The organism is Clostridium sp. UBA1652 (genome assembly GCF_002320975.1).
Lineage (GTDB): Bacteria > Bacillota > Clostridia > Clostridiales > Clostridiaceae > Clostridium_T > Clostridium_T intestinale.
In genome coordinates this window covers 37,472-84,517 of record NZ_DCLI01000051.1, presented here as the reverse complement: position 1 = coordinate 84,517, position 47,046 = coordinate 37,472, and the positions used below count along the sequence as shown (strand labels likewise).

The 47,046-nt window shown below is 30.0% G+C and carries 42 protein-coding genes, 2 riboswitches and 1 other annotated feature; of the genes, 37 read left to right on the top strand and 5 right to left on the bottom strand.

Going from position 1 to position 47,046, the window contains the following annotated elements:
* Positions 1 to 59: 59 nt before the first annotated feature.
* From fba to B3N22_RS10015, 3 genes are all read right to left on the bottom strand, one after another.
* Positions 60 to 992 (bottom strand): class II fructose-1,6-bisphosphate aldolase, encoded by a 933-nt coding sequence (gene fba / locus B3N22_RS10025; RefSeq protein WP_286906754.1) that lies wholly within the window; start codon positions 990 to 992, stop codon positions 60 to 62.
* A gap of 164 nt (positions 993 to 1,156) precedes the next feature.
* Complete coding sequence (locus B3N22_RS10020) at positions 1,157 to 1,537, bottom strand: DUF4363 family protein (protein WP_286906752.1); 381 nt, start codon at positions 1,535 to 1,537, stop codon at positions 1,157 to 1,159.
* Complete coding sequence (locus tag B3N22_RS10015; protein WP_286906750.1) at positions 1,534 to 2,196, bottom strand: DUF421 domain-containing protein; 663 nt, start codon at positions 2,194 to 2,196, stop codon at positions 1,534 to 1,536. Before B3N22_RS10015 ends, B3N22_RS10020 begins: the two co-directional genes overlap by 4 nt.
* Before the next feature lie 116 nt (positions 2,197 to 2,312).
* Between B3N22_RS10015 and B3N22_RS10010 the strand changes: the two genes are divergently transcribed.
* The 14 genes from B3N22_RS10010 (at position 2,313) to B3N22_RS09945 (ending at position 17,502) form a co-directional block, all read left to right on the top strand.
* The gene (locus tag B3N22_RS10010; protein ID WP_286906748.1) at positions 2,313 to 3,971 is read left to right on the top strand and encodes a nucleoside kinase; all 1,659 of its coding nucleotides are present in this window, start codon (positions 2,313 to 2,315) and stop codon (positions 3,969 to 3,971) included.
* A 29-nt stretch (positions 3,972 to 4,000) separates the two neighbouring features.
* Positions 4,001 to 4,681, top strand: coding sequence for an L-serine ammonia-lyase, iron-sulfur-dependent subunit beta (gene sdaAB / locus B3N22_RS10005; protein WP_286906746.1), 681 nt, complete (start codon positions 4,001 to 4,003; stop codon positions 4,679 to 4,681).
* Positions 4,682 to 4,684: 3 nt separating this feature from the next.
* A complete protein-coding gene (gene sdaAA, locus B3N22_RS10000) occupies positions 4,685 to 5,560 on the top strand; it encodes an L-serine ammonia-lyase, iron-sulfur-dependent, subunit alpha (protein ID WP_286906744.1) in 876 nt (291 codons plus the stop codon).
* Between the two features lie 27 nt (positions 5,561 to 5,587).
* Positions 5,588 to 6,280: a hypothetical protein gene (locus B3N22_RS09995; protein ID WP_286906742.1), complete on the top strand. Its 693-nt coding sequence runs from the start codon at positions 5,588 to 5,590 to the stop codon at positions 6,278 to 6,280.
* A 64-nt stretch (positions 6,281 to 6,344) separates the two neighbouring features.
* A riboswitch (TPP riboswitch) is annotated at positions 6,345 to 6,454 on the top strand.
* Between the two features lie 104 nt (positions 6,455 to 6,558).
* A complete protein-coding gene (gene thiW, locus B3N22_RS09990; protein ID WP_021803073.1) occupies positions 6,559 to 7,071 on the top strand; it encodes an energy coupling factor transporter S component ThiW in 513 nt (170 codons plus the stop codon).
* 5 nt (positions 7,072 to 7,076) lie between these two features.
* Positions 7,077 to 7,886 carry a bifunctional hydroxymethylpyrimidine kinase/phosphomethylpyrimidine kinase gene (thiD, locus tag B3N22_RS09985; protein WP_286906739.1) on the top strand — a complete coding sequence of 270 codons (810 nt, stop codon included), beginning with the start codon at positions 7,077 to 7,079 and terminating at the stop codon, positions 7,884 to 7,886.
* Between the two features lie 90 nt (positions 7,887 to 7,976).
* On the top strand, positions 7,977 to 8,222 hold the full coding sequence (locus B3N22_RS09980) for a DUF3243 domain-containing protein (RefSeq protein ID WP_286906737.1): 246 nt from the start codon (positions 7,977 to 7,979) through the stop codon (positions 8,220 to 8,222).
* 240 nt (positions 8,223 to 8,462) lie between these two features.
* Positions 8,463 to 10,235 (top strand): DNA helicase RecQ, encoded by a 1,773-nt coding sequence (recQ, locus tag B3N22_RS09975; protein ID WP_286906760.1) that lies wholly within the window; start codon positions 8,463 to 8,465, stop codon positions 10,233 to 10,235.
* A 67-nt stretch (positions 10,236 to 10,302) separates the two neighbouring features.
* Positions 10,303 to 11,175, top strand: coding sequence for an NAD(P)-dependent oxidoreductase (locus B3N22_RS09970; protein ID WP_286906735.1), 873 nt, complete (start codon positions 10,303 to 10,305; stop codon positions 11,173 to 11,175).
* A 123-nt stretch (positions 11,176 to 11,298) separates the two neighbouring features.
* Positions 11,299 to 13,221: a PrkA family serine protein kinase gene (locus tag B3N22_RS09965; protein ID WP_286906733.1), complete on the top strand. Its 1,923-nt coding sequence runs from the start codon at positions 11,299 to 11,301 to the stop codon at positions 13,219 to 13,221.
* A gap of 4 nt (positions 13,222 to 13,225) precedes the next feature.
* Positions 13,226 to 14,419 (top strand): sporulation protein YhbH, encoded by a 1,194-nt coding sequence (yhbH, locus tag B3N22_RS09960; RefSeq protein WP_286906731.1) that lies wholly within the window; start codon positions 13,226 to 13,228, stop codon positions 14,417 to 14,419.
* Entirely contained in the window at positions 14,409 to 15,779 is a 1,371-nt protein-coding gene (locus tag B3N22_RS09955; RefSeq protein ID WP_073020800.1) for a SpoVR family protein, read from the top strand. The genes yhbH and B3N22_RS09955 overlap by 11 nt, the downstream gene beginning before the upstream one ends.
* Before the next feature lie 138 nt (positions 15,780 to 15,917).
* Complete coding sequence (gene cax / locus B3N22_RS09950) at positions 15,918 to 16,991, top strand: calcium/proton exchanger (RefSeq protein WP_073020801.1); 1,074 nt, start codon at positions 15,918 to 15,920, stop codon at positions 16,989 to 16,991.
* A 52-nt stretch (positions 16,992 to 17,043) separates the two neighbouring features.
* Complete coding sequence (locus B3N22_RS09945) at positions 17,044 to 17,502, top strand: hypothetical protein (protein ID WP_073020802.1); 459 nt, start codon at positions 17,044 to 17,046, stop codon at positions 17,500 to 17,502.
* 51 nt (positions 17,503 to 17,553) lie between these two features.
* Here the strand turns inward: B3N22_RS09945 and pssA are convergent, their stop codons facing one another.
* Positions 17,554 to 18,075 carry a CDP-diacylglycerol--serine O-phosphatidyltransferase gene (pssA, locus tag B3N22_RS09940; protein ID WP_073020803.1) on the bottom strand — a complete coding sequence of 174 codons (522 nt, stop codon included), beginning with the start codon at positions 18,073 to 18,075 and terminating at the stop codon, positions 17,554 to 17,556.
* Between the two features lie 310 nt (positions 18,076 to 18,385).
* Between pssA and B3N22_RS09935 the strand changes: the two genes are divergently transcribed.
* The gene (locus B3N22_RS09935) at positions 18,386 to 19,264 is read left to right on the top strand and encodes a YegS/Rv2252/BmrU family lipid kinase (RefSeq protein WP_286906727.1); all 879 of its coding nucleotides are present in this window, start codon (positions 18,386 to 18,388) and stop codon (positions 19,262 to 19,264) included.
* A gap of 49 nt (positions 19,265 to 19,313) precedes the next feature.
* The gene (locus B3N22_RS09930; protein ID WP_286906725.1) at positions 19,314 to 19,967 is read left to right on the top strand and encodes a hypothetical protein; all 654 of its coding nucleotides are present in this window, start codon (positions 19,314 to 19,316) and stop codon (positions 19,965 to 19,967) included.
* Positions 19,968 to 20,018: 51 nt separating this feature from the next.
* On the opposite strand, the gene B3N22_RS09925 is transcribed toward B3N22_RS09930, so the two are convergent.
* Complete coding sequence (locus B3N22_RS09925) at positions 20,019 to 21,857, bottom strand: YgiQ family radical SAM protein (RefSeq protein ID WP_286906723.1); 1,839 nt, start codon at positions 21,855 to 21,857, stop codon at positions 20,019 to 20,021.
* Between the two features lie 141 nt (positions 21,858 to 21,998).
* Positions 21,999 to 22,164: riboswitch (M-box (ykoK) riboswitch) on the top strand.
* 205 nt (positions 22,165 to 22,369) lie between these two features.
* Between B3N22_RS09925 and B3N22_RS09920 the strand changes: the two genes are divergently transcribed.
* From B3N22_RS09920 to gpmI, 21 genes are all read left to right on the top strand, one after another.
* Positions 22,370 to 23,635 carry a magnesium transporter gene (locus B3N22_RS09920; protein ID WP_073020807.1) on the top strand — a complete coding sequence of 422 codons (1,266 nt, stop codon included), beginning with the start codon at positions 22,370 to 22,372 and terminating at the stop codon, positions 23,633 to 23,635.
* Positions 23,636 to 23,775: 140 nt separating this feature from the next.
* Positions 23,776 to 24,004: a binding site (T-box leader), on the top strand.
* Between the two features lie 80 nt (positions 24,005 to 24,084).
* Positions 24,085 to 24,993 (top strand): cysteine synthase A, encoded by a 909-nt coding sequence (gene cysK, locus B3N22_RS09915; RefSeq protein ID WP_073020808.1) that lies wholly within the window; start codon positions 24,085 to 24,087, stop codon positions 24,991 to 24,993.
* Between the two features lie 149 nt (positions 24,994 to 25,142).
* Positions 25,143 to 25,847, top strand: coding sequence for a lysophospholipid acyltransferase family protein (locus B3N22_RS09910; RefSeq protein ID WP_073020810.1), 705 nt, complete (start codon positions 25,143 to 25,145; stop codon positions 25,845 to 25,847).
* A gap of 15 nt (positions 25,848 to 25,862) precedes the next feature.
* On the top strand, positions 25,863 to 26,504 hold the full coding sequence (gene nth / locus B3N22_RS09905) for an endonuclease III (protein ID WP_238905585.1): 642 nt from the start codon (positions 25,863 to 25,865) through the stop codon (positions 26,502 to 26,504).
* 241 nt (positions 26,505 to 26,745) lie between these two features.
* Positions 26,746 to 28,392 (top strand): sensor histidine kinase, encoded by a 1,647-nt coding sequence (locus tag B3N22_RS09900; protein ID WP_286906718.1) that lies wholly within the window; start codon positions 26,746 to 26,748, stop codon positions 28,390 to 28,392.
* Positions 28,393 to 28,470: 78 nt separating this feature from the next.
* Complete coding sequence (locus B3N22_RS09895; RefSeq protein WP_073020816.1) at positions 28,471 to 29,373, top strand: D-alanine--D-alanine ligase; 903 nt, start codon at positions 28,471 to 28,473, stop codon at positions 29,371 to 29,373.
* A 140-nt stretch (positions 29,374 to 29,513) separates the two neighbouring features.
* On the top strand, positions 29,514 to 30,233 hold the full coding sequence (locus B3N22_RS09890) for a response regulator transcription factor (RefSeq protein WP_073020818.1): 720 nt from the start codon (positions 29,514 to 29,516) through the stop codon (positions 30,231 to 30,233).
* Positions 30,223 to 31,707: a HAMP domain-containing sensor histidine kinase gene (locus tag B3N22_RS09885; protein ID WP_286906715.1), complete on the top strand. Its 1,485-nt coding sequence runs from the start codon at positions 30,223 to 30,225 to the stop codon at positions 31,705 to 31,707. Before B3N22_RS09890 ends, B3N22_RS09885 begins: the two co-directional genes overlap by 11 nt.
* A 63-nt stretch (positions 31,708 to 31,770) precedes the next feature.
* Complete coding sequence (locus B3N22_RS09880; protein ID WP_286906713.1) at positions 31,771 to 32,778, top strand: glycoside hydrolase family 25 protein; 1,008 nt, start codon at positions 31,771 to 31,773, stop codon at positions 32,776 to 32,778.
* 137 nt (positions 32,779 to 32,915) lie between these two features.
* The gene (locus B3N22_RS09875; protein ID WP_286906711.1) at positions 32,916 to 34,364 is read left to right on the top strand and encodes a VanW family protein; all 1,449 of its coding nucleotides are present in this window, start codon (positions 32,916 to 32,918) and stop codon (positions 34,362 to 34,364) included.
* A 193-nt stretch (positions 34,365 to 34,557) separates the two neighbouring features.
* Positions 34,558 to 35,394 (top strand): Cof-type HAD-IIB family hydrolase, encoded by an 837-nt coding sequence (locus B3N22_RS09870; RefSeq protein WP_286906709.1) that lies wholly within the window; start codon positions 34,558 to 34,560, stop codon positions 35,392 to 35,394.
* A gap of 37 nt (positions 35,395 to 35,431) precedes the next feature.
* The gene (gene splB / locus B3N22_RS09865) at positions 35,432 to 36,436 is read left to right on the top strand and encodes a spore photoproduct lyase (protein ID WP_286906707.1); all 1,005 of its coding nucleotides are present in this window, start codon (positions 35,432 to 35,434) and stop codon (positions 36,434 to 36,436) included.
* A gap of 112 nt (positions 36,437 to 36,548) precedes the next feature.
* Entirely contained in the window at positions 36,549 to 37,010 is a 462-nt protein-coding gene (locus tag B3N22_RS09860; RefSeq protein ID WP_286906705.1) for a tRNA (cytidine(34)-2'-O)-methyltransferase, read from the top strand.
* 70 nt (positions 37,011 to 37,080) lie between these two features.
* Positions 37,081 to 37,929: a DegV family protein gene (locus B3N22_RS09855; RefSeq protein WP_286906703.1), complete on the top strand. Its 849-nt coding sequence runs from the start codon at positions 37,081 to 37,083 to the stop codon at positions 37,927 to 37,929.
* Positions 37,930 to 38,038: 109 nt separating this feature from the next.
* Positions 38,039 to 39,085 (top strand): BMP family lipoprotein, encoded by a 1,047-nt coding sequence (locus B3N22_RS09850; protein ID WP_286906702.1) that lies wholly within the window; start codon positions 38,039 to 38,041, stop codon positions 39,083 to 39,085.
* Positions 39,086 to 39,222: 137 nt separating this feature from the next.
* The gene (gene rpoN / locus B3N22_RS09845) at positions 39,223 to 40,590 is read left to right on the top strand and encodes an RNA polymerase factor sigma-54 (RefSeq protein WP_286906758.1); all 1,368 of its coding nucleotides are present in this window, start codon (positions 39,223 to 39,225) and stop codon (positions 40,588 to 40,590) included.
* Between the two features lie 181 nt (positions 40,591 to 40,771).
* The gene (locus B3N22_RS09840) at positions 40,772 to 41,806 is read left to right on the top strand and encodes a sugar-binding transcriptional regulator (RefSeq protein WP_286906700.1); all 1,035 of its coding nucleotides are present in this window, start codon (positions 40,772 to 40,774) and stop codon (positions 41,804 to 41,806) included.
* 89 nt (positions 41,807 to 41,895) lie between these two features.
* Positions 41,896 to 42,912 carry a type I glyceraldehyde-3-phosphate dehydrogenase gene (gap, locus tag B3N22_RS09835; RefSeq protein ID WP_286906698.1) on the top strand — a complete coding sequence of 339 codons (1,017 nt, stop codon included), beginning with the start codon at positions 41,896 to 41,898 and terminating at the stop codon, positions 42,910 to 42,912.
* A 110-nt stretch (positions 42,913 to 43,022) separates the two neighbouring features.
* A complete protein-coding gene (locus tag B3N22_RS09830; protein WP_286906696.1) occupies positions 43,023 to 44,204 on the top strand; it encodes a phosphoglycerate kinase in 1,182 nt (393 codons plus the stop codon).
* A 23-nt stretch (positions 44,205 to 44,227) separates the two neighbouring features.
* Positions 44,228 to 44,974 (top strand): triose-phosphate isomerase, encoded by a 747-nt coding sequence (gene tpiA, locus B3N22_RS09825; protein ID WP_286906694.1) that lies wholly within the window; start codon positions 44,228 to 44,230, stop codon positions 44,972 to 44,974.
* A 154-nt stretch (positions 44,975 to 45,128) separates the two neighbouring features.
* Positions 45,129 to 46,664 carry a 2,3-bisphosphoglycerate-independent phosphoglycerate mutase gene (gene gpmI / locus B3N22_RS09820; RefSeq protein ID WP_286906692.1) on the top strand — a complete coding sequence of 512 codons (1,536 nt, stop codon included), beginning with the start codon at positions 45,129 to 45,131 and terminating at the stop codon, positions 46,662 to 46,664.
* Positions 46,665 to 47,046: the final 382 nt, after the last annotated feature.

Genomic DNA, 47,046 nt, shown 5'->3' with positions numbered 1-47,046 from the left:
AGAAAGCAAGAAAGCAAGAAAAGTAAAAAAAAGATGGCATAAGCCATCTTTTTTAGCAACTATTTCATAGAATCAATTGATCCTAAAACTTCATCTATTTTAGATTCTACTGTGCTTTGTACAGCATTTCTTCCAGCTCCAAGATATGCTCTTGGATCGAATTCTTTTGGTTTATCTCCAAAAGTTTTTCTTACAGCAGCTGTGAAAGCTAATCTTAAGTCTGTATCCATGTTTATTTTACATACAGCCATTCCAGAAGCTTTTCTTAACATATCAACTGGAATTCCTTTAGCTCCAGCAATGTCTCCACCATATTGGTTACAAGTTTCAACTGCTTTTGGATCAACAGCTGAAGCTCCGTGAAGAACTATTGGGAAACCTGGTAATTTAGCTTGGATTTCTTCTAATATATCAAATCTTAATTGTGGTTTGAAATCTAATGGGAATTTGAATGCTCCGTGAGATGTTCCTATAGCGATTGCTAATGAATCAACTCCAGTTCTGTTAACAAAGTCAACTGCTTGTTCTGGATCAGTGTAGATATGTTCTGCAGCAACTACATCATCTTCTACTCCTGCTAAAACTCCTAGTTCAGCTTCAACAACAACTCCTTTAGAGTGAGCGTATTCAACAACTTCTTTAGTTAATCTAACATTTTCTTCATAGTCATAGTGAGAACCATCAAACATTACTGATGTAAATCCAGCATCTATAACTTCTTTAACAGCATCTAAACTTGGACCGTGGTCTAAGTGTAATGCAACATCTATACCAGTTTCTTCTATAGCAGCATCAACCATTGCTTTAAGGTATGCAGCTCCAGCATATTTTATTGCTCCTGTAGAACATTGAAGTATAACAGCAGAATTTTTAGCTTTAGCTCCTCTTAAAACTCCTTGAATGATTTCTAGGTTATTGATATTGAAAGCACCTATTGCGTATCCGCCTTCGTAAGCTTTTTTGAACATTTCTTTTGTAGTAACTAATGCCATGATTTTACCACCTTTCATTTATTTACTGGAGAAATATTAATATCTCTCCAAGATATCATTTTTGTTAGTGGACTTGTTACGTCCCACCGGGACTAATCCCTTTATGTTAATTATACTAAATGTACAAGCTATTTTCTATATGTAAATCAAAAAAAATGATATTTTTAGAAAATATTTTTAAGTCGTATCTCTTGAAGCTTTAACATTGTCTCAGCAGAAAACTTTATAAGGTGTATGGATGCAAGGGAATCTTCCTCATCTATAGTCTCTATATATTGAGTTAATTTAATTGCTTCAGAGCTTATATTATCAAATTCGGTGTGGTTTATGTACAATGATAAGGGGGTGGAACTTTGAGTTACAGAGTCTATAAGCTCGATGGCTTTAGTGTATCCACCTTCCCAATCTTCATTATTAATTAATTCCTCTAAATTTTCACTAATATCAATAATTTCTATGCAAGCCTTATTTAATTTAATGTGAGAGTAAAACATAAAACTTATTAATGCTAAAAATAGTCCTAGGGATGTTAGTATATTTTTCATGTATTCTCACCATCCAATTTTTCAAATTCTCCTTTAGCTTGGTATTGAAGTTTACCGGAGCTATCCATTATTATTATAAATACTTCATCCATACTTAGATTTTTTGATGAGACTTTGTCTTGAAGCCATTTGACGTCTTTATGTAATTTTTTTAGAGAGTCTTTATTTACTTTTCCATTGTATAATAAAACTAAAGGTAAATGACTATTTTCATTATTTTCTTTAGACATTATAGATAACTGACCATTACTTTCTAATATGGCATATTTAATTGAAGATACATCAAAGTTTCCTGTTAATCTTAATTCTTCAAGAAGGTCTTCAACGTGAATTCTCTGACTTTTTAATGCTTTTTCATTTATTTTACCATCTCTTATAAGAACAGAAGGGTCACCATCTATTAGTTTTCTCATGAACTTACTTCTTATTTGAAGCTCAGTAAAAAATACTTCTAATATTAGTAGAGTTAATATAGGTATGATACCTAGAATTAAGGGCAATCTTACATCTTGCATTGGAACAGTAGCCAAATCAGAAATTACTATAGTTATTACAAGTTCGTAAGGCTGTAATTCTCCTATCTGTCGTTTTCCCATTAATCGAATAACTAAAACTACCAAAATATACAATATACAAGTTCTAATTAAAACTATAAACATAAAAAACACCTCCAAAATAATTTATCCAAATAAAGATAATTATATGTAGTAGTTATCAAGTTTAAGGTTTGTTATATAATAGTAATGAATAGTTAATTGTTTGGAGGTTATGTGACATGAGTAAAATTCAATTAAATTTATGTAATGGTCTTAAAGTAGAAGTGGATAGAGGAATAGAATTCACTGAAATTATAAATAAATATTATAAAGAGAGTAATTTACCTATAATGCTAGGAAGATTAAATAAAAAGTATATAGAGTTAAGTAGGAAAGTTGAGGAGTCCGGAGATTTTGAGGTTATTTATAACAATAACCCTATTGGAACAATGGCTTATGGAAGAACTGTAACTTTTTTATTTATAAAAGCAGCTTTAGATATTTTCCCAGAATCAAAAATAACTATGGAACATTCAATTAGTAAGGGGATATTTGGGGAAATCCACAAAGAGGAAGTTTTAACGGAAGAGGATGTTAATAAGATTAAAATTAGAATGCAGGAACTAATTGTTAGAAAAATTCCTATAAGTAAAAATAAATTTTTAAAGGAAGATGCTATAGAAATTTTTAAGGATTATGGAATGATTGACAAGGTAAAATTACTTAATCATATGAATCTAGAGACAGTTAAGTTATATGAGCTAGATGGAAGATATGATTATTTCTATGGTCATATGGCAGTTAACACTAAAGAAATAAAGGTTTTTGATGTTATTTATTATGATAAAGGTTTTATTCTAAGGTATCCAGATGATAAGAAACCATTAGAGATACAGGAGTTTAAGGAACATAAAAAACTATCAAATATATTTTATGAAAATGAAACATGGCTTGATATTTTAGGTGTTGGAGAAGTAGGCTCTTTAAATGATAAGATTGAATCTAGTGAGATTATAGATATTATACAGGTTTCAGAGGCGCTGCATGAGAAGAAGATAGCTAATATAGCAGATATGATTTCAGAAAGAAAAGATGTAAAAGTTATTTTGATAGCAGGACCAAGTTCTTCGGGAAAAACAACTTTTTCAAAGAGATTAGGAGTTCAATTAAGGGTAAATGGATTTATACCTACTCCAATATCTTTGGATGATTATTTTGTAGATAGAGAGAAAAATCCTATAGGGGAAGATGGAAAACCTGATTTTGAATCCATAAATTCTTTAGATTTAGATCTATTTAATAAGCATTTAGAGTTACTATTAAAAGGTAAAAAAGTTGAGATACCTAGCTTTAACTTTGTTAAGGGAAAAAGAGAATGGCATGGACATGAAATTGTATTACCTCAAAATGGTTTGTTAATAATAGAAGGTATACATGGATTAAATGATCAATTAACAGCTTCTATTTCAGATGTGAATAAATTTAAAATTTATATAAGTGCATTGACACAACTGAACCTAGATAATCATAATAGAATTGCAACCACAGATGTTAGAAAAATTAGAAGGATAGTTAGAGATTATCTAACTAGAGGGTATGGTGGAGAGGACACTCTTTTAATGTGGAATTCTATAAAAAGAGGAGAAGAAAAGAATATATTTGTATTCCAAGAAGATGCAGATGTTATGTTTAATTCAACTCTTGTATATGAGCTTTGTGTGCTTAGAAAGTATGCGCTTTTTGAACTAGATAAGATAAAGGAAGAAAGTGATGTTTATTACGAGGCTCAAAGATTAAAGTCCTTTTTAGGATTCTTTAAAGACATAGAGACAGAAATGGTGCCAGGTAATTCTATATTAAGAGAGTTTATAGGGGGAAGTTGTTTTTATAAATATTAGTTTAACAAAAAGATAAAAAGGTGGTAATTATGAAAAAGTATGGAGTGTTTGATATAATTGGGCCTATTATGATAGGTCCCTCTTCCTCACATACAGCAGGAGCTGCTAGAATTGGGAGAATTGCAAGAGTTATAGCTGGGGAGGAATTAAAAGCTGTTAAGTTTATCCTTCATGGATCTTTTGGGAAAACTTATAAAGGTCATGGAACAGATAGAGCTCTTACTGCAGGGATACTAGGAATGAATCCTGGGGATATACGTCTAAGGGATGCCTTGGTTATAGCTGAGGATTTAGGTATAAAGATAGGGTTTGAAGAAGGGGATTTAGGAGATGTACACCCTAATACTGTAAAATGTATAATGAATGGAGTAAGTGGTAGTAACTATTCTATAACAGGCTGCTCAATAGGCGGGGGAAGTATAGTTATAAAAGCTATAAATGATCAAGAAGTTGATTTTACAGGAAGTTATCCTACATTAATTGTAAATCATAAGGATGTACCAGGAGCAGTATCGAAGGTAACATCACTTTTGTATGAGGATACAATAAATATTGCTTTTATGAAGGTTTTTAGAAGCCAAAAGGGTAAGGAAGCAACTATGATATTTGAAGTTGATAATGAAATTTCAGATAAAGTTTTAAATGGAATAAAAAATATAGACTACATATCAAAAGTTATAAGGATAAATCCTATTAAGGAAGGAGAATAAAAATTGTTAGCAAAAACAGGTGAGGAGCTTCTAAATATATGTGCTGATAAGGGCATTTCACTAAGTGAATATGCTATTCTTTATGAAATGGAGACCTCAGAATTAACTAGAGAAGAAGTAATTAAAGTGATGGAGAAAAGTTATGATGTCATGCTGGAAGCTTGCAGACAAGGAATGGAAGAAGAAGTTTTCTCTGTAAGTGGGTTAATTGGTGGAGATGGATATAAAATAAATAAATACTTAAATAGTGGAAAATCCCTTACAGGAAATGTTATTATAAAAGCAATGGCAAGAGCTATGTCCTGTGCAGAAGTAAATGCTTCTATGGGAAAAATAGTGGCATGTCCTACGGCTGGATCTTGTGGTATATTGCCAGCCGTTATTATTACAGCCGTAGAGCAGTTAGAGCTCGATTATGAAGGTGCTATAAAAGGATTGTTTGCAGCTTCTGCTTTAGGTATTATAATAGCTCAAAATGCAACTTTAGCAGGTGCAGAGGGTGGATGTCAGGCAGAGTGTGGTTCAGCCTCTGCTATGGGGGCTGCTGCTGTAGTAGAGATGATGGGGGGAACTCCAGAAATGAGCCTTAATGCTGCGGCTATAGTTTTTAAAAATATCATGGGACTAGTATGTGATCCAGTTGCTGGTTTAGTAGAGGTTCCATGCGCAAAAAGAAATGTAGCGGGAGCTGTTAGTGCCCTATCAACAGCTGATTTAGTTATGGCAGGAGTAAACAGTAAGATTCCATTTGATGATGTTTTAAGTGCTATGTATGATGTTGGAAAAAATATGCCTAGTGAACTTAAGGAAACTGCTATGGGTGGAATAGCTATTACAAAAACAGGAAAAAAATTAAAAGAACAAGTTTTCGGGAAATAAGCTTAAAGGGTTTAAGGAGATATGAAAATGAATTATGTTGAAGAAATCAAGAAGTTTGATTTAATTAGAAATACTAAGGTTTATGAATTAGCTAAGCTTGAGGTTTTACTTAAGTTAGATAAGGTTTATATATGGACTAAAGATGGGCATATAGCTGTTTTATCTTCAAATGAGGGAGAAAAATCTATATACATTTATACTGATAGAGAATTGATAACTTCAGATTATAGTAATTATGAAGAGTTTTCCTTATCTAAGTTTATAATTGTGCTTAAAAATAGAGACAATAATTTTAATAGTTGTTTTATTAATAAAGATACAGAAAGCCTTTCTATTTTATCAGAGAATATTCAATATTTTATAAATAGATATGAAGAGATATATACAAATACAAGTTTTAGAAATACAAATTCTTTAGAGCTTAAGGAAAGAACTTATATAGTTGCTAGAGAAGCTACAGATGAAAATAATATAGATGTTTTAATAAGAAACTCAGGTAATGATAAATACATATACATATATACTGAGGCTGATTTAGCTAAAAACAAGGTACATATGGAACAATTAAGTGCGTCAAAACTTGTGGGACTAAATAAAGAAAAACTAGGGAAATTAATAACTAATCTTAATAGTAACGGTATTAATAAGGTTATAGTTAATTTTGGAACAAACAATGGTATGGTTGTTGGTATTGAAGAGATAATTAGTTTATTAGCTTAAAACAAGGTTACAGCAATTGCACTATAAATAATTAAATGGTATATTAGATATAGATTAAATTTTAATATTTAGCTAGGGGGGCTGGTGTTGCCAGCTGAGATAGAAAACAAGATTTTCTGACTCTTATAACCTGATCTGGGTAAATCCAGCGTAGGGAAGCATTAGTTTTGTACTAAAATTAGTGTAGCTCTTGCTACACTTTTATTTTTTCTTTTTTATTTATGTACAAAAATATGGCGGATATAAGTCTCCTTGGCTAATTTTTAGGGGGATTAACGATGGAAAAAAGAATTAATGTATCAAGCACTTCAAAAATAGCAATAAGCGGAGTATTAATAGCAATAGGTACAACAACAAGTACTTTATTAACGATTCCTGTATTAGGAGCTAAAATGGCTCCGGTTCAGCATTTTATAAATGTGGTTTCAGCAGTATTATTAGGTCCTTATTATGCAGTATTAAATGCTTTTTCAATATCCTTACTTAGAAATGCCCTAGGAACAGGTACCTTATTAGCATTTCCAGGAAGTATGGTTGGAGCATTTCTAGCAGCATTAATGTATAAGTACTTTAAGAATATATATGCATCAGCCTTGGGAGAAGTAGTAGGTACTGGTTTATTAGGTGCATTACTAGCTTATCCAATATATGCCTATATTTTAGGTAAACAAGCTGCATTAACCTTTTTTATAGTGCCTTTTTCGATTAGTTGCGTAGGAGGAGCTATAATAGCATTAATATTTTTAAATATACCTGCCATAAAAAATTTATTAATTAAAGGAAGGGAGTAAATATTATGTTTAAAGCCTTAACTATTGCAGGTTCTGATTCTTGTGGAGGAGCAGGGATTCAAGCTGATATAAAATCATTTTCGGCAAATGGCGTTTATGGAATGAGTGTAATTACGGCTATAACAGCTCAAAGCACTCAAGGAGTTTTTGGAATTCAAGATATAAGCCCAGAAATAATATCAAAGCAAATAGAGGTGCTTTTTGATGATATTCATATTGATGCTATAAAAATAGGAATGGTTTCAAAGATAGAATCTATAAAAGCTATAGCTGAGTCTTTTAGAAAAGTAGATAAGCTGCCAGTAATAGTATTGGATCCAGTTATGATTTCAAAAACTGGTTTTAAACTATTATCAGAGGATGCTAAGGATACTTTAATTAAAGAGTTGTTTCCTTTAGCTACATTAATAACACCTAACTTACCAGAGGCTGAAGAGATTTTAGGGGTTGAAATTAAGGATATGGAGAGCATGAAGGAAGCTGCTACTAAATTATATGAATTAGGTCCAAAATATGTTTTGGTAAAAGGTGGTCATTTAGAAACTGAAGCTGACGATTTATTGTTTGATGGAAAGAACTTTACTATATTTAAAGGGAGAAGAGTAAATACTATACATACACATGGAACAGGATGTACCTTATCTTCTGCCATTGCAGCAAATTTAGCTAAGGGTATGAATGTAGTTGAAGCCGTTGAAGAAGGAAAAAGATATATAACGGTTGCTATAGAAAATGGATTTGAGCTTGGAAAAGGTGTAGGACCAACTCATCATTTTTACGAATTATATGAAAAAAGTGGATTAAATAAAAAATAATTAATAAATGTACCTATAAATTTAATATTATAGGTACATTTATTTTTTCTTAAATACTAATAATAAGTTATTATAGGAGGTGAATAGTATATGGAAACTTTAAAAAATTGGAGCAAGTGGAAAGATACTCTTGGCAAAGCTGTTGATTTAGGAGAAACTGTAGGAATGTCAGATGGAACAATAACTAATATTGCTGAAAAGGTTGGAACCTTTTTAGCAAATAATGTTGATCCCAAAACAGATGAAGAAAGACTTCTTAAAGAGTTATGGGATTATGCAGATTCAAATGACAAAGAAGTTTTAGCAAAACTTATAGTAAGAATTACAGATAAATAAGTTTTAAATCTTAAAGAGCGTTACGTATAAATTGTAATTGCTCTTTTTTTGTTGATAAGTTTAATAGGATTTTAATTAAAAATCTTAAAAGTTGATTTTTTTATTAAAATAAGGCAAAAATGATTTAATGAAGCACTGGGTGACGTGCTAAAGGATTAATGTTAAAATAAATCTAATGAAGCCTTTTAAGAGACTTCTAAAGTATAAAGGTTAAGAATGAATTTAGTGTTGGGTGAAGATATGTTTGAGAAAAATAGGATAGAAGAAGTTTTAAATAAGGTTTATGGATATAATAGTTTTAGAACTGGGCAGTGGGAACTAATAAATAACATATTAAATGGAAGAGATACGTTTGGTATACTTCCAACAGGAGCTGGAAAGTCTATATGTTATCAGCTTCCTGCGCTTATTTTTGAAGGTATAACTATAGTAATTTCTCCCCTTATTTCTCTTATGAAAAATCAGGTGGACTCTTTGAGAGAGGTTGGAGTGGACAGCATTTATATAAACTCTTCGATGAGTATAGATGAAATTAGAAAAGTTGAGATAGATATAATAAAAGGTAAATATAAAATAATATATATAGCGCCAGAAAGATTGTCTTCTAACTATACTATTAAATTGTTTAATAGCATAAAGGTTTCTCAAGTTGTGATAGATGAAGCACATTGTGTATCACAATGGGGACATGATTTTCGAAAAAGTTACAAAGACATATCACCTTTTATTAAAAGTTTAAGTTCAGATCCTGTAATATCGGCTTTTACAGCAACTGCAACAAAAGAAGTTAGGGAAGATTCAGTTAATCTTTTAGAATTAAGGAATCCATATATTTATATAGGTAGTTTTAATAGAGAAAACTTAATTATAAATATACATAAAGAAATAGATAAGTTAGAGTTTATAAAAGATTGTTTAAGAGATATAGATGAAAGTTCAATTATATATTGTTTAACTAAAAAAGAAGTTGATGGATTATACATTTATTTAAAAGATTTAGGTTTCTCTGTTTGTAAATATCATGGTGGTATGAGTGATAGTGAAAGAAATAGGAATCAAGATGATTTCCTGATGGACAATTATAATACTATGATAGCAACTAACGCATTTGGTATGGGGATAGATAAATCTAATATAAGGAATATAATACATTTTTCAATTCCTAAAAATATAGAAAGCTATTATCAAGAAATAGGACGAGGTGGAAGAGACGGTGAAAGGTGTAATTGTAACTTATTATATTCTAGAGAGGATATTTATTCAGTAGAATATTTGATTAATACAACCAGCCTTATTAATAGGAGAGAGATTGAACTTAGAAAACTTAATGAGTTATTGTCTTTATGTGAATATGATGGATGCTACAAGTCTTTTATATTAAATTATTTTGGGGAAAAAGATATAAAAAGTTATTGTAATAGCTGTTCAAATTGTTTTAATAATGATGAGTTAATAGACTTTACCCTTGAGGCTCAAAAGATACTTTCATGTGTGTATAGAACTAAAGAAAGTTATGGTATATCTGTACTTGTAGATATTTTAAGAGGGGTTAGGGGGCCTAAAATAGTTCAAAATCAGCTGACTAGTGTATCGACATTTGGAATAATGAAGGAATATTCTAGTGGCTATATAAAAGATATAATAAATAAACTACTTGAAGAGAAATATGTTTTATTAAAAGAAGGGACTTATTCGATTTTAAGGCTTAATGACGAATCAGTAAAAATATTAAAGGGCGTTCAGAAAGTAATGCTTAAAATAGAAAAAAGAGAGCTTACAGTATGTCAGGATGAAGAATTGTTTAAAGTACTTAGACTATATAGAAAAGATAAGGCTAAGTTAGAAAATGTAAAGCCATACATATTATTTAGTGATAAAACATTAATTGAAATAGCTAATAGAAAACCAAAAAGTTTTGAACAACTACTAGAAATTCAAGGTATTGGGGAGCGGAAAATAAAAAACTATGGTAGAGATATATTAACTATAGTTAATAAAAGGGAAGTTAAATAACTAAAACTGGATGAGTTAATGCCTTAGTTTTAGTAAAAGAATAAATTAATCAAAAAGGAGAATTTAAATGAATAAAGATTTAATTGTTGGATTTATTGGCACTGGGGTAATGGGAAGAAGTATGGCAAGTAATATTCTAAATGGAGGATATAAGCTTCTAGTTAATAATAGAACTAAAGAAAGCGCAGATACTTTAGTTGAAAAAGGTGCAGTATGGAAAGAGAGTATAGCTGATTTAGCTAAAAAAGCGGATGTAATTATTACTATAGTTGGATATCCAAATGATGTGGAAAATATTTATTTTAGAGAAGATGGAATATTAAATAATTGTAAAAAAGGTACTATAGTAATTGATATGACAACATCTAAACCAAGTTTAGCTCAAAAGATTTTTAATGAAGCTAAAGCAAAAGGTATATCTGCATTAGATGCTCCAGTTTCAGGCGGAGATGTAGGTGCAAGAGATGGAAAATTAACCATAATGGTAGGTGGCGAGAAAGAAGTTTTTGAAAAAGTTTCACCACTATTTAAGCTTATGGGAACTAGCGTAAACTTATTAGGGGCAGCAGGAGCAGGTCAACATACAAAGATGAGTAATCAGATAGCTATTGCATCTAATATGATAGGTGTTTGTGAAGCTATGGTTTATGCTAAAAGAGCAGGATTAGATCCGGAAAAAGTTTTAATGACTATAGGTGGTGGAGCCGCTGCAAGTTGGTCATTAAGTAATTTAGCCCCAAGAATGATTAAAGGAGACTTTGAGCCAGGATTTTATGTTAAACATTTTGTTAAAGATATGAAGATAGCTTTAGAAGAGGCAGAAAATATGGGAATAAAGCTTTTAGGTCTTGAACTTGCAAAATCTTTATATGATGAATTGGTAGAATATAAAAAAGAAAATAAGGGTACTCAGGTTTTATATGAGTTACTAGATAAATAAATAAAACACCTTATAAACGTTAGTTTATAAGGTGTTTTTGTTTTGTACGATTATTTTATAAAATTTTTTTGTAATAAGATGTTTATATAGGTGAATATATTTAAACAAAGGAGGGGATGTCTTATGAACTTCAAAGAAATGATACAAAGTGATAGAGAAAAGCATAATAAGAAAAAGTTTCAGGGAACATTTCTAGATTATTTGGAATTGGTTAAAAAAAATCCAGATATAGCTAAATTGGCTCATAAAAGAATGTATGATATAATCCTAAATCAAGGGTTTGAGATTTTAAAGCCAGAAGATAATCCTAGGATAAAAAAGTTATATGGTAGTGAAGGAATAAAAAGATTTAACTTTTTTAAAGATAGCTTTTTTGGAATAGATAGGGTTGTTATGAAACTTATGAATTATTTAAATTCAGCATCAATGAAAGGCGAAGAAGCAAGACAAGTGTTGTATTTAGTAGGACCAGTAGGCGCTGGTAAGTCGTCTTTGGTTGAATCTTTAAAAAATGCTTTAGAAACAGCTGATCCAATATATGTTTTAGATGGATGTCCAATGCAAGAAGAGCCACTTCATTTAATTCCTAAACATATTAGAAGGGATTTTGAAGACAATTTAGGAGTTCAAATTGAAGGGGATTTATGTCCTGTATGTAAGTATCGATTGATAAATGAATTTAAAGGTAAATATGAGGAGTTTCCTGTAGTAACTAAAGATTTTTCTATTAGAAGCAGAAAAGGTGTAGGGGTAGTACCACCGGTAGATCCAAATAATCAGGATACATCTATTTTAACGGGTTCAGTAGATATATCTAAAATGGATATGTATCCAGAAGATGACCCTAGAATATTCTCATTAAATGGAGCCTTTAATGTTGGGAATAGAGGTATGGTGGAATTTATAGAAGTATTTAAAAATGATGTTGAATATTTACACACAATTATAACAGCTACACAAGAAAAGTCTGTACCATCACCAGGAAAGGGCTCAATGATATATTTTGATGGACTTATAATAGCTCACTCAAATGAAGCAGAGTGGAATAAGTTTAAATCAGATCATACTAATGAAGCTATACTGGATAGAATTGTTAAGATTGAAGTTCCATACTGTTTAGAACTTAATGAAGAGGTAAAGATATATGAAAAGATCTTAGGGAAGAGTAATTTTAAAGCCCATATTGCGCCACATACTATAGAAATGGCTGCGATGTTTGCTATATTATCTAGATTAACAGCCTCTGCTAAAGTTGATCCTATAACAAAGCTAAAAATATATAATGGTGATGACATAGTTGAAAAAGGAAGTACCAAGAGAATTGATATAGGAGAACTTAGAGAAGAAGCTGGTCCTATGGAAGGTATGAAGGGAATATCAACAAGATTTATAGTTAAAGCTATCGATAATGCTTTATCTAATTCAGAGCATAACTGTATAAATCCATTATCAATTATGGAAAGTATGATTAAGTCTGTAAAAGAAATGGATGTTTCTCAAGAAGAGAAAAAGAGATTATTAGGTTACATTCAAGATAATATCAGAAAGGAATATAATAAAACATTAGAAAAAGAAATAACTAAGGCATTTATCCATTCATTTAGAGAACAGGCAGAAAGCTTGTTTAATAATTATATAGATAATGCCGAGGCCTATGTTAATAAGAGTAAACTTAAAGATTCGGCAACAGGAGAGGAATTAAATCCAGATGAAGGTTTCATGAGAAATATAGAAGAACAAATATCTATATCAGATGCTTCAGCTAAGGGATTTAGATCAGATGTAACTTCTTATATGTTCTATGTAGTGAGAAATGGTGGGAAAATAGATTATACTTCTTATGAGCCATTAAAAGAAGCTATAGAAAAGAAATTAATGGCATCAGTTAAAGACTTATCTAGAATAATAACTAAATCTAGGGTTAGAGATAGGGAGCAAGATGAGAAGTATAGTTCTATGGTTGAAGAAATGAAATCCAATGGATATTGTGCACATTGCTGTGATGTTGTACTAAAATACGCAGCAAACAACCTATGGAAGGACTGATATAATGTGTGCAATATTTAGAGATAATGCTGAGACACCAGTTGAACATGATAGAGCTATAGAAGATAGAAGAAGACATCGACAATTAGTTGAGAAATCTATAAAAGAGAATTTAGGGGATATTCTATCTGAAGAAAGTATTATAGGGGAAAGTAAAAATAAGAAATTTAAAATACCTATTAGAGGGATAAAGGAATATCAGTTTATATATGGAAAAAACAACAAAGGTATAGCAACAGGAAACGGAGAGGAGAAAAGGGGACAAAAAGTAGGACAGGATGATGGCTCAGGTAAAGGGAAAAGCGGAAGTGGAAAAGCAGGGAATGGTGAAGGGGAGGATGTATACGAAACAGAAATCACTTTAGAAGAACTCCTTGACTATATAATAGAGGATTTAGATTTGCCAAATCTTGATAGAAAGAAATATTCAGAAATAATTACAGAAAGTGCTGGAAGAAAAAGAGGATATCAAAGATATGGTATAAATCCTAGATTAGCTAAAAAAAAGACAGTTGTTTCTAAAATTGCTAGGCAGCAAGGGAAAAAAAGAGCACTAAGAGAATTAGGCGAGAATGGAGAAATGGAAAGATTTCCATTTAGGGAAGAGGATTTAAGATATTATAGAGTTAAGAAAAAACCTAAAAAAGAGAGTAATGCAGTATTGATATTCATAATGGATGTATCAGGGTCTATGGATGTAGCTAAAAAATACTTAGCTAGAAGTTTCTTCTTTGTTCTTTCAAGATTTATAAGAAGAAAATATAATAATATTGCATTTGAATTTATCTCTCATACCACATCTGCTAAAAGAGTTAATGAATATGAATTTTTCCATAAAGCAGAATCAGGAGGAACTTATATTTCCTCTGGACTTAACCTAGCGCTTCAGTTAATAAATGAAAAGTATCCACCAGATATGTGGAATATATATCCCTTTTATGCATCTGATGGTGATAACTGGAGTGAAGATAATGAGAGGGCTATAAAAGCAGTTAATGAATTAAGTGATATATCTAATATGGTTGGATATGCTGAATTATTACCATCCACCTATTCTACAACTATGTATTATAGATTTGAAAAGGAGATAAATAGAAAAAACTTTTTATCTGTATTAGTAAAAGAGAAAAAGGATTTATGGCAGGCTTTAAAGCTTATGTTAAAGAAGGAGCTTAAGGAGGAATCTTATGGATTATAACTTAAGAGATTTAGAAAAATGGAATGAAATTATTGAAAAGAAAGCAAGTGAATTAGGATTAGATTATTATCCACAAGAATTTGATGTAATAGGTCATAATGATATGATTGGGTATGAGGCATATGTTGGAATGCCATCTAGATACCCACATTGGAGTTTTGGAAAGTCCTATGAAAAGACAAAAACTTTATATTCATTAAACTTAACAGGTCTTGCATATGAGATGGTTATTAATTCTAATCCTTGCTTAGGATATCTTATGAGAGAAAATACTTTGCTCCTTCAAATTCTGACTATGGCTCATGTATATGGTCATAATGACTTTTTTAAGAATAACAGATTGTTTAAAGATGGAACTAAGGCCAATTATACAATAGAAATGTTTAAAATAGATGCTGAAACCATAAGAGGGTTTATTAGTCATCCATCAATAGGATATGAAAAAGTTGAAAGAATAATAGATGCGGCTCATGCTATTAGATTTCAGATTTCTAGAGTCATAGGCGAGAAAACAGTTAGTAGGCAAGAAGCTCAAAAAGCCTTAATAGATGACTATAATAAAAAAGTTGAGAATAAAGGTATATTGGATTTAGATGTAAAAATAGATGTACCTAATATAAGTAAAATTCCATTAGAACCTGAAGATGACCTAATGGGATTTTTGATACAATATGGTGATCTACAAGAATGGGAAAGAACTATATTGAAAATAATCAAGAGAGAAACAGAGTATTTTATGCCACAGATAGAAACTAAGACAATGAATGAAGGATGGGCAAGTTTTTGGCATTACAATATACTAAAAGAACTAGATTTACCTCAAGGACTACACTTAGAATTTTTAAAAAGGCATAATGATGTTGTTGCACCTATGGTAGGTGGATTAAATCCATATTATATTGGATTTAAAATGTTTCAAGCAATAGATGAAGCTTATGGTAGAGACAAGATATTTGAAGTAAGAGCATTGGAAAGAGATGCATCCTTTATAAGAAGATATTTAACTGAAGATTTATGTAGAGAATTAAATCTGTTTGAATATGGGAAAAAAGGTTTTGATTATGTTATTGAGAATGTTCCAGATGAAATAGGTTGGAAGAGCATTAGAGATCTCTTAGCACATCATACTGGCGTAGGGTCAATTCCATATATAAGAGTTTTAGATTACAATACTAAAGATGGAACATTGACCATAGAACATGTTTTTGATGGAAGAGAACTTGAAATAAGTTATGCAAAAGAAACATTAAAATATATTCAAGAACTTTGGGGAAGAAAAGTTATCTTAAATACTAAAAGTAAAGATGATAATACTATAGTTATTACTTGTGATGAGGATAAAAAAATATCTATAAGATAAGGAAAAGACCATCTAGAATTTTCTAGATGGTCTTATTTAGATAGAAGTAACAATGAATAAACAAATGAATACTTTATTATATGAAGAAATAAAAAATACATATGATTAGGAAGTAAGGATTAAGGAGTGAGACAGAAGATGTATATAAATTACTTAAAGAAAAAAAACTTATATAATATTATGATATTTACATTTCCAATCATTACATTGTTTTTGAATTTAAATAATTATATTTTAAATATAATTATATTTTCTTTAGCCATAATACCATTAGCTATAAGGCTTGGAAATATTACATCAGACCTTTCAGGTACTATTGGAGAGAAAAAAGGAGGATTAATTGCAGCAACCATAGGGAATATGCCGGAAATAATGATGGGAGTATGGTCTATAAAAGTTGGACTTATATCTATGGCAAAGGCAGCGCTTATAGGATCTATAATTAATAACATGCTTTTGGTTTTAGGTATCTCGGTTATATTAGGCGGTGTTAAATATAAAGAGCAAAATTTTAATAAAAATATTGCAAAAACTAACTTTAATATGCTCCTTTTAGCAATGGCTTCTTTCACAATTATATTTTCAATTAGTAATTATACCAGTTTAAGTGAAACTACATTAAATGCAATAGGTTTTAAAATTTCAATAATATTAATAGGCATATATCTTTTAGGATTAATATTTTCGCTATATACACATAAAAATTTATTTATATTAGGAGATGTAGATGAGGAAATAGAGGAAATCAGATGGCAGGATTCTTATAAAAATTTAGCATATATAATAATCATTTCAGTTTTGTTGTATTTCATTTCAGAAAAGTTGATAACTAACATAAGTTTGTTTACAGAAGAAAAAAATATTTCGCCTGAGTTTATAGGAATAATGCTTTTACCTATACTAGGGAACATAGGAGAGAATATTTCAGCGATAATGTGTGCCATAAAAAATAAAGTAAATGCTTCATTAGAAATAGCTATAGGATCCTCGATACAAATAGCATTGTTTGCAACACCAGTATTAATTACTTTTGGATATTTTTTAGGTATAAATATGAATATGATTTTTTCATCAATACAGATGGTAATGTTATTTATAGCGGTAATAATGAGCTATATAGTTTTTGTGGATGGAAAAACATATTGGTTTGAAGGATGTATACTAGTAGCTATATATGTCATTGTTACTATTTGCTATTTTTATGTTGCATGAAACAGATAGCTTAGTAATATAATTGAATGAAAGCAGTTGTAAGGGTGATGGTATGGGATATAATAAAATTATGAGCTCATATTATTCAGAGCTAACTAATTTAGTTTTTTTATTAGAAAAATATGTTAATTCATATAGATTACTTATAGGTGGAGCAGGTGAATTAAATGGAATTGCTCTAGCAAAAAAGAAAGAAGTAAAAGATGCGTTAAAGAGAGTAGATAAAGTTGGAGATTTAATAGATGATTTAATAGATATTTTAGAATGTTGTCAAAATACTTATTTAAACTATGTTAGATTAAAAAGTGACGTATTAATAGTAAAAACTGAAAAGGACTTAATATTAACTGAAATAGATAATGAATTATTATTCCAAAATAATACAAGGGGAATTATACCTGGAGAAAATATAAGAAGAAAAGGACCAGGAAGAATAGATATTGATGTAAATGTTGAGAACAATGACAGTTTTCCACTAGGATTCCTTGAAAATATTGGAGACAATACTTAAACATATAAAAAAAATGTGTTTTTCAAAGAAAAACACATTTTTTATAACTTATTAAAGTTTTTTTAATTTAAAAGTACTAATCATTAGATAAGAAAGTGCTATCATAAAGATTATAGGTATAATCTGAGTTGTAGGTGAATTAACAGTAATTAAATCAAATAATGCAATTACTGATCCAGCTATAGTTATAGGAATTCCTGTAAACACTCCATCAAAAGTAGATAGATTATATCTTGCTAATCTAAAAGCACCACAAACCGGGAATACAATAACTAACATGTATCCAATTAAGCCAACAGGACCTAAATTTTGAAAATCATACATTACAAAAGTTAAAAATGCGGGTGCAACACCAAATGAAACTAAATCAGCTAAAGAATCTAATTCTTTACCTAATTCAGATGATACTTGAAGAAAACGAGCAATTCTTCCATCATATCTATCTACTAAGCCTGCAATGATAATAAATATAGCGGCAAAAGAATAATTATTATTATATGTAGCTAATAATGATAGTACACCAAAACCAAGATTAGCAAATGTGAATATATTAGGTATACTGCTTTTTCTCATATGATCACTCCTAAAAATTTTAAATATCAATACCATGGATATTATACTCTATAAAGTTAGAAAAATTAAGAGGTAAATCACTATAAAAGATAAATTTAAGGCAAATATAAGGTTATTTACATAATTTGAAAGTGAATATATTAACACTTTGTAATACAATATAAATAAATGGATAAAATAAAAAGAATTATAAATTTAAAACATACAAAATATCTAATATTTGGATTTTAGAACCAGTATACTCGACAACATTTGGTAATAGTGTTATAATTCTTTTGATTCTATTGGAAATATAAGAGGAGGGAACTTCATGAAAAAGGTAAAATTTATTTATAATCCCTTTTCAGGAGAAAATATTATTCTTTCAGAATTAGACAAAGTAATTTCAATTCATCAAGAATTTGGATATCAAGTTTTGCCATTTAGAATAGAAAAAGGAGTAACTATAGAAGAAGCTTTAGATGAAATAGATGATTCCTATTACTATATATTGGTAGCAGGTGGAGACGGAACTGTCGATTCTCTAGTTAATGCAATGAAAAATAGAAATATAAATATTCCTATTGGAGTATTACCAGTAGGAACTGCAAATGACTTTGCAAAATTTTTAGGAATGCCTCATGATGTAAGCACTTGTGTAAGGCAAATATTGTCATCTGAACCTAAAGGTGTAGATATTGGTCAAATAAATGATAAGTATTTTGTCAATGTAGCAAGTACTGGATTATTTACAGATGTTTCTCAGAAAACGGATGTAAATCTAAAAAATACTATAGGTAAGTTAGCTTACTATTTAAAGGGGCTAGAGCAATTGCCTAATTTCAGAAAACTTAAAGTGAGTTTGAAATCAAAAGAAGCTGAGTATGATGGGCATATGTATTTACTATTGGTATTTAATGGACAAACTGCTGGTAATTTCAAGCTTGCTACTAGGGCAGATGTTATGGATGGATTTTTAGATGTTATCATGTTTAAAGCCACACCTATAAAAGAGTTAATACCACTTTTTATAAACGTGTTAAAAGGAGAACATTTAGATAACAACAATGTACTTTATTTTAAGACAAATGATTTAATGGTTTATTCTGACGAAGATATTGTTACTGATATAGATGGTGAAAAAGGTCCTGATTTTCCTTTAAGGATAAGATGTATTAATGAAGGAATAAAAGTTTTAGGCATAAAATAGAAATTAATTTAATAATTATAAGTAGCATTAATAAGTGTTAGGGGTGTTTATGAGAAGAGAGTTCTTACACTATTTTATATTGTTACTTATAATTTTTTCATTTTGTGGCATATTAACGTCTTTAAAGAAGTATTGTCCTAAAAAACTCAAGAATTATGTTTTAATAGCTAGTGTTTTAGGTATGGTTTCATTTGGAGTCCAATTTTATATGTCTTTGGCTGTATCTCAAGGGTATATAAATTATTTAAAACCATTAGTTTTTGTAAGTAATTTGGTGGATATATTTTTAATTCTGATAAGTCTTTATATTTTTCTAAGAAAAGAAGGATTAGAGTTTAAGTGGGCATATCTTTATATGTTTTTAATGAGCATAAGTTTTGTTATAGCCATGGTATTTATAAAATCTATTGTAAAAGTAGATAAAATATATGGATATAAGATAATATTAGCTAATGATTTCTTATATAGGATAGTTTTTATAGCAATATTAGTTATGTTATCAGTAGTTATGATAATTTATATGGGGTATAGATATACATTAAAGGTGCCGTTTATTTTATTACTATTTTCTACTCTAATAATGATTGTAGAAAATGTTGCATATATGGCAGAAATAAGTATATTTCCTTATCCATTAATATCAGAACTGATGATAGTTATTTTATTTCTTTATGCAATGTATAGAAGTCGAAAAATTAATTAGAAAAAAACAGTATGATTTAAGTATATAAAATAAGATCATACTGTTTTTTAGTTATCTTTTTATAGATTTCTTTTTTATAGGGTTTTTAGGTGGAACTGGTGGAATTAGATACTTTGGACCATTTCCTATTAAATCTTCTCTTCCAGCTTTTATTAAAGCATTTTTTACTAATTTATAATTTTTAGGAACCCTATATTGAATAAGAGCTCTTTGCATATCTTTTTCTTCTTGAGTTTTAGGTGTATAAACTTTCTCACCAGTTAATGGATTTACCCCTGTATAGTATATTGTTGTAGAAAGTGAGCCAGGAGTTGGGTAGAAATCTTGAATTTGTTCAGGGTTATATCCCATTTCTTTTACATAAAGAGCTAATTCTATAGCTGCATTTAAGTCAGAACCAGGATGAGAGCTCATTAAATAAGGAACTAAAAATTGCTTTTTACCAATAGCTTTATTTATACTAAAATATTTATTAACGAACTTGTCATAAACATCTCTGCCTGGTTTTCCCATTTGAGTTAATACTCTTGGAGATACGTGTTCAGGAGCAACTTTTAGCTGACCACTTATATGATGTTCACACAATTCTTTAAAAAACTCACCATTTTTGTCTTCTATTAAATAATCATATCTTATTCCTGAACGAATAAATACCATTTTCATTCCAGGTAAATTTTTAACTTTTCTTAGGACTCCTAAGTATTCTTTATGATCAACAATTAAATTCTTACATGGTTTTGGGAACATACATTGTTTGTTTTTACATGTTCCATGTTCTTCTTGAAGTTTACAGGACTTATGTCTAAAATTAGCAGTAGGTCCTCCAATATCATGGATATATCCTTTGAAGTCATCTAAAGTAGTAAGAAGTTTCGCTTCATCTACAATAGAGTCTCCACTTCTGTTTTGAATGATTCTTCCTTGGTGGAAAGTTAAGGCGCAAAAGGAGCAAGAACCATAACATCCTCTATGAGAAGTTATAGAGAACTTAACCTCAGTTATAGCAGGAATACCGCCTAAAGAGTCATACATTGGATGTGGTATTCTTGTAAAAGGAAGATTATATGTTAAATCCATCTCTTCTTGAGTTAAAGGAAGCTGAGGAGGATTTTGAACTAAATATCTATCCCCGTGAGGTTGAACTATAGTTTTCCCTCTAATTGGATCTTGTTCTAGAGATTCAAGTTTGTAACTTTCCCCATAAGCAGACTTATTACTAGCACAGTCTTCAAAAGAAGGTGTTTCAACATAATTTCTTAAGTTAGAAATATCCTTAGTTAAATAGCAGGTTCCTTTAACATCATTTACTTTAGAGATATCCATTCCATAGCTAAGTAGATCTGCTATTTGAATTATAGTTTTTTCTCCCATTCCGTATATAAGAAGATTAGCCTTAGAATCTAACAATATGCTTCTTCTAACCTTATTGTCCCAATAGTCATAATGAGCAAATCTTCTAAGTGAAGCCTCAATACCACCTATTACAATTGGTATATCCTTAAAAGCCTCTCTAATTCTATTACAATAAACAATTACAGCTCTATCAGGTCTATATCCAGATTTACCACCAGGGGAATAAAAATCATCACTTCTTTTTCTTTTGGCAGCAGTATAATGATTAACCATAGAATCTATATTACCTGAATTAACTAAGAAACCATATTTAGGTCTACCTAATTTTTTAAAATCATCAGCATTATTCCATTTAGGTTGAGGGATTATACCTACAGAGTAACCTTGGGATTCGAGGGTTCTTCCGATAATAGCAGTACCAAAAGAAGGGTGATCAACATAGGCATCTCCAGTAACTATAATAAAATCTAATTGTTTTATATTATTTTTCTTTAAATCTTCCGTAGAAACAGGTAAAAATTTCTTATGTAAATTCATTAATTAAACTACCTTTCGTTTTAAGTTTTATAATTAATATATAATAACACAAGAAGTTAAAGATTATCAACTTTAAAGCAATGAAATGAAAAGTTTTTAGTTGCTTTTTTAGAAGAAAAGAATATAATAAAGTAGGGAATTAAATATTATATTTTTGTGAGGCTCCTACATAGACACACGCTACTGCCCAGAAACATCGAGAGATGCCAACGGGTCAGGAGGTATTATCGAAAGAAGGTATTACCTAATGTAGCTAGAGAATTAACTCTTAAGCTTTGTAGTGCTAAAACTCAGAATTAAAGTTAATATCTTTAATTGAATTTTAGAGCCTTTTAGGCTCTTTTTATTTTTCAAATTTTAAGGTGGTGAAAGAAAAGATGGAGGCTGGACCTCAAGGTGATACGTATAATAATTTGATGATTTTACAAAAGCTTGAAGGGATGGTTCTCTTAAATTTTCTTTAACTGAATCCATTCCTTCAAAAAGGAAAAACTAAATAAGGAGGAATGGATATGATAAAACTAAACGTATTTCTTTATAGTTCCATAATAGATAGAAAGGTTTATGATGAATTTGGAGATGTTTTAGGTGTACTAAAAGATGTTTATGTAACTGCTGAAGAGGGATATCCAAGAGCAATTGGGTATAGGGTAAAAAGAGGCAGTGTTATGTATGAATATGAATTCAGAACAATAGAATTTTATCTAAATGACTCTAACAAGGTTTTAATAAAAACTAAAGGAAGTAAGGAAATACTTCCTAGAAGTTATAGCTTTTTATTATCACAAAACTTGCTAGATAAAAGCATAGTGGATGTTAATGGTAAAAAGGTAGTTAGGGTTAATGACTTAAGAATTGCAGAGATAGCTGGAGAGTATAGAGTAATAGCTGTTGAAACTGGTTCTTCAGCCTTATATAGAAGAAAAGGATTAGAATCAGTAGCAAGGATTATTACAAAGTTTATGAAGAAAGAAATGGAAGATCAAGTCATCATGTGGGATGATGTTGAGTCTCTAGAATTAATTAAGGATTCTTTACAAATTTCTGTACCATATAAAAAACTGTCTACTCTACATCCAGCAGATTTAGCAGATATCTTAGAGACATTGGACTCTAAGAATAGAAGAAAGATATTTGAAACGTTAGATGAGGATTTAGTAGCGGATACATTGGAAGAAATGGAACCAGAATATAAAGGTACAGCAATTAAAGAACTCTCAGAGTTAAAACAAGCTGAGATTTTAGAGAATCTACCTAACGATGAAATAGCAGATATTTTAGACGAGTTAGATGATGAATCTAGAGAAAAAATCCTATTCAACCTAGAAAAAGAAGATGCAGATGAGGTTAAAGAGTTACTATCTTATGAAGATGAAACAGCAGGTAGTATAATGAATAAGGACTTTATTGCATTAAATATAGATATATCTGTAAAAGAGACTATTGAAATATTTAAAGAAACAGAACCGGATGAAGAGGTTATGTATTCAGTTTACATTATAGATAGCGAAGAAAGGCTTTTGGGGAGTGTTTCTTTAAAAGATTTAGTTATGAATGATTCTGATGTTAAATTAAAAGATATAATGAATGATAAAATTCAAACTGCAAATTATAAGGAATCTTTATCTGAACTTGTGGATAAGGTAACTAAATACGATCTTTTATCTATTCCAGTTTTGGACGAAGAAAATAGGTTGTTAGGAGTCGTATTAACTCACGATGTTGTAGATGAAATATTACTTCCAGCATGGAGAAAAAAATCAAAGAAAAATGTTTAATATATTAAAAGACTATGAAATTAATAACTTCATAGTCTTTTAAGTTTTATAAATATTAGAATAGTTTTTATAAAAACATATTGACTTTTAATTTTAATAGAATATAATTATATTATACAAACCATATCAGATTAGTGGGAATTTTAGCGATGATAAAGTAGAGTATCATAAACAGTTAGTTTAAGAGAGAAGACGGTGGTGGAAAGTCTTTACTAAAGTTTTTGAGAAGTGCACTTTTGAGCTGATACCTGAAATTTATAGTAGGGTTATCCGGGAGTCAGCCGTTATAATGACAAAACACGAGAGTGTTTAAAAGCTGAGGCATTATTGTCTAATTAGAGTGGAACCGCGGGATATCTCGTCTCTTTATTTTATAATTGAGATTGAGATTTTTTTTATTAGTAGTAAAATAAAAAGATATAAATATATATTAATATGGAGGGAAAATTATGATTTATAACAGTGCATTAGAATTAGTAGGAAATACACCTATACTAAAAGTAAATAGTTTAGTTGATGAAAATTCAGCAGAGGTTTATGTTAAATTAGAGAAATTTAACTTAGGGGGAAGTGTTAAGGACAGAGCTGCTTTAGGAATGATTGAAAAAGCAGAAGAACTAGGATTAATAAAAGCTGGTGATACTTTGGTTGAACCAACCTCTGGTAATACAGGAATAGCCTTAGCTCTAATAGGAAAATTAAAAGGATATAAAGTAGTTATTACTATGCCAGAAACAATGAGCAAAGAAAGAAGAGATCTTTTAAAAGCTTATGGTGCTGATTTAATATTAACAGAAGGCGCTAAAGGTATGAAAGGTGCTATAGCAAAAGCTACTGAATTAGTTGAAGAGTTTGGCTATTTTATGCCACAACAATTCTTAAATTTAGCAAACCCAGAAAAACACTATGCAACAACAGCTGAAGAAATATTGAAAGATCTACCTGAAATAAATGCATTTGTTTCAGGAGTAGGAACTGGTGGAACAATTACTGGAGTAGGTAAAAATATTAAAAGTAAAAAATCTGACGTTCAAATAATAGCAGTTGAACCAGCGAAATCTCCAGTTTTAGCAGGTGGAAATCCAGGACCACACAAAATCCAAGGAATTGGAGCCGGATTTATTCCAGATATATATGATAGCTCAGTTGTGGATGAAATAATTTCAGTAACAGAAGAAGACTCATTTAAAACTGCAAAAGAATTTGCTGAAAAAGAAGGCGTGTTAATTGGAATTTCTGCTGGTGGAGCCTTATATGTAGCTTTACAAGTTGCTAAAAAACTTGGCAAAGGTAAAAAAGTATTAACAGTTGCTCCAGATGGAGGAGAAAAATATATTTCTATGGGTCTTTACGAATAAAAAATAGATTAAATTAAATATGTAGAAGCAAGAGAATGCTATTGATTATTGGCATTCTCTTTTTTTATATTAAAGTATTAAGTATATAATGTTATAATAAAATGTAAGAGTTTGAAGTTTTTAAGTTGAAATAGTAAGGAGAATAGAAAATGATATCGACCAGATTTGCAAAAATATTAAGAATTCTTCCAGAAGGGTTATTTATAGCTTTAGCAAAAAGAATTGCTTATGGATATATAAAAAAGTACGCTAATATACACATAATGGGACAGGAGAATATTGATAAAGTTAGTGGTTCAAAAATCTTTGTTTGCAATCATCTAAGTAATTCAGATGGACTAATTTTAAGTAAAATACTTAAAGATAGATATGATCCGTATTTTATTGCTGGGGTAAAACTGTCAAATGATCCAGTAACAAGTTTAGGGACTAAAATAGTAAAAACTATAAACATAAAGCCCAATTCTGCAGATAAGGAAGCTTTAACTAATATAATCAAAGTTGTAAAGGAAGGGGATAATATCTTTATATTTCCAGAAGGAACTAGAAGCAGAACTGGATCAATGATAGAGGCGAAAAAGGGTATAATTTTAATAGCAAAACTAACTAAAGCGCCAATAGTTCCTATTGGAATTTGGGGAAGTGAAAAACTTTTGCCTATTAATAAAGATGGGGATATGGCTAAAGAAAAATGGAATCATGCTGATGTGAATATAAAAATTGGAGAAACTATAACTATTCCAGAGAAAGAGAAAAATGAAGATAAACACCAATATGAAAATAGAATACTAAACTCTATAATGACAAGCATAGCTAAGCAGCTACCTAAAGAATATAGAGGATTTTATTCATAAAAAAGAGGCGATATAATGAAAAAGAAAACAAGAGAAATATTAGAGAAATTAAAAGAAGAATATCCAGATGCTTCATGCGAATTAAATCATAAGTCACCATTCCAACTTTTAGTAGCAACTATACTATCAGCTCAAACTACCGATAAAAAAGTGAATGAAGTAACAGAGAGTATGTTTGAAGAATATCCGGACTTAGATAGCTTTCTTAATTTAACGCAAGAAGAAATAGAAGAAAGAATAAAAAAGATAGGTTTGTATAGAAATAAAGCTAAAAATATATACATAATGTGTAGGCAGTTAAAAGAAAGTTTTAATGGGGAAGTACCTAAAACTATGGAGCAAATAGTTTCTTTAGCTGGTGCAGGGAGAAAGACTGCAAATGTAGTTTTGTCTAATGCTTTTGGTGTTCCAGCTATAGCTGTAGATACACATGTGTTTAGGGTATCAAATAGAATAGGTCTAGCTAAAGCAAAAGATGTTCAAGAAACTGAAAATCAGTTAATGAAGGAGTTACCTAAAAAAGAATGGAGTTTAGCCCACCATCTTTTGATTTTCCATGGAAGACGTTGTTGTTATGCTAGAAAACCTAATTGTTCTGAGTGTGTTATTAATGATAAGTGTAATTATTATAAAGATAATAAAAAGGTTGTGTTATAGGCACAACCTTTTTATATTTACTCAGTGAATTTTCAATAAAATTACAATTATTTGTCAGAATATACATAATTGTGATTATTTATGAAGAAAAACGATTAAAAAGACTTTATTTTGTAATAAAATAAAAGATTAATGCATACAAAAAATATAGGAAATAATGTAATAAAATACTATAATATAGACTATAAGGAAAAAAGCCTAAATATTTAAAGTCAAGTTTGTATATAGGAAGGAACTGAGTATGATTACATTATTAAAAAGATTATTCCAATCGTATAGAGTGAGAAAAATATATAAAAATGTTTACAATATAAATGAATTTAATGATTCAATAGTTATTGAATTGGATAATAATTTTCATATAACATATACCAATGATAAAGGTATTAATGTACTAGATAATACTTGTAAAGGGCATATTAGGGATGTATTTAAAAAGAGCGATTTTGAGTTTTTGAATTTTGAGATAATAAAAAAAATTAAAAGTGATTTAGAGCATTATCATATATGGAAAGGGACGGTTTTAATTAAAAAAAAACATGAAGAGAATTCAAGGGGCTATAGTGGGGTAATATATAAAATAGAGAGAGAAAATAAATATGTGGCTGTTTTTAAAGAGGATGTTATAACAATAAGTGATAGTTTTCATAAGGAACATCAGGATTGTTTTATAAATGAAGCTAGATATTCTAAAATATTTAATTTATGTACGGATTTAATATATATGGTTAAAGTTGAAGGACTAGAGATTGTAGATGCAAACTTAGCAACTTGTAGGTTTTTAGAGGCTGAAAAGAAAGATGTACTAGGTAATACCCTAAGTGACGTGTTTGATAAAGAATTTATGATTAATGAGAACTTAATGGAAGGTATAAAGAAAAATAGATCTCCTCAAAGACAAGCTATATGTACAATAAAAGATGGAGAAAAAGTGTACTTTGAAATTAACTACTCTCCAATTTGTGAAGATGATGGGAATATCTCCGGAATTTTATGTTTAGCTAGAGATATAACGGAAAGAAATAAGATAGTAAAATTAGAAATGGAGAAAGAAAAAAGCAAGAGATTGTTAGATGAAATAAAACAATATGATAAAATTAAGACTGAATTTTTTGCCAATATATCTCATGAGCTAAGAACCCCAATTAATGTGATTTTTTCTGCAATTCAGGTCATGGACATATATAAAAATAACCTTGATTATTCCAAAACTCAATTTATTAAGTATAGTAAAATGATGAAACAAAATTGCTATAGATTACTAAGAGTAGTAAATAATTTAATAGATATTACAAAAATTGATTCTGGTTACTTCAATGTTAATATAGGAAATTATGAAATAATAAGAATATTAGAAGATATTACATTAGCAGTTGTAGAACATGCTTCATATAAGGGAATAAGTATAACATTTGATACGTTCACGGAAGAAAAAATGATTGCTTGTGATCCAGATAAAATAGAGAGGATAATGTTGAATCTTTTATCCAATGCCATTAAGTTCACAGATTTTGGTGGGAATATATATATTAATATTAATATTAAAGAAAAAAAGGATGGATATATTTATATACATGTAAGAGACAACGGTAGAGGGATACCTAAGGAAAAAGTTGATGTTATTTTTGAGAGATTTCTTCAAGTAGACAAATCACTAGCAAGAGACCATGAGGGGACTGGTATAGGGCTATATTTAGTTAAGCTTTTGGTCGAGTTACAAGGTGGAAAAATAGATGTTAAATCTGAACTGAATAAAGGAAGCGAGTTTATAGTTAGATTACCAGATAGAAGAGTTAAAGATGTAAAAGAAAATTTTCATAAAAAAAATATTGAAGAAAAGTATGAAAAAATAAATATGGAGTTTTCGGACATATATGATATAAATTGATTTTAATAAACTTCAAATTGCATAATTAAAGTGATATAATAAACAAAGATTTCAGTTATTATGCGGAGGGAAAATTATATGAAAGTTGGAGTTATAATGGGGGGAGTATCTTCAGAAAGAGATATTTCTTTAAAAAGTGGTAATTCGGTAGTTGAAAATTTAGATAGAAGTAAGTATGAAGTTGTTCCAATTGTCTTAGACAGTAAGGAAGATGTTATAGATAAGGTTAAAGGAATTGATTTTGCGTTACTCGCACTTCATGGAAAATTTGGTGAAGATGGAACAATACAAGGTGTTCTTGAGACCCTTGGAATCCCTTATTCAGGATGTGGACTTTTAAGCTCATCAGTTTGTATGGATAAGGATATGACTAAGAAGGTACTTAAAGCATGTGATATAAGAACTGCAAGATGGTACACTGTAATGTCAATTGATGAGATAGATTATAAGTTAATAGAAGAGTACACTTATCCTGTAGTTGTAAAACCTAATAGTGGAGGATCATCTGTAGCAACTTTTGTAGTTAATTCAAAAGATGAGATTGAAAATTGTGTAAGTGAAGCTCTTAAATGGGACAAAGAGGTAATGATAGAAGAGTACATTAATGGAGATGAAATAACTTGTCCAGTTATTGATGGAAAACTTCTACCAATAATAGCTATTAAACCTAAGTCAGCATTTTTTGATTATACATCTAAGTACACAGATGGTGGAGCAGATGAATTTGTAATAGAGCTAGAGAAAGAACTGCATAAAGAAGTAGAAAAAATGGCTCTTGCAACCTATAAAGCTCTAAAATGCGCTGTTTACTCTAGAGTAGATATGATAATAAAAAATGGTATACCATACATTTTAGAGGTAAATACATTACCTGGAATGACTAAAAATTCATTAATTCCCAAAAGTGCAGCAGGGGTTAATATAAACTTCAGCGAGTTACTAGATATCATAATAGAAAAGTCTATTAAATTAAGAGGATAAGTTAAATTCTAAGGATAACAGAGTAAAATCTATTATCCTTTTCCTATTCTTTAGGAAAATTTAAGAATTTATTGTATATTTATAAAGATTTCAGAAGTAAAATATACACATAAGGTATATAAGGAGAGGATTTGAAATTTATGGATAAAGAAGTAGTACTTATCGTAGATGATGAAAAAGAGATACGAGATTTAGTTGAGATATATTTAAAAGGTGAGGGATATATAACTATAAAAGCAGGAGATGGAGAAGAGGCTTTAGAGATTTTAGAAAAAAATAAGGTGGATTTAATAATTTTAGATATAATGATGCCAAAATTAGATGGAATAGAGATGTGTTTGAAAGTTAGAGAAACAAGAAACATTCCTATAATTATGTTATCAGCAAAAACACAAGATATGGATAAGATATTAGGATTAAATACAGGTGCAGATGATTATGTGTCAAAACCATTTAATCCTTTAGAGTTAATTGCTAGAGTGAAATCTCAATTAAGGAGATTTAAAAGATTAAACCAATCAAGTAATAATTCCAATCAGTCAATAGAAGCTGACAAAACTAATATATTAGAAGTTGATGAAGTTGTTATAAACCTGGAAAGTCATCAAGTTTTTTTAGCTAATGAGGAAATAAAATTTACTCCAATAGAATTTGATATTCTTGCATTACTTTCTAAGAACAAAGGAAAGGTATTTTCTATAGAAAATATTTATGAAAGTGTTTGGAATGAGCAATTCATACAATCGGATAATACTGTAATGGTTCATATAAGAAAAATACGAGAGAAACTTGAAGAAAACCCAAGAAAACCAAAGTATATAAAAACTGTTTGGGGAGTAGGTTATAAAATTGATAAATAAGATTAAGAGATTATTTAATTGGATATTAAATCTTAAAATAATGAAACCAATAAAGATAGCTTATAGAATCTTTAACAACAAAATGGAGAAAAGTATAAGGTTTGAATTGGTTGTTGTATTCGGAATATGTTTTTTGATAGCATTTTTTTCTTATGGTATATTAAATAAAAAACTTTCTAGAAATGTATCGTATCAGACAATAAAATACAACTATAGATATGATGAAGATTATTATAAGAGAATTGTTTCAGATCTAAAGAAGGATAATATTAATGTTGAAAACAAGGAAAAAGTAGATGGTTTTCTTGAAAATTATACTATGAGCAATGCGAGCTTGATCATATGTAACATAGATGGGAAGATTTATTATAAAACTAAGGACATAGTATATGAGAGCATAAATTTAGAAAGTATATTTACGAATTCTATAGATAGCGTTAGTAGTGAAAAAGAGAAAACTTATATTTATCCGACCAAGACAAATAACGAAAATTTATTTATTATATTTCAAATTAAGGCTGAAATTTCACAATCACCAATAAGTTATGAAGAGACTAATCCGTTTTTAGCTTTAATAGGATCAGTAATAATATTTGTGTTTGTATTTATGAGAATTACAAATAATAAGATGAAATACATAGAAGAAATATCAAAGGGTTTAAAAGTTATAGCATCTGGCAATTTAAGTTATAGAATAAATGAAAAAGGAAAAGATGAACTTAGAAATTTAGCTCTAAATATTAATTATATGGCAGATGAGGTAAATAGTAAAATAGAAAAAGAAAGACTAGTAGAAAAAACTAAAAATGAGCTTATTACCAATGTTTCTCATGACTTAAGAACACCACTAACTTCGATTATGGGATATTTAGGATTAGTTAAGGAAGAGAAATATAATAGTGAAGAGCAGAAAAGAGAGTACTTAAATATAGCATTTTCAAAGGCGGAAAGACTAAAGATACTCATAGAGGATTTATTTGAGTTCACTAAACTTACTAACGAAGAAATTAAACTTAATCTAACCGAAGTGAATATAGTTGAGTTTATATCACAATTAACTGATGAAATGTTACCCCTATTTGAAGAGAAAGAATTGAAAGTTATTCAATCATATCCTCAAGAAAAAGCAATGGTTCTTTTAGATAGCGATAAAATGTTAAGAGTGTTTGAAAATTTATTAACTAATGCTATAAAATATTCATACAAAGATAGTGATGTGAAAATTTCTTTGTGGATGGTTAATAAAGAGGTCTTTATTTCTGTTAAAAATAGGGGGGACCATATGGATAGAAATAAATTAAAAAATGTATTTGATAGATTCTATAGGACTGATGAGTCAAGAAATTCTAATACTGGAGGAAGTGGTTTAGGATTAGCAATTGCTAAGAATATAGTTACTATGCATGGGGGAAAAATATGGGCAGAATCATTAGGTAATAATATAACTTTTGTGGTGAAATTAAATGTGAAATAGCTGTAACTATTTTACAATACAGATTATATTATAGTAATAAAGTAATAAATGTGGAGGCAAAAGATGCAGGATAGAAATCCTCGTAGTCTTTTTGGACTTGATATTAATGAGTATACACAAGGTGTAAACTTTCAAGTTCTGGCTAGTACAGTTGATTTTTTGTACTTAAGGTCGTCGGGATCAGCGACAGGTAGATTTAGGGTAGATTTAAAGTTTTTACAGTTTGCAAAGGGTGCAAGAGAGTTTGGAATACCAGTAGGGGCTTATCATTACGGAGTGCCATCTTATGATTTGACAACTGCTGATAATCAATGTGATGACTTTATAAATACTCTTCAACAAGGATTTGGAAATAAGGATTATGGTGATTTATTTCCGGTTTTAGATGTAGAAACGCCGCAAGATGATTCAATGACCACCGCAGCAATTGTAAATTGGATAGACAGATTTAGAAAGAGATTTGAAAGAAAAACTAATCGAAGACTTATGTTTTATACAGGGTTATTTTTTATAAATATTCATGATGACTTTAAAGTTAATGGAAGCTATCCATTGAGTGACATGCCACTATGGATAGCTATGTATAAAGAAATCCCTGGAAATCCTCCTTATCCAACAGACGCTGGTGGATGGAAGAGATGGAGAATATGGCAGTGGACAGAAACAGGAACTGTAAGAGGGGCTAATCCTCCTAATGACTTAAACTGGGGACCAGATAATATAGCATACTTAATGCAGCCAGCTGTGGTACAAGGATTATTTGCAAGCATGGATAGAAATAATATATATGTTAGTTGGACTAAAAACAGGGAACCTGATTTAGCAGGATATAATATTTTTATTAATGGAGAATACTATACTACAGTGGATAAAAATACTACAAGGTTGGTTATTCCAAGAAGAAATTTAAAGATATCTCAAAGTGAGCCTATAGAAATATCAATACATGCTTTCGATACAGATAGAGAAATATCTAAGAGAAGGGCAAGATTTACAATAAACCCTAATCAAAGAAAAGAGCTTTTGGATGAAGACAGAATTTATTTTAATGATTCAGATTTATTTTTTTAAGAAACAAGGTTTACCATTAGGTAAACCTTGTTTTGTTACTATTAGAATAATAAATTAAGATTTTTGTAAAACTATTTTAGTTTAATGAAAAATAAATTTGTAGTATAATGTATTGACAGGGAGAAAGGAGAGATTAAATGGAGGAAAAGAAGAAAAAGAAAAGTTCTAAAAGTAAGACAAGAAGAAATATACTTTTTACAGTAGCCACTGTAGTTATGTTAGGAGTTTTTGCTACCTCAGCATATGCTATAGCATCTAATAATAGGATTAAGCAGTGGGAAGATAAAATCTATCCTAATATTAAAGTTAATGGGGTTGATCTTTCAGGAAAAACTAAAGATGAAGCAGTAGAAATGCTTAAAAGTAGTTTTGAAGAAAAAATAAACTCCAAGAAAATAAATGTTAAAGTTAATGATAAGATTTTTACTTTAGGATACTCAGACCTTAGTCCTGAATTTAATATAGAAGAAACAATAGATAAAGCTATTTCTATAGGTAAAGGTTCTAATTTTTTTAGTAAAAAATCTTGGATTGATGGCAAAAACAATGAGGACTTATCATTAGAATTTAATTATGATGAAACCAAGTTAGAACCATTTAAAACTTCAATAAAAGATGGTGTTAAAGCAGGAGCAAAAAACGCATCGATATCTATAAGTAATGGGAAAATATCAATTACTCCAGAAGTTGATGGTACAAAAGTAAATGAAGATGAACTTAATAATAAGTTAAAAGATGTTATAGATGGAAGTATGGATAAAGATTTAGAAATAGTAGTTTCTACAGAAATAGATAAACCTGCTATTACTAAAGATGAGCTATCAAAAATAAATTCTAAGATTTCAACTGCACAGACAAATTTTGCAAGTTCAACTTCTGAAAGAGTTTCTAATGTTGAATTAGCAACAAAGTTTTGTAATGGTAAGCTTTTAATGCCAGGAGAAATATTTAGTTATAATGAAGTGGTTGGAGAAAGAAGTGCTGCTAGAGGATTTAAAAATGCGGCTGTTTTTGTAGGAGATAGAGTTGAACAAGATGTAGGTGGTGGGATATGTCAAGTATCTACGACCTTGTATAGAGCTGCTATGGAGGCGAATTTAAGATCCACAGAGAGATATAATCACTCTATGCTTCCAGGTTATTCACTTCCAGGTCTTGATGCAACCGTAGCTTGGGGACTTTTAGATTATAAATTTAAAAACTCATATGATTTTCCTGTATATATTGAATCATATACATCTAATAGAAATGTAATATTTAATATATACGGAAGCAAAGAAGGTATGGCTGGAAAGACATATAAATTAATAGCTGAGACTACAGAAACTTTACAACCTACTGTAATAACAAAAGAGGATGCAAATTTAAATGAAGGAACTACTAAATGGGAAAAAAATCCGGTAGTAGGTTATAGAGGAAAAGGTTACTTAATAACTTATGAAAATGGAAAAGAAATAAATAGAGAAAATGTATCTAATGACAAATATACAAAGGTTGATGGAGTAGTTATAAAGGGTACTAAAAAGGCAGTACAAAATAAAGTGCCTTCAACTGAAACTACAAGTGAACAAAATTCTAATACGTAACAATAGAAAATAAAAAAATCATCGGTTTAGAGCTGATGATTTTTTTGTTTTCTAAATGAGTATAATAAATTTGCACATTAAAAATATAAAAAATATTAATTTTATAGTAAATTAAGTGGATAACAGATGAATTAATTATTATAATTTTAATAATGACGTAAAAAATATGGAGTAATTAAGGGAGGATTAAATATTGGATTATAAACTTGTATGTATAGATATGGATGGAACGCTCTTAAATAGTAATAAAAAGGTGACAGAAGAAACTAAAAAGGTATTGCTAGAAGCAAGAAATAAAGGTGTGAAAATAGCGATTTCTACAGGGAGAATATATAATAATGCTGCTTTTTATTCTAAATACATTGGATTGAATTCTCCTGTAATAGCAGCTAATGGAGCTATTATAAAAGATGTCAACGATAAAGAGATTTATAAAGGTGTAATAGGGTATGAAACTTGTAAGAAAGTCTTAGAGGTTCTAAAAAAGTATAAAATGAAACCTAATTTCCACACTCATAATTCTATTTTTTGTGGTGGAATTTTAGAAAAATTATTTATATATTTATTTATAACAAGAGGAATACCATCAGATTATAAAGTTAAATTATATTCTGTAAAAGATAATGAATGGGATAAGGTATTGCTTGATAATCAGTCTGAAATTTTAAAGTGTATAAGTATACATACTAGAAAAGAGGTTGTTAAAAAGGTAAGAGAAGAGTTAAAGCAAATTAAAGGTATAGAAGTATCAAGTTCTAATATGCTTAATCTAGAAATAAATGCAGAAGGTGTTTGTAAAGGAAAAGGTGTGGAAATTTTAGGCGAGAAGTTAGGTATAAAAAAAGAAGAGATAATAGCAATAGGCGATAATGAAAATGATTTAACAATGATAGAATATGCTGGATTAGGGGTAGCAATGGGAAATGCACCTCAATTTATAAAAGATAAGGCTAACTATATAACTGCTACTAACAACCAAGAAGGTGTATCAAAAGTTATAAGAAAATTTATATTAAAAGAAAATATATAATTCAATAGTAATACATACTACTACTGAGGTGATAAAAATGTTTATTCCAAGTAGAATAATAATAGAAGAAAAGGCTCTAGAATATAAGCTAGGCGAGGAACTACTAAATAGATTTCGTAAAGAAGAGAAAGAAATAATAATATCAAAAGGACGAGTAAGTGGAATTCCAGGTAATACGCCTAGAGAAATGTATGTAGAAGGTAAAAGCACGCTGGTAGTAGGAGTAAGGAAAACATTAGATTTTCAAAGTTGTAAGCCTTCCGCTCATTATCAATTACCCTTAGTAAGTGGGTGTATGGGAATGTGTGAGTATTGTTATTTAAATACTCAATTAGGTAAAAGACCATATACAAAAATTCATGTAAATTTAGATGAGATTTTTGAGAAAGCATTAAAGTATGTTGAAGATAGGAACCCAGAGGTAACAATATTTGAAGGGGCAGCAACATCAGATCCAATACCTGTAGAACAATATACTGGAGCTTTAGAGAAGGCTATAGAGTTATTTGGAAGTAACGAATACACTAAGTTTAGATTTGTAACTAAATATGGAGACGTTGACTCTTTGCTTAACCTAAAACATAATGGGAGAACTACTATAAGATTCTCAATAAATACAGATAACATTATTAGGAAGTTTGAACATAAAACAAATGGAATAAATGAAAGAATAGAAGGAGCCTATAAAATTGCAAAGGCAAACTATCCTTTAGGATTTATTATAGCGCCTGTGTTTCTTTATGATAATTGGCAAGAGGATTATAAAGAACTTATAAACAGAATTGGGGAATTATTTAAAGGTCATCAAGTAAATTTTGAAATAATATCTCATAGATTCACCAAAAGAGCAAAAGAAAATATTTTAAGCGTTTACCCAAAAAGCTTGCTTCCTATGGATGAAGAAATAAGAAAATTTAAGTATGGACAATTTGGATATGGTAAATATGTTTATACTAATGAAGAAATAAATAATATGAAAAATTTCTTTTATGAAAATATTACGAAATATTTTGATAAGAAAAATATAAATTATATAATTTAGTGTTTTGACTAATATATTTCTATAGTGTAATATAAATTTAAGATGGATTAGCTTTACCATCTTATTTTCTTGAATAATAAAATTTTATTATTCAAAATGGAGGGACAAAAGAGTGAATCTTAACATAGTTTTGTATCAACCTGAAATACCGCAAAATACAGGAAATATAGCTAGAACTTGCGTACTTACTAATTCTAAATTACATTTAATAAAACCTATGGGCTTTTCTATAGATGAGAAAAGTGTAAGGCGGGCAGGATTAGACTATTGGAAAGATCTTGATTTAGAAGTGCATGAAAGTTTTGAAGACTTTATGGCTAAGTATGGGCATAATACCATATATTTATCATCTACACATGCAGATAAGTATTATAATGAAATAAAGTTTCAAGTTGGAGATTTTATTATGTTTGGAAGGGAATCATCAGGGGTTCCTAAGGAGGTTCATGAAAGAGTACAAGGTATGAGAGTGCCTATGATAAATACTAGCACTAGAAGTCTTAATTTATCTAATACAGTTTGCGTAATAGTATATGAAGCATTAAAACAGTTGGACTTTCCTCAGATGAAGTAAATTTCTTTTCGGAATTATAGATATTTATTTTGTAGAGCAATATATTAAGATGAGTGAGGGAGAGTAAATTATGAATAAAATAAAAATAGTTACTGATTCGACGGCGGATTTGCCTAATAATATTATTTTAGAGAAGCGTATTGAGTCATTGCCATTATTAATAAATTTTGGGGAAGAAAGTTATTTAGACGGAGCTGAAATTACTAGAAATGTCTTATTCCAAAAAATAAGAGAGGGGAATGTATTTCCTACTACGGCTCAAGTTACACCTCAAAGATTTTATGAAACATATAAGAAATTATTAGAAGATGGTTATAAAATTATATCTATTCATTTATCTTCAGATATGAGTGGGACATATCAATCAGCATGTATTGCAAAAGAAATGTTAGATAGTGAAGATATAGTTGTAATAGACTCTAGAAATGTTACAGCAGGACTAGGCTTATTAGTTTTAAAAGCTACGGAATTAGTTGAACAAGGATTAGAAATACAAGATATAAAAAATGAAATTGAAAGAAGAATACCTCACGTAAGAAGTTCTTTAGCTTTTGAATCTTTAGAATATCTAGTTAAAGGTGGGCGTTTATCTAAAACAGCAGGAACTATAGGAAGTGTTTTAGGTATTAAACTTATATTAGAAGTTAAAGAGGGTAAAATGGCCGTTAAGGACAAGGTTAGAGGAAGTAAAAAGGCAGTTAAAATAATTCTTGAAGAGTTAGAAGAATGCGGATATGAGTCTGGGGAACCAGTGATGATTTTAGATGCGGAAAATAAAGAGATTTATGGAGCACTTAAAGAGAAACTAATAGAGAAAAATATTAATTTTGTTGAGTCAGAGGTAGGGTGTACAGTTGGTATACATTCTGGACCAGGAGCTGCAGGAATATTTTTCATTCCAAGAGGAAGTATTAATTAAAGAAAAGACTACTTAGATTAAATTGACTCTAAGTAGTCTTTTCTTTAACTATGATTTAAAATAATTTAATATTTTTCGGATAAACTAACTCTAAAGGAGGTTTGGTTTAATGAAAAATAGGCGGTTAAGTTATTTTATAATTATAATTTTGATTTCTAGTAATTTATGTTCTTGTGATATAATTGAAAATACTTTTCTTAGAAAAACTACTAAAGTAGGCTTCTTATCAGATAAGGGAGTATTTAAAGAAAATAATTTTAATGAACAATCCTATAAAGGTGTATTAGAAGGGGTTCAGGATTTTAATATAAAAAGTGTATCAGTAGAAAATGATAGTAAAGAAACAATAGAAAAAAACTTAAGAAAACTTGCTAATAAAACCGATTTAATTATAGTAACAGGAGAAGACATGAACGCGGCATTAAATAAAATCTCAAAGGACTTCTCTGACAAGATTTTTGCAATAATTGATGGGAAAAGTGACAACGAAAATGTTAAAAGTGTAAAATTTAAAGAGCAAGAAGGCGCCTTTCTTGTAGGTGTATTAGCTGGAAGACTTACAAAAAGTAATAAAGTTGGTTTTATAGGTGGAGATATGGATGATGTTTTAGAAAGGTTTTATACAGGGTATGCAGCTGGAGTAAATAACGTAAATAAAATTGCATCAGAATCTTTATTAAATGGAGAAACCGCAAGATATACAATGGATTTTAAGGATAAAGATAAAGCCTATAATATAGCTAAAGAACTTTATGAAGATGGATGTGATATAATTTTTCAAGCAGTAGGAGAAGCCGGTGAAGGCGTTTTTAAAGCTGCAATGGAAGAAAATAAATATGTTATAGGAGTAGATCAGGATCAAGCAGAAATATATAAGGAATATAGTTCGGTAATAATGTCATCTATGATAAAAAGAGTAGATAAGGCTACCTATGAAGTATGCAAGGAAGTAGCTACTGGGACATTTAAAAGCGGTAAAAACTACATAACAACTTTAGGGCTAAAAGATGGATATATAGATATTGCACCTTCAACAGAACAAAAGATTTCAAAAAACTTAATGAATGAAATAAATGATTATAAAAATAAGATAATAGAAGAAAAATTTGTAGTACCTGAAAAGACGATACAAATTAAAGAATATTTAATAAAATAATAAAAATGAGCAAATAAATTCCATTTACTGTAAGGCTATTATTAAAATTAATAATATTGTTGTCGTAGGTTGATTTTCTATAGTGATAACAGTTAAAATAGTTAATATATAAAGGAATTAAGGGTGATGGAATGAATATGAATTTTAATATGACTCTAACACAAGAGCAAAAGCTTATTATGACACAGCAGATGCAACTTTCAATTAAGCTCTTACAGATGTCATCAAGTGAATTATTAGAGTATATAAATAAAGAATTTGCAGAAAACCCAGTTATTGAAACCAATTATGAAAAGGATTTAGATGAAGTAAAAATACAGGATAGATATGATTATAAAGAGATGATAAAATACTTTGAGTCAGATAACTACGGATCTCAAAGTTATGGTAGCTATGATGAAGATGAGGTTTCACCTTTTACATTCATATCAGCTCAAAAGTCATTAAAGGACTTCTTAATTGAGCAGATTATAGACTTAAACATAGATGAATTTCATAAGAGTCTATGTATTTATATAGCAGAGAGTTTAGATAATAAAGGTTATTTAGATATTTCTACACAAGACATAAGTAAGGAATTAAAAGTTCCCTTAGATACTGTTGAAAAGGCTTTAAAAACTTTACAATCTTTAGAACCAGATGGAATTGGAGCTAGAGATTTAAAAGAATGTCTAACAATACAATTAGAGAAGCAATATTTTGATGATGAAAATCTTTTTGAAATAATAGAAAATCATTTAGAAGATATTGCAGACAATAGATATAATCAAATAGCTAAAGCTTTGAATATTACGCCTAAAGAAGCTCAAGAGTATGGGGACATTATAAAAGAATTAGAACCTAAACCATCTAGAGGATTTTATACAGGGGATGATGTAAAGTTTATAATCCCTGATGCTACAATAAGAAAGATTGATGGAGAATATTTTATACTTATGAATGATGATGTATTACCTAAGTTATCAATAAATTCTATGTATAAAGAAATATTAAACAATTCTAAGGATGCATTTGCAACAGACTACGTAAAACAAAAAATAAATGGTGCAATGTTTTTGATAAAAAGTATAGAGCAAAGAAAAAGCACATTATATAGAGTTTTAGAGAAAATTTTAGAGAAGCAAATGGATTACTTTGAAAAGGGAGAAAGTTACCTAAAACCAATGACATTAAAAGAAATAGCTGAGGAATTAGGTATTCATGAATCAACAGTTAGTAGAGCCATAAAAGAAAAGTTTATTTTAACATACAGAGGAACAGTTAAAATAAAAAATCTATTCACTACAGGGTTAACTGTAACAGATGGTGGAGAAGACACAAACATATTAAACATTAAAAATGAAATAAAAAGTCTTGTAGATAAAGAAAATAAAGAAAAACCTATATCTGATCAAGTTATTTGTAATGAACTTAATAACAAAGGGTATAATATATCTAGAAGAACCGTCGCAAAATACAGAGAAGAAATGGGAATTAAATCATCAAGTAAAAGAAAAAGATTTTAAAATAAATAGCAATAAAATACTATAGAGATATAATATTTTATTGCTATTTGAGTAATAATAATAATTTTTTAGAAAAATTTTCACAAAATGTCTTTCAAATTTAATTATAGTGTTTTATAATAATAGATGTGGGACATAAAAGTTTCAAGTGGGACATAGGCGTACCAAAGGAGTGTTGGAATTGCAAAACATTTTAAAGTTACTTAAAAGTATTGTCCCTGAATTAGTTGAAGTTCTAGAAAAAAGGTACAATATATTAAGAACTATATATTACTATCAGCCCATAGGGCGTAGAATTTTAGCCAACAAGCTAAATTTAAGTGAAAGAATAGTTAGGACAGAAGTGAATTTTTTAAAGGCACAAAATCTTATCCAGATAAACACTCCCGGAATGAGCGTTACAGTTGAGGGAGAAACCGTAGTGGAAGAGCTAAAAGATTTTCTCCATGAAATTAAAGGCTTAGCTGAACTAGAGGATGAGATATGTAAGATTCTTAAGCTTAAAAAAGTCATCATTGTCCCAGGTGATATAGAAGCAGATGCTTCTATAATTAAAGAATTAGGTAAAGCAGCAGCTAACTACGCAAGAGAAATAATAAGAAATAAAGACGTAGTAGCCATAACTGGAGGAAGTACAATAAAGGAAGTTGTACATAACTTCCCAAAAGTAAACAATCTAAGTGATGTCTTAGTAGTTCCAGCAAGAGGTGGCATGGGTAAAAAAGTTGAAACTCAAGCTAATACCTTAGCAGCGGAACTAGCACACAAACTAAACGGAAGCTATAAAATGCTTCATATTCCAGAGAATATTAGTGGAAATGCTCTAGACACTTTACTTAAAGAAAAAGAAATAAAAGATATTATTCAAAACATTCATAAAGCTGACGTTCTTATATATGGAATAGGAATAGCAGATGAAATGGCTGAAAAAAGAGGTTTATCAGAAAAGGATAAACAAAAATTAAAATCATTAGAAGCAGTAGGCGAAGCTTTTGGATGTTACTTTAATAAAGAAGGTGAAGTAGTTTTTGTATCTAATTCTATAGGTATAAATTACGATGTTGCCAAAAAGATAAAAACTCATATTTCAGTAGCTGGTGGAAATAATAAAGTTGAAGCAATACTTGCTACAGAGAATTGTAATGAATATGGGGTATTAGTAACAGATGAAGGTGCAGCGTTAGGACTGCTTGAATATTTTAGAGCTAATGAATAATACTCACTTAGCTTAAGCAAACTTAAATGGTATAAAATATTTTTTATAAATATTTTAAATAAATCTATATCTTTTAGGAGGAAATTTCAATGGCAAATGTTAAAGTAGCAATTAATGGATTTGGTCGTATTGGACGTCTTGCGTTCAGACAAATGTTCGGAGCAGAGGGATATGATGTTGTTGCAATCAATGACTTAACTGATCCTAAAATGTTAGCACACTTATTAAAATATGACTCATCTCAAGGTAGATACGAAGGAACAGTAGAAGTTAAAGAATCTTCTATCGTTGTAAATGGAAAAGAAATCGAAATATATGCAAAAGCTGATGCTTCTACACTTCCATGGGGAGAATTAGGAGTAGACGTAGTTCTTGAATGTACTGGATTCTATGTATCTAAAGCAAAATCTCAAGCACACTTAACTGCAGGTGCTAAGAAAGTTGTTATTTCAGCTCCAGCTGGTAATGACCTTCCAACAGTTGTATACAATGTAAACCATGATATATTAACTGCAGAAGATAACATAATTTCTGCTGCTTCATGTACAACTAACTGCTTAGCTCCAATGGCTAAAGCACTTAACGATTATGCTGAAATTCAAAGTGGTATAATGTCTACAATCCACGCTTATACTGGAGACCAAATGTTATTAGATGGTCCACACAGAGGTGGAGATTTCAGACGTGCTAGAGCTGGAGCTGTAAACATAGTTCCTAACTCAACTGGTGCTGCAAAAGCAATCGGATTAGTTATTCCAGAATTAAACGGAAAATTAATCGGTTCAGCACAAAGAGTTCCAGTTCCAACTGGTTCTACAACAATCTTAATATCAGTTGTTAAAGGAAAAGATGTTACAGTTGAAGGAATTAATGCTGCTATGAAAGCTGCTTCAAATGAATCTTTTGGATATACTGAAGAACAATTAGTATCTTCTGATATAGTTGGAATCAAATTTGGATCATTATTCGATGCAACTCAAACAATGGTTTCAAAAATAGGAGAAGATTTATATCAAGTTCAAACAGTTTCTTGGTATGACAACGAAAATTCATACACTAGCCAAATGGTTAGAACTATAAAGCATTTCGCTAACTTCTTAAAATAATTTAAATATTTAGTTATTAGTATTTAAAATTAAAAATAAGTCTGGTTTTGTAGTATAACTCTATAAGGCCAGACTGTTTTAAAATAAAGAAATATTATGAGGTGAAAAGAATGAGTTTTAATAAGAAAACTATTGAAGATATCCAAGTTAAAGGTAAAAGAGTATTAGTAAGATGCGATTTTAACGTTCCACTAAAAGATGGCGTTATAACTGATGAAAATAGATTAGTTGGAGCACTACCAACAATAAAATATTTAATAGAAAATGGTGCAAAAGTTATTCTTTGCTCACATTTAGGAAAAGACGCTTCTAAATCATTAGCACCAGTTGCTGTAAGATTAAGCGAAATGTTAGGTAAAGAAGTAGTATTTGCAAGAGATGAAGAAGTAGTAGGAGTAAACGCTAAAGCTGCTGTTGCAAAAATGAATGAAGGAGATGTTGTTCTTCTTGAAAACACAAGATGTAGAAAAGAAGAAACTAAAAACGTTGAAACTTTCTCAAAAGAATTAGCTTCATTAGCTGACGTATTTGTAAATGATGCGTTCGGAACTGCACATAGAGCTCACTGTTCAACTGTTGGAGTTACTGAATTTGTACCAGTTTCAGCTTGTGGATACTTAATTCAAAAAGAATTAAAATTCTTAGGAGAAACTGTAAACGCTCCAGTTAGACCTTTTGTTGCTATATTAGGTGGAGCTAAGGTTTCAGATAAAATAGCTGTTATTAACAATCTTTTAGATAAAGTTAATACACTAATAATCGGTGGAGGAATGGCATATACATTCTTAAAAGCTCAAGGATATGAAATAGGAACATCTTTAGTAGAAGTTGATAGAGTTGAATATGCTAAAGAAATGATAGATAAAGCTGCTGCTAAGGGCGTTAATCTATTATTACCAGTAGATAACATAGTTGCAGATAAATTCTCAGCTGATGCTACACCAGTAGTAACTGAAGATCAAAATATTCCAGAAGGACATATGGGATTAGATATCGGACCTAAGACTGCAGCAATATATGCTGATGCTGTTAGAGAAGCTAAAACAGTTATCTGGAATGGACCAATGGGAGTTTTTGAATTTGAAAACTTTGCAAAAGGTACAGTTGAAGTAGCTAAAGCTATGGCTCAATCAGATGCTACAACAGTTATAGGTGGAGGAGACTCAGCTGCTGCTGTAAATATATTAGGATTCGGAGATAAGATGACTCACATATCTACAGGTGGTGGAGCTTCTTTAGAATTCTTAGAAGGTAAAGAATTACCAGGAATAGTTGCTTTAAACGATAAATAATTAAATATTTAGAGGTGAATAGAATGAGAAAAGCTATAATAGCAGGAAACTGGAAAATGCACTACACTCCAGCTGAGGCTGTAAAAGTTGTAGAAGAATTAAAACCATTAGTAAAGGATGCTACTTGTGATGTAGTAATCTGCCCTACTTTTGTTTGCTTAGATGCTGTATTAAAAGCAGTAGAAGGTTCAAACATCAAAGTTGCTGCACAAAACATGCACTTTGAAGAAAAAGGAGCATTCACAGGAGAAATAGCTCCAGGAATGTTAGAAGCTATGGGAGTTAGCTATGTTGTTTTAGGACACAGCGAAAGAAGAGAATACTTCAATGAAACTGATGAAGCTTTAAACAAAAAAGTTAAAGCTGCATTTGCTCACAACTTAACTCCAATTCTTTGTTGTGGAGAAACTTTAGAACAAAGAGAAAATGGAACAACTAATGCAGTAGTTGGAGCTCAAATAAAAGCTGACTTAGAAGGGTTATCAGCTGATTTAGCAGAAAAAGTTGTTATAGCTTACGAGCCAATCTGGGCTATAGGAACTGGTAAAACTGCTACAGATGAACAAGCAAACGAAACAATAAGTGCTGTAAGAGGCGTTGTTTTAGAAATGTTTGGAAAAGAAATTGCTGATAAAGTTAGAATACAATACGGTGGATCCGTTAAACCAAATACAATAAAAGCGCAAATGGCTCAATCAGATATAGATGGTGCTTTAGTAGGTGGAGCTAGTTTAGTAGCTACAGATTTTGCAGCAATAGTAAACTACTAATCTGCAAATGAAAATAACAATGGCGACAATCAATCTTATAAGAGTGGTTGTTGCTATTGTTTTTTTAATATCAGTAGAATATAATTAATTTAGAAAAAATAAAGAGAATATTTTGTTTCTTTTTATAATAATAAGTACTATTTTGGAGGTAGTTATGGCAAAGAAACCTGTTTTATTAATGATATTAGATGGTTTTGGAATCGCACCAAAGTCAGATGGAAATGCTGTTGAGATTGCTAATAAACCAAATTATGATAGATTGTTTAGCAAATATCCACATACTACTATACAAGCATCAGGATTAGATGTTGGTCTTCCTAGTGGACAAATGGGAAACTCAGAAGTTGGACATTTAAATATTGGTGCAGGAAGAATAATTTATCAAGAATTAACAAGAATAACAAAAGAAATAGAAGAAGGTAACTTATTCAAAAATGAAGCTTTATTAAAAGCAGTAGAAAATGCTAAGAAAAATGATTCTGCATTACATCTTTTAGGATTATTATCTGATGGTGGAGTTCATTCACATATAGATCATTTAAAAGGTCTTTTAAAATTAGCTAAAGATAATGGATTAACAAAAGTTTACCTACATGGATTTATGGATGGTAGAGATGTACCTCCATCATCAGGAAAAGGCTTTGTTGAAGAAATAGAAAGCTACATGAAAGAAAACTCTATTGGTAAAATAGCTACAATAAGCGGTAGATATTATGCTATGGATAGAGATAACAGATGGGAAAGAGTTCAATTAGCTTATGATGCTATGGTTAACGGTAAAGGTGAAACTGCAAAATCAGCAGTAGAAGCTATGGAAAACTCATATCATGATAACAAAACTGATGAATTTGTTTTACCAACTGTTGTATTAGAAGATGGACACCCAACAGCTAGCATAAAAAATGGAGACTCAGTTATATTCTTTAACTTTAGACCAGATAGAGCTAGAGAAATAACTAGAGCTATAAATGATAAACAGTTTGATGGATTCCAAAGAGAAACATTAGACCTTACATTTGTAACTATGACTCAATATGATAAAACTCTTGAAGGGGTAGAAGTTGCATATAGAGCTGATGGAATTAATAATACATTAGGTGAATATGTAAGCAATAAAGGATTAAATCAATTAAGAATTGCAGAAACTGAAAAGTATGCACACGTAACATTCTTCTTTAATGGTGGAGTAGAAAAGCCATATGAAGGTGAAGACAGAGCACTTATTGCATCACCTAAGGTTGCAACTTATGATTTAAAACCAGAAATGAGTGCTTATGAAGTAACAGATGAATTACTTAACAGATTAGATACTGATAAATATGATATGGTAATTCTAAACTTTGCAAATCCAGATATGGTAGGTCATACAGGGGTAATAGCAGCTGCTGAAAAAGCTGTTGAAACTGTAGATACATGCCTAGGTAAAATTGTTGATAAAGTTTTATCTAAAGATGGAACTGTATTTATAACTGCTGACCATGGAAACTCAGAAAAGATGATAGACTTTTCAACAGGAACACCATATACAGCACATACAACAAATCCAGTACCATACCTTTGGGTAAGTAATGAGTCAGAAGGAAAAGAGCTTAGAGAAGGCGGAAGACTTTCAGATATAGCTCCAACTATCCTTCAAGCAATGGGCTTAGAAAAACCTTCAGAAATGACTGGAACAAGTTTAATAAAATAATATACAAAAAAGCCATTACGATTTAAAGTGATGGCTTTTTTTATTCTTAAGCTCCCATCTAATCTATCTAACCTAATTTAATAAAAGCGGCACCCTATATAATATTTAAATAGAGAGAGTATTGCTACTATATAGATGAAAAAAATAAAAATTTAAGCTGAAAATGAATAAAGAGTAGGCAGAAAAAGTAGACTACCTATTGAATGTCTGCACTCCTATTCGGTAGAAGCGTTCCTCAGCTTCAATCTAATCCTTTGACTAAATAAAAATGAATCTAATGGGGTTTGAGAAGAAACTCCTACAGGGCAGAAGTGCACCTATGCTCGGTAGGCGTGCCTTTCAGCGCCAGTCTAATCCATTTAAAATTTAACAATATTTTTTA

What these genes read in the sequence shown, in the direction of transcription:
- fba (WP_286906754.1), bottom strand. Translation starts at nt 992, where the DNA reads ATGGCATTAGTTACTACAAAAGAAATGTTCAAAAAAGCTTACGAAGGC.
- B3N22_RS10020 (WP_286906752.1), bottom strand. Translation starts at nt 1,537, where the DNA reads ATGAAAAATATACTAACATCCCTAGGACTATTTTTAGCATTAATAAGT.
- B3N22_RS10015 (WP_286906750.1), bottom strand. Translation starts at nt 2,196, where the DNA reads ATGTTTATAGTTTTAATTAGAACTTGTATATTGTATATTTTGGTAGTT.
- B3N22_RS10010 (WP_286906748.1), top strand. Translation starts at nt 2,313, where the DNA reads ATGAGTAAAATTCAATTAAATTTATGTAATGGTCTTAAAGTAGAAGTG.
- sdaAB (WP_286906746.1), top strand. Translation starts at nt 4,001, where the DNA reads ATGAAAAAGTATGGAGTGTTTGATATAATTGGGCCTATTATGATAGGT.
- B3N22_RS09995 (WP_286906742.1), top strand. Translation starts at nt 5,588, where the DNA reads ATGAATTATGTTGAAGAAATCAAGAAGTTTGATTTAATTAGAAATACT.
- thiW (WP_021803073.1), top strand. Translation starts at nt 6,559, where the DNA reads ATGGAAAAAAGAATTAATGTATCAAGCACTTCAAAAATAGCAATAAGC.
- thiD (WP_286906739.1), top strand. Translation starts at nt 7,077, where the DNA reads ATGTTTAAAGCCTTAACTATTGCAGGTTCTGATTCTTGTGGAGGAGCA.
- B3N22_RS09980 (WP_286906737.1), top strand. Translation starts at nt 7,977, where the DNA reads ATGGAAACTTTAAAAAATTGGAGCAAGTGGAAAGATACTCTTGGCAAA.
- recQ (WP_286906760.1), top strand. Translation starts at nt 8,463, where the DNA reads ATGTTTGAGAAAAATAGGATAGAAGAAGTTTTAAATAAGGTTTATGGA.
- B3N22_RS09970 (WP_286906735.1), top strand. Translation starts at nt 10,303, where the DNA reads ATGAATAAAGATTTAATTGTTGGATTTATTGGCACTGGGGTAATGGGA.
- B3N22_RS09965 (WP_286906733.1), top strand. Translation starts at nt 11,299, where the DNA reads ATGAACTTCAAAGAAATGATACAAAGTGATAGAGAAAAGCATAATAAG.
- yhbH (WP_286906731.1), top strand. Translation starts at nt 13,226, where the DNA reads ATGTGTGCAATATTTAGAGATAATGCTGAGACACCAGTTGAACATGAT.
- B3N22_RS09955 (WP_073020800.1), top strand. Translation starts at nt 14,409, where the DNA reads ATGGATTATAACTTAAGAGATTTAGAAAAATGGAATGAAATTATTGAA.
- cax (WP_073020801.1), top strand. Translation starts at nt 15,918, where the DNA reads ATGTATATAAATTACTTAAAGAAAAAAAACTTATATAATATTATGATA.
- B3N22_RS09945 (WP_073020802.1), top strand. Translation starts at nt 17,044, where the DNA reads ATGGGATATAATAAAATTATGAGCTCATATTATTCAGAGCTAACTAAT.
- pssA (WP_073020803.1), bottom strand. Translation starts at nt 18,075, where the DNA reads ATGAGAAAAAGCAGTATACCTAATATATTCACATTTGCTAATCTTGGT.
- B3N22_RS09935 (WP_286906727.1), top strand. Translation starts at nt 18,386, where the DNA reads ATGAAAAAGGTAAAATTTATTTATAATCCCTTTTCAGGAGAAAATATT.
- B3N22_RS09930 (WP_286906725.1), top strand. Translation starts at nt 19,314, where the DNA reads ATGAGAAGAGAGTTCTTACACTATTTTATATTGTTACTTATAATTTTT.
- B3N22_RS09925 (WP_286906723.1), bottom strand. Translation starts at nt 21,857, where the DNA reads ATGAATTTACATAAGAAATTTTTACCTGTTTCTACGGAAGATTTAAAG.
- B3N22_RS09920 (WP_073020807.1), top strand. Translation starts at nt 22,370, where the DNA reads ATGATAAAACTAAACGTATTTCTTTATAGTTCCATAATAGATAGAAAG.
- cysK (WP_073020808.1), top strand. Translation starts at nt 24,085, where the DNA reads ATGATTTATAACAGTGCATTAGAATTAGTAGGAAATACACCTATACTA.
- B3N22_RS09910 (WP_073020810.1), top strand. Translation starts at nt 25,143, where the DNA reads ATGATATCGACCAGATTTGCAAAAATATTAAGAATTCTTCCAGAAGGG.
- nth (WP_238905585.1), top strand. Translation starts at nt 25,863, where the DNA reads ATGAAAAAGAAAACAAGAGAAATATTAGAGAAATTAAAAGAAGAATAT.
- B3N22_RS09900 (WP_286906718.1), top strand. Translation starts at nt 26,746, where the DNA reads ATGATTACATTATTAAAAAGATTATTCCAATCGTATAGAGTGAGAAAA.
- B3N22_RS09895 (WP_073020816.1), top strand. Translation starts at nt 28,471, where the DNA reads ATGAAAGTTGGAGTTATAATGGGGGGAGTATCTTCAGAAAGAGATATT.
- B3N22_RS09890 (WP_073020818.1), top strand. Translation starts at nt 29,514, where the DNA reads ATGGATAAAGAAGTAGTACTTATCGTAGATGATGAAAAAGAGATACGA.
- B3N22_RS09880 (WP_286906713.1), top strand. Translation starts at nt 31,771, where the DNA reads ATGCAGGATAGAAATCCTCGTAGTCTTTTTGGACTTGATATTAATGAG.
- B3N22_RS09875 (WP_286906711.1), top strand. Translation starts at nt 32,916, where the DNA reads ATGGAGGAAAAGAAGAAAAAGAAAAGTTCTAAAAGTAAGACAAGAAGA.
- splB (WP_286906707.1), top strand. Translation starts at nt 35,432, where the DNA reads ATGTTTATTCCAAGTAGAATAATAATAGAAGAAAAGGCTCTAGAATAT.
- B3N22_RS09855 (WP_286906703.1), top strand. Translation starts at nt 37,081, where the DNA reads ATGAATAAAATAAAAATAGTTACTGATTCGACGGCGGATTTGCCTAAT.
- B3N22_RS09850 (WP_286906702.1), top strand. Translation starts at nt 38,039, where the DNA reads ATGAAAAATAGGCGGTTAAGTTATTTTATAATTATAATTTTGATTTCT.
- rpoN (WP_286906758.1), top strand. Translation starts at nt 39,223, where the DNA reads ATGAATTTTAATATGACTCTAACACAAGAGCAAAAGCTTATTATGACA.
- gap (WP_286906698.1), top strand. Translation starts at nt 41,896, where the DNA reads ATGGCAAATGTTAAAGTAGCAATTAATGGATTTGGTCGTATTGGACGT.
- B3N22_RS09830 (WP_286906696.1), top strand. Translation starts at nt 43,023, where the DNA reads ATGAGTTTTAATAAGAAAACTATTGAAGATATCCAAGTTAAAGGTAAA.
- tpiA (WP_286906694.1), top strand. Translation starts at nt 44,228, where the DNA reads ATGAGAAAAGCTATAATAGCAGGAAACTGGAAAATGCACTACACTCCA.
- gpmI (WP_286906692.1), top strand. Translation starts at nt 45,129, where the DNA reads ATGGCAAAGAAACCTGTTTTATTAATGATATTAGATGGTTTTGGAATC.